Origin of the sequence: Parabacteroides hominis, assembly GCF_014287585.1 — a bacterium.
GTDB lineage: Bacteria > Bacteroidota > Bacteroidia > Bacteroidales > Tannerellaceae > Parabacteroides > Parabacteroides hominis.
Genome location: NZ_JACOOJ010000001.1, coordinates 1 through 57671, shown reverse-complemented (window position 1 = coordinate 57671; position 57671 = coordinate 1). Strand labels below are relative to the sequence as shown.

Here is a 57671-nt window from a genome sequence, read left to right as displayed (position 1 = left end):
TCCAGCCGGTTGAAAAGGAACATTCTTTATATGTGATGGATTATTTCGGCCGGAAGATGACTGTCTATGATTTTGACGGCCGCTTTCTCCGTTCTTTCAAGTTGCCGGAAGAGACTTGGATGGATAATTTCAGGTATAAGAATGGAAAGGTTTATTATCTGACGACCGGCAATTCGGTTATGCCGGATTTATATTGCTATGACGTGCAGGCGGCCCGGATGGACACGTTGTGCAAGCGTGACCGGGAAATGGGAACGGAGGGTTATATTGGGCAATCTTTTATTTATGTACTTGACGGGGATATGTACACCTATCATTATTTTAATGATACGGTGTATCGCATTGATGAAAGTAAAATCGAGCCTGCGTGGCTTTTCCAGACGGGTAAGATGAAATGGGCGTATGACGAATTGACGATAGTGGCGGACTTTACACCGAAAGTAAGGCCAGACGGACCACGCATCCAGATATTCGACCTGTTTGAAACAAGTGCTTATAATTTTGTCTTCTATGCGATTTCGGAATATAAAGGGGAAAAGATGAAACCGTTTATGGCTTTGTATGACAAGAAGCAGGATCGCTTTTATCCGCATGCGAATCTAATTTCACCGGAAGCTCCCTGGCTGTCAGTCAAAAAAGGCGGCAAATTGATCAAGACCTCCGTGCCGGGTTCCCTCTATGCAATAAAAGATGCGGTTGATTTAGTAGGGAAAAAGGGGTTTGAAATGGTAAAAGAGGATGACAATCCGGTATTGTTGCGGTATGTATGCAATTAATTGAAGAAGGAAGGTGTGCCAAAAACTCTTGTCCTCGTGCTTGACACACTTTCCTGCTTTAATTAAGGACGAATCCTTTTTTACAAAAGCAACCCTGCGGCCACCTCTTCCGCAACCGCGTCGTTCTTGATGGCGGCTACCAGGGCGAGAGCGAAGTTCATGACCAATCCGGGGCCTTTGCCCGTTATGACGTTGTCGGACACTTCAACGGCTTCGCCGGTGACGTTCGCGCCGATCAGTTTCGGTTCGAAACCGGGATAGCAAGTCGCATTGCGGCCTTTCAGCAACCCCAGTCCGCCCAGTACCAACGGAGCGGCGCAGATCGCGGCAACGATGCGGCCTTCGCGATATTGCTGGAGCAATGCTTCCTTGACCGGTTCGGAACTATCCAGGTTGGTCGCGCCGGGCAACCCTCCGGGAAGGATGAGGGCGGCGGCGCCGTCCAACGTCGCGTTTTCCAGGGTCGTGTCGGCGGTTACCAGGATGTTGTGCGCACCTGTTACGACCCGCTCGCCTGTGATGGACACCGTTTCGGCTTCTATGCCTCCGCGACGCAAGATGTCGACTACGCCCATGGCTTCCATCTCTTCGAAACCACTTGCTAAAAATACCATTGCTTTCTTCATATTAACTCCCTTCTTTTTAGTTGAAAGGTGAAAGACCTTTCACCTCAATCGTTTTACTACTTCAGTTTATACAGATAGGTGATCGTGCCACTCTGGTTGTTCGCCCCGCCGATGCTATTGAACTTGGCGCGTTTGGCCGCATCCAGGGCACTCTTGCGCATGGAACCGTTGTCGATGTTGGTCCCCTTGCCTATCTCTGCAAATATAACATTTCCTTTTGGATCTACCGTAATGTTGATCACGATTCGCCCCTCTTCCTGGATCGTGTAGGCAGGACGGGGAAGGCCTCCTGCGCCGATCGAACGTCCGTTCAGGTTGAACGAGCCGTAGCCTCCCACGCCTTCGTCGGCTCCGTGGTCGGAGTTGCCGAACGGGCTGCCCTGGTTGCCGGTCCCTGATCCGGCATCCCCCTGGCTATCCCCTTCCTGGTTGCCCATGCCGAAAGCTCCTGCGACCTTGTTGCTGATGGCCTGCTCTTTCTTGCGGCGTTCTTCGGCAAGGCGTTTCTTCTCGGCTTCTTCCTTACGGATGCGTTCTTTTTCAGCTTCTTCTTTCCGTTTCTTTTCCTCCTCTTTCTTGCGTAGCTCTTCTTTCTCTTTTTTCTTTTTCGCTTCTTCAATCGCAACGCTTTCCTCGATGTCCTGCGTTACCAGTTCTTCCTTGGGTGTTTCAACCTTCGGTTCGGGTACGGGAGGAGGGGGAGTAGTCGTTTCCTGAGGCGGTTCCTGTCCGGTATATTTAGGCTCGAATGTCCCTGATGCCGCATTGACATTCCCGAAGTTCACCAGAATGCCGCCATCCTCGTCGGGAACGATCGTCTTCAGGACCGTGAACCCCAGGATCAGCAGGATGAACAGGTGGAAAACAACCGAACCCGCTATGCCGTATATGTCATCTTTATTTAACTTCATACTCTTTTTAAGTTGAAACTATTTCTGCGCTCTCGTGGCAAGTACCATCTTGAATTTATTTTCGTTAGCGATGTTAAGAATACGTACGATTTCCCTGTAAGGAACCGTTTCGTCTGCATACAAGGCTACAAACATTTCCGGCTCTTTTGCATAACTATCTTGCAGGAACGGCGTGATTTCTTCGAAGGAGATCAGCTTTTCCCGCTGGTTGCCGAAGGCTACATAGTAATTCAGGTTCGCATCGATCGTGACACGCGTAAGCGGCTTGGCGGCCGTTTGCTTCTGCGCTTGCGGGAGTGTCACCTTGATGGCGTTCGGAATTACTACCGTAGAGGTAACCATAAAGAAAATCAACAACAGGAATATGACGTCCGTCATAGAAGCCATGCTGAAGCTCTCGTTTACTTTTGTTCTTCGTTTTAAAGCCATGATCAATTAGCGGGTTCGTTCAATAAGTCCATAAATTCCATCGTGCGGGCTTCCATCTTGTTTACTACGTTGTCTACCTGCGAAACCAGATAGTTGTAGGCAAACAGGGTGATGATGCCGACTACCAGGCCGCCTACCGTTGTCACCAACGCTTCATAGATACCGCCCGACAACAAGGTTACGTCTACATTCGTCCCGGCATTTGCCATATCGAAGAAGGCGCGGACCATACCGGTCACCGTACCCAAGAATCCCAACATCGGGGCGCCGGCGGCCGTCGTGGCGATCAGCGGGAATCCCTTTTCCAGTTTGGCAATCTCCAGGTTGCCCACATTCTCGATAGCAACCAGCACGTCGTTCATCGGGCGTCCCAGGCGGGTGATACCTTTCTCGATCATGCGGGCGGAAGGGGTGTTGGTGCTCCGGCACAGGTTCAGGGCCGAGTCGACCTTCCCTTCATGGATGTAGTCCTTGATGCGGTTCATAAATGTTTCATCTTCCTTACCGGCGCGGCGGATGACCATCAGGCGCTGGATAAATATATAACATGCCATCAGCGACAATAACAATAAGACAACCATGATCCAACCCCCTTTGAAAGCCAGGTCGATTACATTGATTTCAGCTTCCGTGGGTGCTGTTACCGCCGTGAGGTCCGGCATCTGTTCCGTTGTTTGTGCCCCTACTGCTTGCAGGGAAAGTAAAATGCTCATTTTTATTCAATTAAAGAATTAAAGAATTAATAATTAAAGGGTGGGTTGCAAACAACCTTTATAGAGTGAGATTGTTTCTTTCAAACCGTAATAGAGGGCGTCGCAGATCAAGGCATGCCCGATCGACACTTCGTCCAGCCCCGGAATGTTTTGATGGAAATAAGCCAGGTTTTCCAAACTCAGGTCATGGCCGGCATTTACGCCTAATCCCAGGCTCTTGGCAAGTCTGGCGGCGGCGATGAACGGTGCGATCGCTTCTTCACGGTTTGCCGGATAGCGGGTCGCGTAAGGTTCCGTGTATAACTCGATACGGTCGGTTCCTGTCTTGGCGGCCAGCTCGATATTCTCAAGGTCCGTCCCGACAAATATGGAAGTACGGACGCCGTGTGAAGTAAAAGTATCGACTAATTCGCTCAACTGGCCGAAGTGGGTTTTTACATCCCAACCGGCATTTGAAGTAATGGCATCGGGCGCGTCCGGCACAAGCGTCACCTGCGTCGGTTTTACTTTCAGGACCAGGTCTATAAACTTCTCGCAAGGATAGCCTTCTATGTTAAACTCTGTTTTTATTTCCGGTTTCAAGGCATATACATCGCTATACCGGATATGGCGTTCGTCCGGTCTGGGATGGACGGTAATCCCTTGTGCGCCGAAAGCTTCACAATCCAATGCTACTTTTAATACGTTTGGTACATTGCCACCGCGTGCGTTACGAATGGTTGCGACCTTGTTAATGTTTACACTTAAATTTGTCATCGTATATCGTTATATCTTTTTTCTTTCATTACATTTGCACAAAAGTATCGGCAAATTTAGCAGTATTTAGGGAATATACAGAAGAATGTTGGTGAAAGATTTCATAACGGAAGAACTTCCGGTGTTAAAAAGTTTTGACACTGGGGAATACGCATTAGCCTTGATGGATGATTTTAAGTTAAAGCATCTGCCATTGTTAAGCGAAAACATATATCGGTGCCTGGTTTCGGAAAAAGACCTGTTGGCGATGCCCGATCCGAATGCCGCTATCGGAGATCCGGTACTGTTTTCACCGAGTGTACGGGAAGATACCCATATCCATGAGGCGTTGGCATTGGTCACCCGCTATCGGTTGAGCCTTCTTCCGGTCGTGAGTGCGGAGGGGGAATATCGCGGAGCCATTACGCGCGATAAACTGGTCGATATCCTGTCCGAGCTTTGCAATGCCGATACGGCCGGAAGTGTTTTTGTGCTGGAAGTGATGCCGCAGGATTATTCGATGACGGATATCGCCCGCTTGATCGAGGCGAATAATGCGCATGTCCTGAGCCTGCTTTCCTATACGGATAAGACGACCGGGCGGTTGCATCTGGTTGTCAAGATCGATCTGGAAGACGCTTCTCCTGTGATCCGTAGTTTTGAACGTTTTAATTATACGGTTCTTTACTATTTCATGGAAAAGGGGATGGTGGACGACCTGTTGCAACAACGAATGGAAGAATTGGTCCGTTATATGAACATATAGGGATTTGAAAATTGAGAATTGAAGATGAAGAAAGTAGGAGTTTTCGGGAGTGAATATCAGGCGGATAAGCAGCTTGTGATTAAGCGTTTGTTTGAAAAGCTGGCTTCTTTGGAGGCCGAGGTTTTTGTGGACCGTGACTTTTATCTCTTCCTTACGGATGCTTTGAATTATGAACCGCCGGTATCGGGCATCCTGACAAGCGACGAGTTTGATCTGGATGTGGCGTTGAGCCTGGGAGGAGACGGGACGTTTTTGCGTACGGCCGCCCGTGTGAATAAGCAGGATATCCCCATTTTAGGCATCAACACCGGCCGTCTCGGTTTTTTGGCGGATGTGGCAAGCAATGATATTGAAGATACCTTGGACGAATTATTCAAAAACTATTATAAGACGGAAGAGCGTACTTTATTGCGCCTTCATACGGAAGACCGGATGTTTCACGGTTATAATTATGCCTTGAATGAGATTGCGATCCTGAAACGGGACACCTCTTCCATGATTACGATCCATACGGCGCTCGACGGGGAATACCTGACCTCTTATCAGGCTGACGGCCTGGTCATTTCTACACCGACAGGTTCAACGGCCTATTCGATGAGCGTGAACGGCCCGATCATCATCCCGCAAAGCAAGAATTTGGTATTGAGCCCCGTCGCCCCGCATTCGTTGAATGTCCGTCCGCTGGTAATTCCCGATTCCTTTACGATCACGCTGGGGGTGGAAAGCCGGAATAAATATTTCCTGATCGCCCTTGACGGGCGTTCCGAAATATTCCCGACCGGTATACAACTACGGGTGAGTAAAGCTGATTATACGACCAAAGTGATCAAACGATATAACCATACTTTTTATCAGACCCTCCGTGAAAAACTCATGTGGGGAGCCGATACAAGGATGAAATAGATGTCTCTATAATTATGTTTTATAGCATGTTTTTGTTAAACATGGTTAAGCAAATGAATTTTCCAAGTGAAAATGTGTGCTACATAACATAAAACCCGTATATTTGCACTGTGTTTTTCATGGTATTAGATTTAAGGTTAACAATGAAGATTGGCTGTCCGTGACGGATGGCCTTTTTTTGTATATGATGGCACGGATTTGCAGGATAACCGCAGAACTATGGCATCTTTGTGTTATGTAAGGGAAAAACCGTATCTTTGCATACAATTATATGTCAAGATCCAAAAATAAGATATGAAGAGAGTTTTCTGCCCCAAATGTGATAATCAGTTAGCGTTTGACGAAACAAAATACCCGGAGGGTAAAGTGTTGGCATTCGTATGCCCGCAATGTGGTTCCCAGTTCAAGATCAAGTTAGGGCGAAAAGTTGTCCGTACCGAATCGGGGCAGGAGAAAGAGGTAAAGGAGCCGGATTTCTCCTGCGGCTATATTACGGTAATCGAAAACACTTTCGGGTTCAAACAGGAACTTCCCCTCGTAATGGGCGATAACGTGATCGGACGCCGTAATAAAGATACCGACGGAGTCGATGTCCCCATCATCACGAGCGACCCCAGCATGGGCCGTAAACATTGTGTGATAAATGTGAAAGAAGATAAAGAAGGGAAGCTTGTTTACACGTTGCGCGATTTCCCAAGCCTTACCGGAACATTCCTGTGTAGTGTCCTTGTCGGAAAGAAAGAACAGGTACGCATCGGCGAAGGCGCCATTGTAACGATCGGTGCTACCACCTTTATTCTCCATGTACCGGGAGGGGAGGAAGAGTAGGGTTTGCGATTTAAACTTAGATACTGCCCCGGAGTGAAACTGACCTCTTGCATCAGGGCGATAAGGGAGATAGGGGGAATTTGGCGTAGGTTTCGGGAGAGATGGATGCAAAAAATCCTTTTCAACTCCGGTTCAGTAAACTAAGCTAAAGAATCATTATTCATGCTTTTTGTTTTAGACTTCGAGTATAAAACAACTCATATCGGGTTTGGCTCACGCCCTTTTGCATAAAGAACCACAAAGATTTTAAATAAAAGTTTTATTAACTATGGTTAAATAGGACTTAAAGAGCTATCAGTTAGTCTGTAATCCTTGTATTGTATTAAAATGTAAGTGTTAAATCGGATATTTCGAACAATCTTTCTGACAGATCCCTTTTTTATATGTACTTTTGCAATCGAAAGAGGCAATAAGGTTAATTAATGGAACAGAACAGGGTACAGGCCACTACGGGGATCACCTTCCGTGTACTGGTCGCTTTGAGCATATGTCATTGCTTGAATGACACATTACAGTCCGTTATCTCGGCTGTTTATCCACTATTTAAGGAAGATTTAGGGTTGAGCTTTGCCCAGATCGGATTGATAACACTCGTCTACCAGTCGGCAGCATCCGTATGCCAACCATTGACAGGACTGTTCTTTGACAAATGGCCCTCGGCATGGTCGTTGCCGACAGGAATGAGTTTTACGCTCGTGGGGTTGTTGAGTCTGGCTTTTGCCAATACGCTTCCATTAGTCCTTTGTTCGGTGGCATTGGTAGGGATCGGCTCGTCGGTCTTCCATCCGGAGGCTTCCCGGTTGACTTCGCTCGCATCAGGCGGAAAGCGGGGATTGGCGCAATCGTTGTTCCAGGTCGGGGGAAACCTGGGCGGGTCATTGGGGCCGTTGCTTGCCGCCGTGTTCGTAGCTCCCTACGGGCGGAGGCATATCGCCTTGTTCACAATTATGGCCTTTATCGCGATTATGGTGATGATACCCGTCGGCCATTGGTATAAAGGCCTGTTGCTCCGGTTGAAGAAAGCGGAAGGGGAAACGGATAAAGCGCATGTCCGCACACCGCTACCGATGGGAAAGACCGTCTTTTCGATAACGATCCTGCTGATCCTGATCTTCTCTAAATATATTTATATGGCGAGTTTGAACAGCTACTACACCTTCTACCTGATCCATAAGTTCGGGGTCAGTGTGCAGGTCTCCCAGCTTTACCTGTTCGTCTTCCTGATTGCAACGGCTATCGGGACGCTGTTAGGCGGACCGATCGGTGACCGCGTAGGGCGCAAGTACGTGATCTGGGCCTCCATCTTAGGAGCCGCCCCGTTCACACTGATCATGCCCCATGTGGAGAACCTCTACCTGACGGCGATCCTCAGCTTCTGTGTCGGCCTGACCTTGTCGTCTGCTTTCCCGGCTATCTTAGTGTATGCACAGGAATTGCTGCCTTATAAATTAGGTCTGATCTCCGGCCTTTTTTTCGGTTTTGCTTTCGGGGTGGCGGGGATCGCATCGGCCGTATTGGGGAATATGGCCGACCGGTATGGAATAGAGGCGGTCTATAACGTCTGTGGATATATGCCGCTCATCGGATTGGTTACGTGGTTCTTGCCCGACCTTAAAAAGAAACGGTAGGGGCAAGGGAACAATAAAGGTGATCGCCTTGTTATAAATCATAAATTTCGCACAAACTAAATTTAGACGCACTTATGATTTATAACTTTACTCACTTCAGCATCGCCCTGTTGTGGCTTCTTCCTGCCTTTGTCTCTGCCCAAACAGAGCCGATGGACTTGTCGCTGGAGCAATCCCTCACGCTCTTGCAAAGCGAGAACAGGAGTCTCAAGATTGCCGGAAAGGAAGTGGAACTGGCGAAGAACGAACACCAGAAACTCAATGCTTTTTGGTATCCCACTATCAGCGCCGCAGGAGCTTATGTGCATATGTCGAACCCGGTCGAGGTACGTCAGTCCTTGAACCAGTTTACCGATCCGGCGAAAGAGTATGTCCATTCCATCCTGCCCAACGACCAGTTTATCTCATCACTTCTCGATAAAATCGGACAAAACACATTGACGCTACCGCTCATCTCGCAAAACGTCACGTCGATCGATGCAAACCTGACCTGGCCCATCTTTACAGGCGGCAAACGTATCTATGCCAGCAAGATCGGCAAGAAACTCGTCTCCGTCGCCGAAGTCAACCGTGAACAGGTAAGCGCGAATCAGCAGGCATTGCTGATCGAAAGCTATTTCGGCCTGCGCCTCGGCCAGCGGGTTGTCGAGGTAAAGGCTGAAACCTACAACTCTCTGAAAACTCATTACGACCAGGCCTTGAAGCTGGAACAACAAGGAATGATCAACCGGGCCGAGCGTCTTGTCGCACAGGTAAGCATGGAAGAGGCAAAGCGCGAACTCGAATCCGCCCGGAAAGACCTCGAAGTCGCCAGCCAGGCACTCAAGAGCATGATCAATATAGGGGAAGAACAGGAGATTCGTACGACAACCTCCCTCTTTATCAACGAGAGCATTCCTTCGGCCAACTACTTCAAGGAGATGATCCCCTTTAATAACTACCTGGTCAACCAACTGAAGTTACAGGAAAACATCGCCGGCGACCAGTTGAAGATCGGTCGTACAGGCTACCTCCCCAACATCGCCCTGATCGGCAAGCAGACCCTCTATGCGGACGGACTCGACAAATACCTTATGCCGCGCACGATGATCGGGGTAGGCTTTACCTGGAACATCTTCGACGGCCTCGACCGGGAGAAACGTATCCGGCAGGCACGCCTGACCAGCCAGTCGCTCGCCATCGGGAAAGAGAAAGCAGTGACCGATTTACAGGTAGGAGTCGATAAGTTCTACTCCCAGATGCAGAATGCGATGGACAATGTCAAGGCGCTGAACACTACACTTGAGATGAGCAACGAACTGGTCCGCATCCGCGAGAAGTCCTTCAAGGAAGGAATGGCTACCTCCTCGGACGTGGTAGACGCCCAAGTGGTACTCTCAAAGGTTAAGACTGCCTTCCTGCTCGCCTACTACCAGTACGACGTGGCGCTTGCCAACCTCCTATCCATTTGTGGCATTCCCGAAGCCTTCCACCAATACCGGATGGACGGTAAAACAGAGATCTTATAAACATAAAACCGTATAATCATGGACAAATCGAAGAAATACCTGACGATCTCCTTTATAGTAGTGCTGATCGCCGTAATCATCCTGTCTTTCGCAGGCATGCTCCTGTTGAAGGACAAACCTGTAATCTTGCAGGGACAGATCGAAGCAACCGAGATACGCATCTCCGGAAAACTACCGGGCCGTATCGACACATTCTTAGTAAAGGAAGGGCAGAATGTAAAGGCTGGTGACACCCTTGTCGTCATCAATAGCCCCGAAGCACTCGCCAAATACCAACAAGTGAACGCCCTTGAAAATGTTGCTCGCTTCCAGAACCAGAAGGTAGACGAAGGAACGCGCAAGCAGATCATTGCCACCGTCCAGCAACTCTGGAACAAATCGAAGTCAGACCTCGAACTGGCAAAGACCACCTACAACCGTATCGAAGCCCTGTATAAAGATAGCGTCGTCTCTTCACAACGACGGGACGAGGTGAAAGCCCTGTATGATGCCGCCGTTGCCGGTGAACGCGCGGCCTGGAACCAATATCAGATGGCGCTCGACGGCGCCCAGATACAGGACAAAGAGAGTGCCCGTTCCTTAGTGAACGCTGCTAAAGGCACGGTCGAAGAGGTCGCCGCCCTCTTGCAGGATGCCCGACTGATAGCCCCGGAATCCGGCCAGATATCGACAATCTTCCCGAAAAGGGGAGAACTGGTCGGAGCCGGGATGCCCATTATGAACCTGATCGTGCTTGACGACGTACATGTGGTGCTGAATGTCAGGGAAGATCGCCTGCCGTTCTTCCCGATGGGAGGGACGTTTGTTGCAGATGTCCCGGCAATCGACAAGAAGAACATCGAGTTCAAGATCAATTATGTCAGCCCCTTAGGTAGCTTTGCCACCTGGAAATCGACCAAGCAGACGGGTAGCTACGACCTCCGTACGTTCGAGATACACGCCCTACCGGTCGGAAAGGTGGAAGGTCTGCGCCCCGGAATGTCGGTATTGGTCGACCTGAAAGATGTAGATAAGTAATGATGATTTATCGTTACAGGTAAATCATCATTTGTAAAACAACATTTTAACGATGAGTGAAACAAACAAACATAACGCCTTTCGAACTATCCTCCGGCGTGAACTGGACCGGATGGTCTCACGGCGTCTCTATTTTGGGGTGTGCATCGTGCTACCGCTGTTCTGCATCTTCTTCATGTCTACGATCTTCGGTAACGGGCAGATGGAGAACATACCCGTCGGTATCGTCGATGAAGACAATACCTCCATGTCGAGGGAAGTCGTGCGGACCGTCGAAGCTGTCCCCACCTTCAAGGTCACCCGCCACTATGCCGACGAAGCAGCTGCCCGGCGTGCCACCCAGTCGAAAGAGATATATGGTTACCTTGTGATCCCCACCGGCTTCACGGCCGACGCCATAGCCGGACGACAGGCGACGCTTGCCTACTACTACCATTATGCCCTCCTGAGCGTAGGGGGTGAGGTACGCGGCGCTTTCGAAACCGTCCTTCGCCAACTCTCGATGGCCCCGGTCATGATGCAAGCCACCGCCTTAGGAATCGGGGAGGAGCGTATCACCACCTTCCTGCTTCCCGTCAAGGCCAGCAACCACCCCCTGTTCAATCCCGATCTGGACTACTCGGTCTACCTGAGTAACCCCTTTTTCTTTATCCTCTTCCAGGTCATTATCCTGCTGACAACGGTCTATGCCATCGGAAGTGAGATCAAGTTCGGGACGGGGTTGGAGTGGCTCTCGGCGGCAGGCGGCAATATCGTGACGGCGGTAGCGGGAAAGCTATTGCCTTACACCGTTGTCTTCAGCCTGATGAGCATATTGGCGAACTATGTCATGTTCGGTCTTATGCACATACCGTTCTCATGCGGTTTCTGGCCGCTCAATCTTACGGCTATCCTGTTTGTCGTCTCGACACAAGCATTAGCGGTGTTTATCTTCTCCATCTTTCCCGCGCTCAGCATCATTATCAGCATCGTTTCGATGGTCGGTTCGCTTGGTGCAACGCTGTCAGGCGTGACTTTTCCCGCACCTTCGATGTATGCGCCGGTGCATTATGCTTCCTACCTGTTCCCTGTCCGCCACTTCACTGAGATCTACCAGAACTTGCTCTACGGGGATTACGGCTTTGCTTGGACATGGGTGAATTACGCTGCGCTGCTCTGCTTCCTTCTTCCCGCGTTGCTGATGTTGCCCCGTTTGAAGAAAGCGATTTTGAACGAAGAGACGTGGAGGCATCTCGTCTCTTAAAAAAAGAAATATAAATATGAAAGTAATATCTGTTATACACGATGAGTTCAAGACTATTGCCGGCAGTTATGCCATCCTGCTCGTGCTGATGGGTGGTATCTTTGTCTACGGCTTGCTATATAATTATATGTATGCTCCCGACCTGGTTCGTAAAGTCCCGGTCGCTGTCGTCGATCATTCCCATAGCGAACTGAGCCGCCACTACGTCCGCCTGCTCGACGCCACCCCGCAAGTCAATGTTGTGACTACAGCTACCGGCTACCCGGAGGCTCAGGACATGATGAAGTCGGGCCAGGCGGCTGGTATCCTTTACCTGCCGGACGACTTCGAGGATCGTGTTGCCCGTGGCGAACAGTCTGTCTTTATCATGTATGAGACGACGAGCGCTTTCCTCTACTACCTCGCCATGCAGGAAGCATCAGCCGCCTCCATGTTGGCACTGAACGATGACTATCGACCGGAGATGCTGGTGTTCCTGCCTCAGCAGGCCGCCCCGAAACTGGCTTCGGCTCAGGCCGTCGAAGTAGTCGGGACCGCCCTCTATAATCCGACCGAGGGTTATGGGACTTACCTGATCCCCTCGGTTCTGGTCGTGATCATCTTCCAGACGTTAATGATGGTGATCGCCATGATAAGCGGCGACGAACGGCACAGCGGCTCGATTGTCCGTTTTGCCGGCAACCCCGTAAACCTCTCTTTCGGGCAAATGGCGCAGGTGGTGATCGGCAAGACGTTTGTCTATGGCATGCTGTATGCGGTTTTCGCTTTGTTCCTCTTGGGGCTGATCCCCTTGATGTTCGGCCTTCCGGATATCGGCAACCCGCTGTATGTCATCATGCTGATGATTCCCTTCCTGTTGGCGACCAGCTTTTTCGGGCTTACGGCGTCCCTGTTCTTCACGGACTCCGACGCGCCGCTTCTGATGATCGCCTTCTTCTCTGTCGGCCTTATCTTCCTCTCCGGTGTCTCTTACCCGATGGAACTAATGCCCTGGTACTGGAAATTGACACATTATATCATCCCGGCAGCCCCGGCGACAATGGCTTATGTCAAGTTGAACTCGATGGGAGCCTCAATGAGCGAGATACAACCCGAATATATTACCCTATGGGTACAATGCGCATTCTATTTTGTGACGGCTTGCCTGGTTTACAGGTATAATATCCGGAAAGCGATGGTAAAAAGGTAGAGATATAGCTCCAATCCAATCCCGTCAACCCGATCACTGAAAGGAAAATGAAGATGCTATCCTGGCGGGTATAAGATGTTTGACAGCAGGCAAGATAGTGGAAATCTGTTAGCTTTCTTAACACCATGATGCGTATATTCTAAGATAAATACTTACATTTGCGTCTGTATCTGATAACATGAAAAAGAAATGAAACGAATACTACATTTGATCTTGATCAGCTGCCTGTGCCTCTCGGCGGCAGCACAGAAAAATGCCCCTAAATGGATGGATAAAGCCAAGAAGGCGGTTTTTACAATTACTACTTATGGAAAGGATGGAAATAAACTCGCAACCAGTACGGGATTCTTTATCTCTGAAACAGGCGAAGCGGTCTCTGCATACGATATCTTTAAGGGAGCAGAGAAAGCAACGGTCACGGACTTCGAGGGAAAGACTTTCCCGGTTAAGAATATCCAAGGCGCAGACGAACTGTATGACGCCGTAAAGTTTCAGGTCGAAGTGCCGAAAAAAACTGCTTTCCTGCCGATCGCTACTGATCCTGTCACAAATGGGACGAATGCCTATCTGCTGTTGTACTCTACCGGCAAGAACGCTACCTTTAAATCAGGTGCTATTACCGAAGTAAGCAAATTGAAAGATCCGTATAAATATTATAAGATGGCAATCGCATTGGAGGAAAACGAACTCAATGCCCCGTTACTGACTCCCGAAGGTGAAGTGTTCGGGCTGGCACAGGCTGATGCCGGTGGAAAGAAAGATATTTGCTACGGCCTTTCTGCCGGATATGCAGGTAGTTTAGCAATAGGCTCTGCCGATTACCTAAGCTCTACATATCGCAATATCAATATACCAAAAGGATGGCCGAAGGAACTGGACCAGGCTACTGTTGCGCTCTACCTGATCAGTGGCACGCAGGATGTAAAGGCACGCCTGGAAACGGTCAATGATTTTATCGCCACTTTCCCGGATGTTCCTGATGGTTACCTGAACCGTTCCGATCTTTATGCCTACAATCGTGCGGCATTGGCAAACTCTCCGGCTGAACAGGCAGCTTACCTGCAAAAGGCGTTGGACGACATAAAAACCGCTTCCAAATATAGCGACAAGAAGGGTGATTTCTGGTATAACCAGGCTAAGTTGATCTACGGTGTTGCTTCGGCCGACAGCACGCTGGCTGATCCCGCCTGGACAACCGAAGCCGCTATGGAGGCACTGGACAAGGCGATCGAAGAGGACAACCTGCCTGCCTACCACCAGTTAAGGGCAGATATCTTGTTTAATAAAGGAGAGTTTCAACAGGCATTCGATGAGTATATGATCGTTAATAACAGCGATATCGCCTCTGCTTCTTCCTATTACCTGGCAGCAAAGGCAAAAGAAAGGATTACCGGTTTTAATATCGGTGATGTGATCGACTTGCTGGACAAGGCGATCGAGAAATGCGGGACAACCATGAATGCCGAGGCGGCAGCTTATGTGCTGGAACGAATCGACTGGCGCCTGCGTCTTGCACAATACACGGAGGCTATCGCCGACTATGACCTATATTATACGCTGGTCGGTGGTCAGGTGCTTCCGAACTTCTTCTTCCTACGCGAACAGGCCAAGTTCCGTGCCGGTGACCTGGAAGGCGCTTTGAAGGATATCCAGGCTGCAATACAAGGAAGTCCCGATACGCCCGACTACTATGCGGAAGAAGCCTCCATCTACGTTCGCCAGCAGAAGTATGAAGATGCACTGAAAAGTATAGAGAAGGCAATCGCAATCGCTCCTGATTTCGGAGCCTGCTACCGCTTACGGGGCGTTTGTTACGTCCGTTTGGAGAAGAAAGCAGAAGCTTGCGAAGCATTCAACAAAGCTAAAGAATTGGGTGATCCGCTTGCCGAAAAGTTGATAAAGGAACATTGTAAATAAGAGAGGAATATGAAGAAACTGATGAATGTATTGCCGTTGTTGCTTGTTGCTGTCCTGCTGTTTGGTACGGCTTGTCAGAGCAATAAGAAGAAGGAAACGGAAAACGTGAATGTAACGTTGTTCGATAAGGATCTCCCTGAGATCAAGACACTGGTCAACGGCGAATGGGAACTGGTGAGTGGCAAGAATGCCCGTGAGTTCTGCGAATATGAGAATACCTTCATCAAGTTTGCAGACGACCAGTATGTCTGGACGGAGGACGGCAAAGCCGAACCGGGGGCCTTGAACTGGCGCAAAGCGGATACGGGGGCCGGCTATGAAGCCTATCTGATGGATGTTTTCTACGAGACCAACCCGGCCTATCCTGTGTCTATCAAAGGTGATACTCTTATCCTGCAAGACTGCTCGGAAACAGGATATAAATATACTTTAGTTAAGAAATAGCCTGCATCACAAGCCGGTATTTAGGGGGCTATCCTTTTATTCGTCTCAAAGGCTTAATTGGATTCCCCCTTTTTCTTTCAGCTTTTTCGCATTTCCGATTTTCCTACTGCCTGTTAATCACCTTCTTCAAATCATTCGTGCCTCCCGACAGGCACATACATTGTGCAACCTCTTTTCTTGGCTGTGGAGGTAAATAAAAAGAGAACTAACGATCCAAAACGAATGTATAATATTCGGAACAAATAGGAGGGAAGAGGTGTTCTTAATTCATAATCAACTAAATAATTATCAATATGAATTTACATGTGACAAATAAGGATCATATCCTGGGCTCCGCCGATGCCCCGATAGAAATAGTAGAATACGCGGATTTTCAATGTTCCTATTGCGGAAAGGCTTTTTATATTATGAAAGATATCCTGAAAGAGCAGGGTGATAAAATCCGCTTCATCTTTCGTAACTACCCGTTGGACGAGTTACACCAATATGCCGTACATGCGGCTGTTGCTGCCGAAACAGCCTCGGCACAGGACAAGTTCTGGGAAATGCACGATATCCTGTTCGAGAACCAGAAAGAACTCGATGATGCCCATTTGATCGAGTATGCCCGTCTTATCGATATGGATGTCAAGAAGTTCAAAGAAGACTTCGGGCAGGAACGTTTCGTCCGCAAGGTACAGGAAGACTACGATTCAGGTAATAAGGCCGGTGTAGAAGGAACTCCCACTTTCTTTATAAATGGAAAGATTTACGAGGGTAACTGGATGACTAACGAGTTTCCGGAATATCTGAAGTCACTTCTTAAGTGAACCGGACAGACTCATCGGCAAGAAGGGTTAGTGTTGAAGAAGGAGGCTTAATCTCTGAAGAGATGAGCATTAAGCCTCTTCTTTAAAGGGAAAATGGTATGTTAGTATCTAAGATCTGTTTGCCAGGTAATGCCGCTGACATCCGTGAGAAGCAATTCGTATCTCCCTTTAGGCAGATCAGCTAAAGAGTTGTCGCTGATCGTCAGGTCGGCTTTGCTTCCGAGCGGAATAACCAGGCTGTGTTTGCCTGGTGCGACTTTGGCTATATACTGATTTTGAATGTTTGATACCGGAAAGCGGGACAGTGCTTCTGCATCCTTATTCAAGACCACATTCCCGTTTTTGTCTTTCAACGTGATGCCGATCAGGAAAGAACCATATACATCCGCCCCTTCAACACGGTAAACAGTGAAGGACAACTTGCCGCTCTGTATACTCGCGTCTGATATCTCTATTTTAGGTTTAACCGATTTGTTATGCAGCTTTCCCCATACCCCGTTGTGGAAGATCTGATTTGTTGCAAGCGACACAAACAAAAGGGCAAAAGCTCCGGCTCCGGCAATCTTGCCGAGCGTGCCGGCCCTTAAAGGAAGTGCTCCGGAAGTCAGCCATACCAACCATGACTGGTTCCGTAAGGCTTGTATCTTGGGGAGTAATAGATAGTCGAGTGAATATTTTCCCCCTCCTGACAGAAAGATCGTGAAGCCCGCAGTTGCTCCCAATATCCCGATCTGCCATTCATCGAGGCAGGTAGTCCCCAGCCATCCCGATCCCAGCAGGATACCGGTAGCCAGGCTGAAAACCCCGATACTCATTAAGCGGGTAAAAAAGCCAAGCATAATCAATAGCCCGACGATTCCTTCAATGATGGTAAATATAACCATCGCCCACCAGAGGACATCCGGTGTCGTAACCAGATATTCGATCATCGGTTTGATACCGAAAGCGTTGGGGAGGAAATGGTTGAATTTCTCTCCGATATAACCGGGTACATCCGGTATCAGTTTATTCTCTAAGACGAGACGTCTCCAAAAAGCTGAAAAATAGGTTCATCCGACAACCAATCGTAATGAAAAGGTAAATAAACCGACTATGGAGTATGCATCGAGCATCTCCTGCTTATTCTGATTTATCATGTTTCTTAATGTTTTTGTAAGTGTACTAATTTGTTTGAGTCTTTTTCGTAAAAGTAATTTGTCTTGGAATAACTCTTAAATAATTAGTTTACGATAGCAGATGAACAGCGATTGCTGTATGAATACATCTGTGTTTCGCCTTACTTGTTCGGATAGGACTGTCGTAGAGGGCAAGCAGAACTGTGTGCCGTCCGGAGAAAGGCCGGCCAAATGTGTGTATTGAGGATTGTTTTGCTCCTTACCAGGTGCAGATACTTCGAAGGAACAGGTATTGCGCACTTTGTTGCAATTCTCGACTTTGACTGTTCGCAAATGAATATTCATCATCTGCTTAAGCTCCCTTTTGGTAGGGCAGGAGAGCAATAGGAAGAACATCATCGGAAATAGGATGAAGCCTGCTAAATGTTTACCTGTTTTAGATGCCGTCATTTATTGAAGTTACATTTTTCGTGGAATATCAGAATTCCGGTTATCATTGCTTTATTGAATGAACTTTTTTTACTATGTTTGTTTATAATGTAACAACCGGCGTTCCATTTTGTTTTGATTTTCTACATATTTTTCTGATTATATTTCCATTTAATAAAAAAGTCCTTGCAATCCGCGGATTGCAAGGACTCTGCTTATACTATAAATGATAGTCTTTTACTTCTTCATAGCTTCCTCGATAGCAACAGCTACAGCAACAGTAGCACCTACCATCGGGTTGTTACCCATACCTAAGAAGCCCATCATTTCCACGTGAGCGGGAACGGATGAAGAACCGGCGAACTGAGCGTCACCGTGCATACGGCCCATCGTGTCGGTCATACCATAAGAAGCAGGACCGGCTGCCATGTTATCCGGATGCAGGGTACGGCCTGTACCACCACCTGAAGCTACAGAGAAATACGGGTGACCGTTTTCCATACATTCTTTCTTGTAAGTGCCTGCAACCGGGTGCTGGAAACGAGTCGGGTTAGTAGAGTTACCTGTGATAGACACGTCAACACCTTCTTTACGCATGATAGCAACACCTTCGCGAACGTCGTCAGCACCGTAGCACTTAACTTTAGCACGCAGACCGGTAGAGTATGCTTTTTCTTCGATTACGTTTACTTCGCCAGTCATATAGTCGAACTGAGTCTGAACGTAAGTGAAGCCGTTGATACGGGAAATGATTTTAGCAGCATCCTTACCCAGACCGTTCAAGATAACGCGCAACGGTTCTTTACGAACTTTGTTTGCCATTTCTGCGATCTTGATAGCACCTTCGGCAGCAGCGAAAGATTCGTGGCCTGCCAGGAATGCGAAACATTTTGTTTCTTCACGAAGCAGACGGGCAGCCAGATTACCGTGGCCGATACCTACCTTACGATCGTCGGCAACAGAACCGGCGATACAGAATGCCTGCAGACCGATACCGATAGCTTCGGCAGCTTCGGCAGCATTTGTGCAGCCCTTCTTGATTGCAATAGCAGCACCTACAACGTAAGCCCAGCAAGCATTTTCGAAACAGATAGGTTGTGTTTCCTTACACATTGTATAAGGGTCGATACCTTTAGCGTCGCAGATAGCCTTTGCTTCTTCGATACCGTTGATACCATATTCTTTTAAAACCGCGTTGATATGATCGATACGGCGGTCATAACTTTCAAATAAAGCCATATTATTTTTTACTTTTTTAAGTTCTTATTTACCAGAAATAAAGATATCAGAAAATTGAAAACAAGCACACCGCCGCAGCAGGCCACATAAAAAGCCATCCAGGGACGGTCCGGCTTAATCACGAAGTAAGCGATAACCGTTGCCACTATGGTGATTGCGATCAGCCCGAAGAGGACGCGTGTCAGTGTTTTCTTATTCATTACGAGGATCGATATATTTTACAGCTTCTTTGAAACGACCGTAAGAGCCCTTAGCTTTTTCCAGTGCTTCGTTAGCATCCATACCCTTCTTTACCATATCCATGAACTTGCCCAGGTGAACAAATTCGTAACCGATTACTTCGTCGTCAGCATCGAGAGCCATACGAGTACAGTAGCCTTCAGCCATTTCCAGGTAACGAGTACCCTTAGCCAGTGTTCCGTACATTGTACCGACCTGGCTACGCAGACCTTTACCCAAGTCTTCCAGACCGGCACCGATAGGCAGACCGTCTTCAGAGAAAGCAGACTGTGTACGACCGTAAACGATCTGCAGGAACAATTCGCGCATTGCAGTGTTGATAGCGTCACAAACAAGGTCAGTGTTCAATGCTTCCAACAGTGTTTTGCCCGGCAGGATTTCTGAAGCCATAGCAGCAGAGTGAGTCATACCTGAGCAACCGATAGTTTCTACAAGTGCTTCCTGGATAATTCCTTCTTTAACGTTCAGAGTCAGCTTACATCCACCCTGTTTCGGTGCACACCAACCGATACCGTGAGTCAAACCAGAAATGTCAGAAATCTGAGTTGCTCTAACCCACTTTCCTTCTTCAGGAATCGGAGCACACTGGTGGTTAGCTCCCTTTTTTACAACACACATGTGTTGAACTTCATGTGAATAAATCATAATCGCTAATTTATTATATTAAAGTGATAATAAAACTTTATGCTAATTTTAATGTAAGATCGCTTTATAAAAGACCGCACAAAGATAAAATTTTTAATTCAGCCGTGCAACAGGCCCGGTTATTTCAAAACTTCTTTAATTTTATCTTCCAGTTCCTGGCCGTGCAGGTTCTTGGCGATGATCGTGCCGTCTTTGTCAACCAGTACGGTATGAGGGATGCTGTTGACGCCATAAAGGGCGGCTCCGCCGTTCTGCCAGCCTTTCAGGTCGGACAACTGTGTCCAGGTGATGTTCAGGTCTTTTACGCCTTTGGCCCATGCGTCGGCTTTACTGTCCAGCGAGATGCCGACGATATCGAATCCTTTGCCCTTGTAGTCTTTATAGGCTTTGACCAGGTTCGGCATTTCTGCGCGGCAGGGAGGACACCAGGATGCCCAGAAATCGATCAGGACGATTTTGCCGTTACCGACGTATTCGGAGAGTTTGTGCATTTCACCTTTGGCATCCGGCATTTCGAAATCCGTGAACTTCTGTCCTACGGCAACCTTTTTCAGTACATTCAGATGATCGATCATGTAGTTGATTCCCGGAACGGATTTGAAAGAAGAATCAGCTTTGGAGATGATTTCATTTTGCCGGTCTTCGTCGATGTTGTAACGGAAATCGTACAGGTTCTTGGCGGCAGATTGTTTGTCCGTATGGGTTAGGATGTAGTTGACAACGGCTTCTGTAATCTTCCGGTCGATTTCCTCATACTTAGCTTCTGCTTGTTTGATCAGGTTTTCATCACCCGATTTCATATCGGCAACCAATTTGTCTATACCGGAGCGTAAGTCTTTAATCTTAGCCTGCAACTCTTTTTGTGCATCATTTTCAGGTGTACCGCTAACAGTGGAAGTCGAATCCAGTACGACTGCCAATTTCCCGTTTTCCAGTACGAATGTTGCCATGAACGGAGCGTTTTCTCCAGGGGCGACCCGTACCGGTTCAACCACTTCTTCCGAAAAACGGAGAGTACGGAGGGCGGGGGCGTTTTGTGTGCCTTTCAGGGCAAAAGCTCCGTTTTGTACTAAGGCGCTATCCAGTGGTGCAGCGTCTTTTACCCCATATTCATAGAGGTATACATACTTACCGTTCAAATCACTGTTTGAAACGGTACCGGTAATTTCGTAACCCGGTTTTTCGCTACAGGCTGCAAGAAGCAGGACGGAAGCGGCGATAGGAAGATACTTTTTCATATATTTACGTTGTATTAAAACGATTAATACTTTATTAGTTACAGACGTTTGGTGCAAAAGTAAGAAAAAATTGACACATTATTTACTATATTTGTGGCCTAATAACCGTTATTATGAATTTATCCTATATAGATACCAGATATGCGGCGTTTTTTCGTTTTGTCAGGTCTGTTATTGTCTGCTTGTTCCTGTTTTCTTGTCCAGTGTCCGCTGGGATTTCCCTGCATATGGCGGATAATATAGATTTGTCGAATAATGCCATTCTTGACATGTACCAGGATGAGAACGGTTATATGTGGATCGGCACCTACGATGGCTTGAATTTGTATAATGGAAAGAATACCTATGTATTTCGCTTTGAGCCGAACAACAAGAATACTTTATGCAGCAATATCATTAATAAAATCGTGTATGGCGGAGACGGATATCTGTGGGTATCGACTTCTATGGGATTGAGCCGGTTCTCACTGAAAGACCGGAAAGTGACGGAGTCTTATACGGAATATCCCGAATGCCTGAACGTGGCGTCTGATTCGGTAGGTAATACGCTGGTCATAAAGCAAAAAGATTTTATCTCCTGCTATTCTCCCGAAGCCGGTTCTTTCCAGGATGTACATGTACAGGGAATGAATGAAGAAGTAGCCAAAGTCTTGTTTGCAGGCGGGGAAAGGCAGTTCTTTATTCTTGACGCCGATGGCAGCCTGCTTGAGATTTGTCCGGACTTCGAATCTTTTCCTTTGTCATTGGACATAAAGAAAACTCCGGTCCATGAGAAGAAAATAGACCGTGCTTATTACCTCGATGGCATTCTGTACTATGTGGATATGGAAAACCGCTTTTACTCTTACCGGATGAAAGATCGCAAGAAAGAGTATCTGGCCGACCTTACCGGCTGGATGGATAAATACGGAAAGCTGTCCCGCATCGCTTTGTTTCATTCCGACCCGTACCTGGTTTTCAGGAATGGGCTTTTGCTGAACATCGGCAATCCGGAAGAAGAGGCACTGGGGTTTGATGTCGGGTTATTCTGTGTCTTGCCTGACCGGAAGCAGGATATTCTTTGGGTCGGGACAGACGGGCAGGGAGTCCGGATGTATTATGACAAGTATAACCGGTTCTCAGGAATTCAACTCAAAAATTTGCCGATTGTCATGCGTAATCCGGTCCGTTCGATCTATACCGAAGATGAAAAAACAATCTGGTTCGGAACCAAAGGGAATGGTTTTGTGCGTGTGGAAGATTATGATTCTTACGAAAAAGGAGAAATACCGGTTGGAAAGGTCAAGCATTTCACTACGTCGGACGGTTTGTCCAGCGACCGTGTCTATTGTTTCCGTAAAAGCAACTATTATCCCTGGGTGTGGATCGGGACGGAAGGACCGGGATTATCCTATTATTCTTTGGTGGATAAGAAAGTTTATACGCTGGCAAGCCTTGTCGATACAAAGATCCGGTACGTCCATGCCATTCGTGAGGTGAATGATTCGACGTTGTGGATGGCAACGACCGGAGATGGTTTGCTGGAGGTTGTCATTGGTAAAAAAGATGGCGAACCTGTCATTAAATATGTGGAGTCTTTTATCCTTGAAAAGAATGGAAAAGTTTGCAATGAGTTCCATTCTATGAATTATGATGACGAGGCCTCCCTCCTTTATTTAGGAAGCCGTGGGGGATATGGGTTGGTCCGCTTTAATCTGCTGACTAAGAAATACGAATTTATTCCGATGAATAATGCAGGCAACCGGGCGGTAGGGGATGTGCTTTGCATGTGTTATAGCCAGGATTCTACTTTTTATCTGGGAGCCAGTTCAGGTATGACGCAGATGAAATTACATTCGGGGACCCCGGCGGAGGTACGCCAATATAGCAGAATCGACGGTATCAAGAATGATATGGTTCATGGTATTCTCGAAGATCCTGACGGCTGTATCTGGCTGAGTACGAATAAAGGGCTGGCCAAATACAATCCTCACAATCATTTTTTCCATAATTATGGAAGTCCTGATTTGGATGTGACGGAATTCTCGGACGATGCTTATTGGAAATGTCCTTACACGGGAAAACTGTTCTTTGGCGGAATTAACGGACTGATCTGGGTAGATCCGCAAAACGACCGGCAGGAAAATTATAAGCCGGCCTTGCATTTCTTTGAATTGAAGATGGGGAATGAAACGCATAGTTTGTACGACTATACGGATCAAAAAACCGGATATGTGACCATTCCTCCCAACATATCCACATTTTCGATTTCTTTTGTGGCGACCGACTATATACATGGGGAAAACTATGAGTATTCGTACTTATTGGAGAACTATAATACATCGTGGGCCGAGCTGCAAAAGGATAACGAAGTCGCTTTTACGAAGTTGCCTTATGGCAATTATGTTTTGAAAGTCCGTTACAAGAATGATGTGTTCGATTCGGATGCCAAAGAGTATTTTTTGCATATACGGGTATTGCCACCCTGGTACCGCAGTTCGTGGGCTATGATTGTCTATGGTCTGTTGCTGGCGGCCATATGTTCGGGTATCGTGTATTGGTTGCGTCTCCGGATTGTGGAAAAACAGGCCGAAGTTGCCCGGAAAATCAGGGAAGAACAAAAAGAAAAGCTGTATGAGGCGAAGCTGAATTTCTTTGCCAATATTACGCATGAACTTTGCACGCCTTTGACTTTGATTAATGGTGTGAACGATTATATCAAAACATCCGCCGACCGGTTGGCTGACGGAAAACTGGAGAAATATGCCCGTATCCTGGGCGAAAATGTCACAAGCCTGAATGAATTGATCCAGGAAATTCTGGACCTCAGAAAGATAGAGGAGGCCGGATTCAGCCAAATACATATCAAACGGGTATCTGTAAGCGGTTTGATCCGGAAGCAATGTGAATCGTTTATGCCTGTCGCAGAGCAGAACGGGATCAATTTCACCTTCAATGAAGCTGGTAAACCGGTCTATTGGAATACGGATGTCCCCAGTCTGAAGAAGATTATACGCAACTTAGTGTCGAATGCATTCAAGTACACGGAACAGAAAGGCACGATCGATGTCTCTGTCCGGATAGAAAATGATTCTTTAATAATAAAGATCTATAATACGGGTAAGGGGATAGCGGAAGCTGACTTGAAAACGATATTCGACCGTTTCCATATCTTAGGTGATTTGGATGGAAATAATTATACCCGGATGACTTCCAGAAACGGATTGGGACTTTTCATCTGCCACAGCATGGCCCAATTGCTTCGTGGAGAGATAAAAGTGGAAAGCAAGGAGGGAGAATCTGCCGAGTTTATTGTTACGTTGCCTTATCTGGAAGCTGAGGAGGCGGATTCGGATGGACAAGCCGAAGAAGAGGGGCCGGTTGTACAACCGGTGGTTTCGGCAATGACTGCCGAAACCGAGGTGAATACCGGTAGTCCGGTTATATTGGTAGTCGATGATAACCGGGATATCGTTTGGTTGATTAAGGAAACACTATCGTCCGAATATATTGTCCGCGAAGCATTTAATGCAGAAGAGGCTTTGGCTCTGATGGAACAGCAAACGCCTGATTTGATTATTACGGATATCATGATGCCGAATATGGATGGATTTGAACTGATCAGCCGTGTCAAGTCTGATAAATTTACCCGGCATATACCTTTAATTGTAGTGTCGGCCAAAGTCTCGGAAAATGAACAGGCAGAAGGTTTGAATCTGGGCGCCGATGCTTATCTGACCAAGCCATTCTCGTCCGTGGTGCTCCATTCTGTCGTGAACCGGTTGATGGCGAATAAGAAAGAACTGAAAGACTACTATTATTCCCCGGAAAGCGCTTACGAACAGTCCGGCGGGCAGTTGATCCACCAGGAGGATAAGGAGTTTATGGATTCCGTGACAGCCATAATTAAGGAAAATCTTGCGCAGGACACGTTGCGTCCTGAACTAATAGCCGACAAATTAGGCATGAATGCCCGTGCCTTGTATCGCCGTTTCAAAAAGATTTCGCCGTTGACACCGAGTGATTTCATCAAGGACTATCGCATGATGCATGCAGCTCAACTTTTAGTCACGACAAACCTGAGCGTGCAGGAAATCATCTACCAGGTCGGAATCTCCAACAAATCCTATTTCTATCGTGAGTTCTCATCTAAATACGGAATGACGCCCCGACAGTACAGGATGCGTGGCATAGAATGAGATAAATATAGTCTGATTGTTAGAAGTCTTGCACTTCTTCCCGCATGAATTCATAATACTGCTTACGCACATTATTATTGGGGATACTTAGTACGATACGTGATCCGCGTGTGGCACTAATCGTCAACATGCCGTAATAGAACAGCAGGCTGGGAAAAATCTCAGGATTGGCAATCTCCGATGCAGGAAAGGTCGTGACCAAAGTCGTAACGATCTGCCCCTCATTGGTGATCTTGCGCAGTACACCTTTCCGGTCACCGTCCAAGCGATCCAGTTGGATGAGTATCTTCATCTTGTTGTAATCGGTGCGGGTGTTCGGATCGATCATCAGTTTAGGGGACTTGCCTAAATCCATATAGTTACGCAAATAATAGAGCACCATGTCGCAGTTGAACATTTTCGGGTCACGATCCAAGCATTCTTCGGCAAAACAATAGTTGTCATACCAAGGTTTCATCTCTGTGATCATGGCTTCGATATCCGTATTGTCCGGTAGTTGTCCGGCATCCTTATAATATTGCAACATGGTACGCACATCTTCCTCGCTGAACCCCAGCATCATATTGAATTGATAGCTGGTACTGATGTTCCAGCCGATGTTGAAACCGCTGGCATGTGTCAAGGCATGGTAGACCTCGTTGCCTTGCTCATTGAGGACCACGTTCGTAAAGTTGTCATATTCGTCGATGATGAGGTAAAGAGGTATGTTTTTTTCCCTTGTCTGGAAATTCAAATAGTTCAATTTACTGACAAAGTCGGGCAATTCTTCAATTTGTTTTTATTCCTTCTGTTTACGAGGTATCACAAATGTAGTCTATTCTTTTGGAAAGAACAAAGAATGTGTAGACTTTAAAATGTTTAATGGAGATATCTTTATCCGTAATCCTAAACTCGGTTTATCCGAAGTGACAGAATAAAGTAGACAATAACCCCTTTTCAGTCATTTTTCTATTTCAGCTGAAATTCCGGTTCGTTTTGAACTGTCACTTTTCTCGTCTTTCCGGTTTTGGAGTGACGCTGTATGTCAAGTGTTCGGCGTGTCGTTTGGATGCCGGGGCCGGTCTGTCGCAATAAATGGAAAAACGTGACAATATGACAAACCTCAACTTCGGGAGAATCGAATATTTGCGAACGAAGTCGGGGCGCCTCCAATTTACGTCAAAAGCCTTTTCCTGCCTTTCCTCCATGAGGTGCGCAGAACTTTTCCATGACGACCGTCTTCGTTGCCGTGAGTTGCCGTGTTCATAGGTAGTGACGACCGTCTTCGTGGCGATGAAGCCAATCTTCAAGGCGATAAAGACGGTCGTCGCCGCAGAAGGTTGGCAGATTGATGAAAAAAGGATCGTTTTGCCCTGCAAAAAACGAAATTCCGGTTGCTCTGCCGACTGGGTGTCCAAATGTGAAATAATCTATTATTTACAATAAGGGGGGCTGGAATAATGATTTACTCGCACGAGTCGCAGTTCGGTACTTGTTTATGTCCCGTAGCAATAGCTTTAGGCATCGTAAACCTATGAGTTAGGAAACGTAATACATAGTTTTGCCACCCTTATTGTCACATTTATAAAAAAGCCATTGGTTCGAATCGAAACTACTACCGCATATAATCCGGTTTTCTCCCCCATCTAATTCGATTTACCCGCAAGGGTAATATTTTTTAACAAATAGCCGTTTTCCCCATGTTGTTAATTATTAAAAGATTATGCAAGATTTCGTGTTTCAAGGGGGATATTGTCGTTTTTTTTGTCACTCGGTGTGTTCGGTCGCCGGGAGAATGACCGGTTTTTTGCATAAGTGCCTGTCTATGTATAGTGTCTTGGTTGTACAAAAGAGTGTCATAATCGACCACGGGTTGAATATGACACTCTTTTTGTTATCCTGTGTTACTGCCGTCGTGTTAAGATCGGCTAATATTGCCATCAAATTACAAAAAATTAAAGGAACAGATTGGACGGTGATTCTTCCGGTCTTTTTAGAATTTAAATTATTACATGTGTTAAATTAAAAAGCAAAAAATGATGAATGAATCTAAGCTATTATCTCCATGTGGGATAGCGAAGGCCTCAGCCTTATGCTTGCTAATGTCTGCTTTTTCTGTTAATGCCGTGTTTGCTGCTCCGGAATCGGATAGCAATATAATGGTGGTACAACAGGGTAAGACATTGACAGGTGTTGTGAATGACGAGTTTGGTCCGGTTGCAGGAGCCAATATCGTTGTGAAAGGTACGACAAACGGTACTATGACCGATACGGATGGACGGTTTTCCATTTCGAATGTCCCGGCAGGCGCTGTTTTGCAAATTTCTTTTATCGGTTATCTGACTCAGGAGATCCAGGTAGGAAATCAATCTACTATTAACGTAATGTTGAAAGAAGATTCCCAGGCCTTGGACGAGGTTGTAGTGGTTGGTTACGGTACAATGCGTAAATCCGACTTGACGGGATCTATCTCCACAGCCAAAGGGGTAGATATCATCAAAAACCAATCGTTTAATGCCCTTGACGGATTGAAAGGTAAAGTGGCAGGTGTGAACATTTTTTCCAATACCGGACAGCCGGGTGGTGAAATGCGTGTTGTGATCCGTGGTGTATCTACGATTAATGCATCGACTTCTCCTCTGTATGTTGTGGATGGAGTGGTTATGTCAGACTTCCAGTTACTGAACCCGAACGATATTGAATCTATCGAAGTGTTGAAAGATGCTTCTTCAGCAGCGATCTACGGTGCACGTGGTGCGAACGGTGTCGTTTTGGTGACGACTAAACGTGGTGACGGAGGTAACGGCGTTCGTGTCTCTTATGACGGTTCTGTTTCAATCGGCACGATGGCCAAACAGATGGATGTGATGGATGCCAATGAATGGATGGCCGCTTTCAAGCAAGGTCTGGAAAATGCCAACGCATGGCAGGGCAAGAATTTTACGACCGATTTGTCTCAGATATTTACGGATGACCGTTTGTTCAATGCAGACGGTACTCCTAAATATAATACGAACTGGCAGGATGAAGCTTCCCGTACGGCTATTTCACACAACCACCAGATTAGCATCCAACGTGCAGGCGACAGTTCTTCGGTAGGTGCGTTCATCAACTATACCGACCAGCAGGGTATTTTGCTTAATTCTTATTTCAAGCGTATCAATGCCAAGTTGGCGTATGATGACAAACCGACTAAATGGTTGTCGACATCCGTGAATTTATTGGTCAACCATACTTGGGGTAACCGTACAGCCGATAACCCTTATTCACAGGGCGCTTTGCGTACGATGATCGAACAGTTACCGTTCTTGCCGGTTAAGTTGGATGGTGTATATACGCAAAATAATATTGTCAGGACGGCTTCTATTTTGAATGACAAGGATAATCCGAACAGTGGAACTCAAGGATTCAGCCCGGAAGGTGTAGGTAACCCGGTTGAATTGTTGAATAATCTATATTCTATGCAGTACCGTACGAAAATCTTCGGTAATGCCGGCCTTACTTTCCATTTGATGAAAGGCTTGGATTTGAAGACACAGTTCGGTGTGGATTACCAGAACGGCCGTAATGCAAGTTACACTCCGTTCTCTCCGCGTCCAATGATTAATCAAAATTCTGAAGGTTATGCTTCTGCAAGCAATTCGAACTCTTTTTACTGGCAGGAAGAAACCTATATGAATTATTCGACTTTGCTGGGTAAGCATTCTATCAATGCCATGCTCGGTTTGTCTTGGCAAGGACGTGATTATACATCTTTCAACGCTTCCGACAGTAAATTTACGGACGACTTCTATGGCTATTACAACCTGGGTAAAGGAACAGACCGTCCGAGTGTCGGCAGTGACTATGACAAATGGACGATGAACTCCTATTTCCTCCGTCTGGCTTATTCTTATGACAGCAAGTATATGGCTACGGTGACCGGACGTTATGATGGTTCTTCCAAGTTCGGTTCCGGAAATAAATATGCATTCTTCCCGTCTGTCGGTTTAGGTTGGTTGATGTCCCGCGAAAGTTTTCTGGAAGACAACCCGACTATCAGTAAGTTGAAACTGCATACTTCTTATGGTTTGACGGGTAACTCTGAAATCGGTACTTATCGTTCTTTGGCTACAGTAAGCCAGTCGAATACGATTATCGGTAATGCATTGCATACGGTGTCTTACCTGGATAACATGCCGAACTCCAATTTGAAATGGGAAAAAACAGCTCAGTTCGATTTCGGCGCTGAACTTGGCTTGTTTAATGATCGTTTGAGTTTCGATGTTTCCGGTTATTACAAATATACATCGGATTTGTTGCTTGACCGGCCGGTTCCGGAATCGACAGGCTATTCTTCGATCCTGGACAATGTCGGAGCTGTTTCCAACCGAGGGGTCGATATCCTGGTTACGGCACGTCCTATCCAGAATCGCGATTTCCAATGGACTTCGACGATCAACTTGGGCTACAACAAGAGCCGTGTTGAAAAATTGGATGAAAGTGCATCTGTCGATCCGATTACAGGAAAACGCCAGATTACGGTTGACGGTTTCGTCGGTTATGACATGCTTATACGTGAAGGCGAACCGCTTTCTTCATTCTACGGTTACAAACGTATCGGTATTTATGATGGCAACCCTGATAACTGGGATCCGGAAACTATGAATATTCCGTCTGTTATCGGTGAAAAAGTGACTTCTAAAGACCGTGTAATTATCGGTAATGGTTTACCAGACTGGATGGGATCTTTCGTCAATACATTCAACTACAAGAATTTCGATTTGACAGTTGACTTCCAGTACACATGGGGGGTTGATCTAATGCAGGAATATTACCACTCTACGGTGGCTCGTTTCCTGACTAACGGCCTTGACCGTATTTATCAGGAAGCATGGCATCCGACTTTGAACCCGAATGGAAAAGAACAGGCCATCCGTCTGAACAATTTCGGCCAGGGTGCGAATAATGCAGCAGATGATGATTGGGTGGTTAACGGTTCTTATTTGCGTTGTAACATGATTCAGTTAGGTTACACATTTGATCCTAACGTGATCAAACCGATTGGCTTGTCTTCATTGCGTTTGTATGCTAACGTGAATAATGCGTTCCTGATCACTTCTTCGGATTATTCAGGATTTGACCCGGATAACTCATCTCGCTTAGATGGCAATAACTGGGGGGCTAACCGTCAGTTCTTTACTTATCCGCGTCCGAGAACATTCATGTTCGGTATCAATGTTGGATTTTAATCAGTCATAAATAATATAAGATCATTATGAAACTAAAGAAAAAATATATTTCATTATTGTGCATGTGCTCATTGGCCATGAGTTCATGTGACAGCTTCCTGGAAGAGAAGCCGTTGGATCAAAAAGATTCGAATCAGTTCTGGCAGACTGCGTCTGATGCGGAAACAGGTGTGAACGCATTGTATTTCGGGGGTGTCCCTTATCTGTATAATACGGGTGGCGGTTGGACTCCCAAGGCTACCGCTTGGGGAGGCATTATCTCCGGTTTGTATGTCGACAAACGTAAAGACCGTCAGTTTACCAATGCTTCGGAAGGTTGCAACTTCAACGTTGCATCATTCGACGATCAGGCTTGGAGCTACTGGCATGAGTTCTATAAAGGAATCTCTCGTGCAAACTTCGTACTTGCCAATGTGCCGAATATGACGGACGTATTGAGTGCGGAAACCATCAAGAACTATGTGGCTCAGGGTAAATTCTTCCGCGCTTATGCTTATTTCTGGTTGGTAAAGGAGTTTGGTGATGTGCCTTACATTTCCGAACCTTACACCTCTCCGGACGGTATCTTTAAAGAACGTATTCCGGCTGCTGAAATTTACAGCCTGGTTGAACAGGATTTGCTTGATATCGTGAACAATAATGCTTTGCCTAATAAGGCGTTCTATGATAATGGTTGCTATGCTACTCTTCCGATGGCACAGACATTGTTGGCACAGGTTTATTTGCAAAGAGCAGGCGCTCCGCTTAACGGTGGAAACGAAGATTATGCAAAAGCAGCCCAGATGGCTTTGAAGGTGATCGAAGGCGGCCAGCATGCGCTGATCCAGGCAAATGGAAGTAGCGACGACCTCAATTCGGCATTTAATGTGATCAAGACGACCAATACGTCTAACGAGATCATTTTTGCAAAAGAGTATAACTATTCCAATCATAAAGTGGGTAACTCTTTCCCCGGCCATTCGATGGGATCGGATGCAACCCAATGGAAAGATGCTAACGGCAATACGATTTTCCATCCGAGCGGTAATGTTCTGGAAAACATCTATTTGCCTTGCGATATGATTATAAACAGTTATGAACCGGCTGACATTCGTGGACATGAAAAGCAATTTTTCTTCAAGGAATATACAGACGCTACGGGTGTAACTCACACGTTGAATAATTATGGCAACTGGGCTTGGTTTGATGAAAAATCCTTGATGGAAGGTCATGATGGCGACTATGATATGCCGACATTCCGTTATTCGGAAGTCCTACTGATCGCTGCTGAAGGTTTGGCTCGTACAGGTAAGGAGAGTGAAGCGCTTGGTTATTTGAACCAGGTTCGTAAACGTGCAGGTCTGGCAGATGAAACAGCGACAGGCGACGCGTTGATCCAGTCTATCCTGACTGAACGTTTACATGAGTTCCCGTTGGAATTTAAGGTATGGGATGATATCCGCCGTACTCGTTTGTATCCGGAAGAAGTTGGTGCGCAATCAGGCAAGTTGAATTGGGTTCCTCTTACTTCTGCGAAGATTCAGAACAAACCGGACGGACAGATTCGCGTAGGAGCTATTCCTGAATATGCTTTGTTATGGCCGATTCCGCTGGATGAAATACAGGCTAATCCGGCTTTGCAGGGACATCAGAATCCGGGATGGAATTAATAAAGCTCGTTAAGCGTTTAGTTAGGTATAAAAATTCAACATAGGGAGTTGTGTTTTTGATTGAGCCTTCTTCCCGTAAGCAGTTTGTTTGCGGGAGGGAGTGCTTTCTCAAAAATTGTGGAGAATGGACGGTATATTGTTTAATTTTTGAGAGTTGTGTTATGAAAATAAATATATTAATATCGATAAGTTTATTATTGTGTTCTTGTCAGGCAAAATTGCCGGTGAATGTTCCCGAACTGTCGGACGGGGACCCGACGACTTGTTTTGTGGGGACGGATGGTGTGAATAAAATCGTTTTTGATCAGCAATATACTGTTCCTTTCCAAAGTTATAAAATCTATTCCTCCGGCGAGACGCCTGCACATGATCCGTCTGCCTGGACATTGAAAGGTTCCTATGACGGGAAGAACTGGGTGGTTGTGGATGAACGGAAAGATCAGGCGTTCTGTTCCCGCTATCAGGAAATCCTTTGTCCGATAACCAAACCTTCCAATTACAAACAATATATGCTGGAAGCCGCTACGGAGACCGGCGATACGCTGGTGATAGGCGACGTGTCATTTTACGACACGAATTTGAATGCGGGCTGGGAAGCGTTCAAATATCCGGGAGTCGACTTTGAAATTCTCGATCCCGAAACAAAGGGGGCTTCCGTTTATGCAGGCCTTGTACAGAACCCTGATGAATATATCCGCTTTCATGCCCGTAAAGTTGCGGAGATTCTGTTCTATACGGCCAAAGACACCATGAACGACGTGCAGAAAATCGAATATACCCTGAAAGATTATGACGGAGTGTCTGCCAAAGGTGGCAACCCGCCTGTCATCTCGATTGTCTACAGCACGCAACATATCGAGAAATCGGCAAACGAATCCCTTTATAAGCTCGACTTCGAAACACGTGGCGTTCTGTACCATGAATTGGTACACGCTTACCAGTTCGAGCCGAAAGGAATCGGTTCCTACTCGACCAATAAGACATTCTGGGCTTGTATCGAAGGTTTGGCGGATGCAGTCCGCGCTCAGGCCGGATATTTCGATATGAGTACCCGCAAACCGGGCGGTAACTGGATGGACGGTTATCGTACGACCGGCTTTTTTATCCAATGGCTGACTACCAAAGACCCGGATGCCATCCGTAAATTCCATGAGACGGTTCGCGACCTCGACGAATGGAGTTTCGACAAAGCGATGAAGCGTATGTTCGGCGAAGATGCCAGCATTGAAGGGCTGTGGAACGAGTATCAAGCCTTTTTATCAAAATGAAATAGAAACACGATATCATGAAAAAGACAATTCTTTTATTTTCTGCATTGCTGACCTTTGGGAGCTTGTCCGCCCAGGATAAGACCGCATGGGTGAACCCGATTATCGGGACGAACGGGATGGGGCATACGTTTCCGGGGGCTTGCGTGCCTTTCGGACTGGTTCAGTTGAGTCCGGACACAGACACGATCCCTCATAACGTGGATGGCAAGTATCAGCCGCGTGCTTATGAATATTGTGCCGGCTATCAACATAAGGACAGTAGTATCGTCGGGTTCAGCCATACGCATTTTAGCGGAACCGGACATTCCGACCTCGGCGATATCCTGATTATGCCGGCTACCGGCGAATTGAAACTGAATCCCGGAACGGCAACCGACCCGGACGGCGGCTACCGTTCGCGTTTCTCGCACGATACGGAGGTATCCCGTCCCGGCTACTATGAAGTGATGCTGGCCGACTACGGCGTGAAAGCACAACTGACGACAACCAAGCGGGTTGGCGTGCATAAATATACGTTCCCGAAAGATGCCGGGAACCAGCGGATCATCTTGGATATGGTCCACGGTATCTACAATTACGACGGAAAAGTCCTTTGGACGAATATCCGGGTTGAAAACGATACGCTGGTCACGGGCTATCGTATCACGAACGGATGGGCGCGTACCAACTATACCTACTTTGCCATGTCTTTCTCCAAACCGGTCGCTCATTACGGATGCGAGGAAAAAGCAAAAGTCAATTACCGGGGCGGATACGGCAAATTCAATATGAAAGAAAACTTCCCGGATATAGGCGGACGCAAGATCGTCGCTTATTTTGATTTCGATCCGGCGGCTTCCGAGGAATTGGAAGTGAAAGTCGCCCTTTCGGGAGTCAGCACCGACGGCGCTTTGAAAAATCTGCGGGCTGAAGCCTCCGGCTATCGTTTCGACCAGTTGGCGGCTCGTGCCGGTGAAACCTGGAATAAGGAATTGTCCGTTATCGAAGCTACCGGCACGGGCGACCAGTTGGCGATGCTGTACACCTCTTTGTATCACACCATGATCAATCCTTGCGTATATACGGATGTGGACGGACAGTATCGCGGGTTGGATCATAATATCCACAAGGCGGACGATTTCACGAACTACACGGTCTTTTCCGTTTGGGACACCTATCGAGCCCTGCATCCGCTGTTCAACATCATCAACCGCCGGGTAAATACGGATATCGCCCGCTCCATGCTGAAGCATTGCGAGCAAAGCGTGCATAAGGCTTTGCCTATTTGGAGCCATATGGCAAATGAAAACTGGTGCATGATCGGATATCATTCCGTTTCCGTTTTGGCCGACGCCGTGGCGAAAGGCCTTCCGTTGGACAAGGAAGAGGTTTTGAAAGCGATGGTGAGCAGTTCCACGATCCCTTACTTAGACGGGACCGGCGAATATATGGAAAAAGGCTATGTCGCACTCGACCATAACGGCAGCGCCGCTTCACTGACGCTGGAATATGCGTATGACGACTGGACCATCTACCACACGGCCCTTTTGGCCGGCAACCGTTCTGTTGCCGAAACGTATAAAAAACGGGCGGCCAATTATACGAATGTATTCGATACGAATATCGGTTATGCCCGTCCCCGTTATGCCGACGGACGCTGGAAAGAGAATTTCAACCTGCTGAGTACGCATGGAGAAGGTTTTATCGAAGGAAATGCCTTGAACTATTCTTTTTATGTGCCGCAGGATGTAAACAACATGATCCGCCTGATGGGAGGCGACAAGTCCTTTGTCTCCAAGCTCGATTCCCTGTTTACGATGCACCTGCCTGCCGAGTTTTTCGCCCAGACCGAGGATGTGACGGAGGAAGGCTTGCTGGGCGGCTATGTGCATGGCAACGAACCGAGCCATCATATCCCGTTCCTGTATGCCTGGACCTCGCAACCCTGGAAAACACAATACTGGCAGCGTGAAATCATGAATAAGATGTACCGCAATAATATCGACGGCCTTTGCGGTAACGACGATTGCGGACAAATGTCCGCCTGGTATATCCTGTCTTCGATGGGATTCTATCCGGTTTGTCCGGGAACGGACCAGTATGTGCTGGGCGCTCCCTATTTGCCTTATATAAAGGTAACGCTGGAGAACGGCAAGACATTCGAAGTGAAGGCCGACAAGGTGAGCGACAAAAACCGCTATGTCAAGTCGGTCAAGCTGAATGGCAAACCCTATACGAAAGGGTTCATTACCCAGCAGGACATCATGGACGGCGGTACGCTGACGTTCGAAATGACCTCTTCCCCTAATAAAAAACGTGTTTTTAACGGGACAGACAGACCGTATTCCCTGTCTTCAAATTAATTAAACATATTCTATCCATGAAGAAATTATTTATTTTAGCGATTACGCTTTGCAGCAGCCTCTTTACGGTGGATGCGACCGACAAAAAGGACCTGGTGGATTACGTGAATCCGCTGGTCGGAAGCCAGTCGAAAATCTCTCTCTCGACGGGTAATACCTATCCGGCGATAGCCATGCCCTGGGGTATGAATTTCTGGATGCCACAGACCGGAAAGATGGGAGACGGATGGGCGTACACATACGACGCCGACAAAATCCGTGGTTTCAAGCAGACCCACCAGCCCAGCCCGTGGATCAACGATTACGGACAGTTTGCCATCATGCCTATTACCGGCAAGGTGGTGTTCGACCAGGACAAACGTGCCAGTTGGTTCTCCCATAAGGCGGAAGTGGCAAAACCTAACTATTACCGGGTCTATCTGGCAGACCATGACGTGGTGACGGAAATCACGCCGACCGAACGGGCCGCCATGTTCCGTTTCACTTTCCCCGAATCGGATAAATCGTATGTGATCGTGGATGCATTCGATCGGGGTTCTTACATCAAGATCGTTCCGGAAGAGAACAAGATTATCGGATATACCACCCGGAATAGCGGGGGTGTTCCGAAGAATTTCAAAAACTATTTCGTTGTTGTGTTCGACAAACCGTTTACCTATAAAGCGACCGTCGGTGACAGCGAAATCCGTAAAGGCGAAACGGAGGCGCAAGAGAATCATACGGGAGCCATCATCGGCTTCTCCACCCGTAAAGGCGAGGTTGTTCATGCTCGCGTAGCTTCCTCTTTTATCAGCCCTGAACAGGCGGAACTGAACCTGAAAGAATTAGGCGGCCGTTCGTTTGACGAAATAGCCGAGGCAGGCCGTCAGGTATGGAACGAGACTTTAGGACGTATCGTTGTGGAAGATAACGATGTGGACAAACTGCGCACGTTCTATTCCTGTCTGTACCGTTCGCTGCTTTTCCCGCGTAGCTTCTACGAACTGGATGCCAATGGCAAAGTGGTGCACTACAGCCCGTATAACGGAGAAGTGCTGCCGGGTTATATGTTCACCGATACCGGTTTCTGGGATACGTTCCGTTGCCTGTTCCCGTTCCTGAACCTGATGTATCCGGATATGAATACGAAGATGCAAGAGGGCCTTGCCAATACATATAAAGAAAGCGGCTTCCTGCCGGAATGGGCAAGTCCGGGACATCGTGGCTGCATGGTCGGCAACAACTCGGCTTCCGTTGTGGCGGATGCTTACCTGAAAGGACTTCGCGGATATGATATCGAGACGCTTTGGGAGGCTGTCGTGCATGGGGCTAACAGCGTACATCCGAAGGTGAAATCGACCGGACGTTTAGGATATGAATATTACAATGAATTGGGCTATGTGCCTTATAACGTGAAAATCAACGAAAGTGCCGCCCGTACGTTGGAATATGCTTATGACGACTGGGCTATCTATAAATTAGGGAAGGCTTTAGGCAAACCGGAATCCGAAATTGCCATTTTCGCGAAACATGCCATGAACTATAAGAACCTGTTCGATCCGGAAACCAAGTTGATGCGTGGCCGTAACGAGGACGGTTCGTTCCAGTCTCCGTTCAACCCGCTGAAATGGGGAGACGCCTTTACGGAAGGCAACAGCTGGCATTATACCTGGTCGGTTTTCCATGATCCGCAGGGGCTGATCGACTTGATGGGAGGAAAGGCCGGTTTCAACGCCATGATGGATTCCGTATTCAATGTCCCGCCTTTGTTCGATGACAGCTATTACGGCGGCGTGATCCATGAAATCCGCGAAATGCAGATTATGAACATGGGTAATTATGCGCATGGCAACCAGCCGATCCAGCACATGATCTACTTGTACAACTATTCCGGCGAACCCTGGAAAGCGCAGTACTGGGTGCGTGAAGTGATGGACAAGCTCTATTTCGCGACTCCCGACGGCTATTGCGGGGATGAGGACAACGGGCAGACTTCGGCATGGTATGTATTCTCGGCCCTCGGCTTCTATCCGGTTTGTCCGGGTACGGACCAGTATATCTTGGGTTCTCCGCTGTTCAAAAGCGTGACGCTGAATCTGGAAAACGGCAAGAAGGTCGTAATCAAGGCCAACAATAATGGCGAGGCGAACCGTTACATCTCGTCCATGAAGGTGAATGGTAAGAACTATACGAAGAATTATCTGACACATGGCGACCTGATGCGTGGCATGACCATCAATTACAATATGTCGGTTACTCCGAATAAAAACCGGGGTACGCAGGACAGCGATGTCCCTTACTCATTCTCTAATGAATTAGGAAAATAATCGGAATGTATATAGATTAGCCGGAAGCATTAATATTAACATAAGCACTTAATTATGATAGCACTTCCGGCAAAACTATAATCAAAAGGGCTATTTGGACCTTGTTTCAGATAGTCCTTTTTATTTATAATTTAAATAGGTGATTTATGGGGGTGTTAACAAACGAGCAAGTCTCGTGCTACAGTCTCTCTTTTGCCGTCTGCTTCAGCAGGCGGTTTAAAAGATTTAGAGGCAAAGCCTCTTCCTCTGTGGACTTCAGTCCCTTTCATTTATTGTATTTAAAGGGGTTAAAACCCACAGAGGAGCCGGCAAAGCCGGAACAATCATCTATCCGTCTGCTGAAGCAGACGGCAAAAGAGAACTTGCGGCACAAGGCGAGCCTTGTCTGTTAGCTCACTGGTAAATCATCATTTATCGGAATATATAATGACAATAGTTTGAACATGAAATTACGAATTTGTACTTTGATCGCTGCGTCGTGCGTCGCCTTATCCGGCACGGCACAGAATGAAAAGTTGACGGAATACGTCAATCCGATGGTCGGAACGGATGGTTACGGCAATGTATATCCGGGGGCGCAGATCCCGTTCGGAGGGATTCAGATCAGCCCGGATACGGATGCCAGGTACTATGACGCGGCTGCCGGCTATAAATATAACCACACTTCGATCTTAGGGTTCAGCCTGACGCATCTTAGCGGGACCGGTATTCCCGACCTGGGAGATTTCCTGTTTATCCCCGGAACCGGAGAGATGAAGCTGGAACCCGGAAGCCGTGAGAACCCCGATGAGGGCTATCGCTCCCGGTACACGCACGACGAGGAACGGGCCACCCCGAACTATTATGCCGTCCGCCTGCAGGACTATGGCGTGAAGGCGGAGATGACGGCAGGCCTGCGGAGCGGAATGTTCCGTTTCACCTATCCCCAATCGGAAAAATCCTTTATCATGATCGATATGAACCATACGCTTTGGCAGTCGTGCGAATGGGCCAATCTGCGCATGGAAAACGATTCGACCATCACGGGTTATAAGTTGGTGAAGGGATGGGACCCTGAACGCCACGTCTATTTTACGGCTGTCTTTTCCCGAAAATTGACGGGACTGCGCTTCATGCAGGATAAAAAGCCGGTGATCTATAATACATCCCGGTTCAGGAGCGACCGCGAGGCCTGGGGAAAGAACCTGATGGCCTGCCTCTCTTTCGCAACCAGGGAAGGGGAGGAGGTGATCGTGAAAACGGCCATCTCTTCCGTCAGTACCGCCGGAGCGAAGATGAACATGCAGGAACTGGACGGGTTGACTTTCGACAGCCTCAAAGAGAAAGGGGTGGACCTGTGGGAGAAAGAATTGCAAAAATACCGGATAACCGCCGACCGGAAGACAAAGGAAACGTTTTATACTTCCGCCTATCATGCCGCCCTCCATCCTTTTGTTTTCCAGGATGCGGATGGCAGTTTCAGAGGCCTGGACAAGAATATCGAGCAGGCAAAAGGCTTTACCAACTATACGACTCTTTCCTTGTGGGACACCTACCGGGCTTTGCATCCCTGGTTCAACTTAGTGCATCAGGACGTCAATGCCGACATCGCCAATTCGATGCTGGCCCACTTTGACAAAAGCGTGGAGAAGATGCTCCCAATCTGGTCTTTTTACGGAAACGAAACTTGGTGCATGATCGGGTATCACGCGGTTTCCGTCCTGGCGGATATGATAGTCAAAGGGGTAAAGGGTTTCGATTACGAACGGGCGTATGAGGCGATGAAAAAGACTGCCTTGAACGAACATTACGACTGTCTGCCGGACTATATTCGGAATGGCTACATCCCGTTTGACAAAGAGGCGGAGTCGGTTTCCAAAACATTGGAATATGCCTATGACGATTATTGTATTGCGCAAGCCGCCAGAGTATTGGGAAAGGAAGACGATTACCGCTACTTCCTGAACCGTTCTTTATCATACCAGACATTGGTCGATCCGGAAACAAAATATATGCGGGGCCGTGACAGCCAGGGCAACTGGCGTACTCCGTTTTCACCGATCGCTTATCAGGGGCCGGGATCCGTGAACGGTTGGGGAGATATTACGGAAGGGTTTACCATGCAGTACACCTGGACTGTCCCGCACGATGTACAGGGGTATATCAACCTGACCGGAAAAAAACTCTTCGAGAAGCGGCTGGACGAACTCTTTACGGTCGAACTGCCGGAAGATATTCCGGGTGCACACGACATCCAGGGGCGTATCGGCGGGTATTGGCATGGAAACGAGCCTTGCCATCATGTTGCTTATTTATATAATTATTTGGGTAAGCCCTGGAAATGCCAGAAATGGATTCGTGAAATCGTGGATCGTTTCTATGGCAACGAGCCGGGATCGCTGAGCGGGAATGACGACTGCGGGCAGATGTCGGCCTGGTATATGTTCAACTGCGCAGGCTTTTATCCGGTAGCCCCTTCCAGCAATATCTATAACATCGGCTCCCCTTGTGTCGAGGCGCTTTCGATCCGGATGAGCAACGGAAAGGAAGTAAAGATGACCACGGAAAACTGGACGAAAGAGAACGTCTATGTCAAAGAGCTATATGTCAACGGAAAGAAATATGATAAATCCTATCTGCCCTACGAAGACGTACAGGCCGGTATTACCCTTCACTTTGTGATGAGCGGCAAACCGAACTACAAGCGTGCCGTTTCGGTCGAAGCGCGTCCCGCCTCGTTGGCGTCGCCGGACAAGACGATACTTTACCAGATATCTGATAGCAAGTAAATGAACGATTTCTATTCGATTTTCCGATAAATCTCAATATCTTTGCATGAAACATTTATCTCTTTATTAATTTAAAGACTATTGCTCAATCGTAAATCAGGATAAATATATGGGAAATATGGATATAAAAGATGAAGCATCAATAATAAACAGTGATGAAAATGTGGTTAGCGATGTGGAACAAGCCGATCTGTCAATAAACGGAGATGATTCATATACCATATATCCGAATGCCGAAGTGAGGGTGGAAAAGGCTCAATATAGTATTATGCATTTGCATACACTTTGTCTGAAGCGGAAAGAATTAATAATTGATCCGGATTTCCAGAGGCATGATGTCTGGAAACAGAGGCAAAAATCCGAGCTGATCGAATCGATCCTAATGGGAATTCCTATACCATTAATGTATTTATTTGAGGATAAGAATGGGAAGAAGCAAGTTGTTGACGGACGACAAAGGATAAGTGCTATTCTGGATTTTCTGGAAGGAAAGTTCAAATTGAATAATCTGAGAATATTGAAGCAGTTTAATGGATGTTGTTTTGCGGATTTGGATTTGAAGCAACAGGGAGTTATTGAAGACTTTCAATTACTTTTTTACATTATACAGCCTCCGACTCCTGAGCGGGTAAAGTATGATATCTTTGACCGGGTAAATCGCGGAGGAACTCCGTTGAATAAGCAGGAAATGAGGAATGCCTTATACCGTGGACGTTGTACACAGATGTTGGATAAACTTTGCTGTTCTCCCGAATTTTTGATTGCGACAGGGCGTTCTATTAATAAAGAAAGGATGAAAGACCAATATGTCGTTTTACGGGCAATGGCCTTTCTGATGTTGCATCGTGGAGAGTTTAAAGATATTCCGGCTCTCCAATACCGGGGGGATATAGATGATTTTCTGGCTCGTTTTATGGTTTATGTGAATGATAATGCACCTGAAAAATTGATTGTAGGTTATGAGAATCTGTTTATTCAGTGTATGCAGATCAGTTATGATCTTTTAGGAGAAAATGGTTTTCGTTTTTCGGGAAATGGGATTAGAAGACCTATAAACATGCCTCTCTTTGAAGCATTAAGTTATTTGTTTTCTTTTGTCCCTGAGAAAATCGATTACACATGGGCATCAAGACTCATACTGGATATAGAATCAGTAAAGGAAGAGTTTGATGATTCCCGTTATTTTTCCGGTAATATAGACTCGACTACAAGTGTCTCTTTCAGGTTTGATCGAATGGATAAAATAATAAACAGGATTCAGTTATGATAAAACATATACAAATAAAAGACTATAAATGTCTTCATGATGAGAACCTGGAGATAAAGCCTTTTACAATTGTAACGGGTGTTAACTCGGCGGGTAAGTCAAGTTTGATACAGTCGGTATTACTTCCTGTTCGCAGGATAGGGAAAAATGGACAAATTTTACTGGATACTATTGTGAATCTGACATTCGATGCAATTAGAAATAAGTATTATAATGCAAAAAGTGTCAGGGTCGATATCGATATCGATAATGTGCATATTTCCTATCACGGAACAAATGAACTCTCTTTGGTTTTTCTTCCTTCGGAAGAGGATGCCGGCATGCCGATCGACATAGAGCAAAATTTATACTATTTGTCTGCCAATAGAATCGGGGCGGAGTTGCATTCCAAAATTTCGCCACAGTTTAAAGTGGGCGTAGTCGGTGAGTATATAGTAGGTTCATTTGAAAAAGAAAAATCTAATCCTTTAATGCCGGAATTGATTAAAGATGATTCCTCTTATACTTTATCTGCTCAGGTGAATTATTGGTTGTCTTATATTTTAGATATACCGACGGAGTTGCAGACGGAACGCCGTTTAGATGATGTGGTCGAGGTCCAGTATAAAAGTGACGGGTTGGGGAATATTTCGCCTTTCCAGTTGGGAGCTGGCGTAAGTTATCTTACCAAAATGTTGATCATGTGCTTGCGGGCAAAAAAGAATGATGTTATTCTTATCGAAAATCCGGAAATCCATCTTCATCCGGCCAGTCAGGCAAAGGTTGGTGAATTCTTGGCCTTTATTGTTAGAGCCGGTATACAGGTAATCATAGAAACACATTGCGAACACCTTATATATAAGGTCGGTTATGAGATTTATAAAAAGCGTTTTTTGAAAGATGATGTGACCATTTTGTATAAAGAGGGCATCCAGAATCCGTTCATTGTACTTGGCTTTAAAGAGGATGGCAAGTTTACTCGTGACTTCCCGGAAGGTTTTTTCGATGCGACTTTAGCTGAACTGCTTGAAATGGAATAATATGGGGAAATATAGTTTTGTGTTGTCTGATACTTTGTATAAGCAATATTATTTGTTTAAGGAGCATCAGGACTATGATAAAGATATAATCTTGCACTTGCTTAAGTTTCGTTGTGGCGAGTTTCTGACCAATACCAGACAATTAGATGATATCGGGATTGGCGATCGTGTGTCGAAAAGTCTTTATGACTCTTTAAAGTATGCCCGGTTAACAAAGCAGACTTTGGAAGAACTGGCAAGAAAGACTGACTATAAATTGATATTGTGTGATGACAGAACAGATTATCCGTATGTCAATATCATGTCCGATCAGATCAGTAGCCATATCACCGGTTGTTTTTATAGAAATGTCCATAGAGATAAGGCGATCAGGCACATAAGAGCACTATGCCAGGATGCGAAAAAGATATGCCTGTACGATCAATACCTGAATGCCTGCAAGGATGTCTTGAAATTGATTTTGCCAAACAAAAAAGTAGAACTCGTCTATCATTCGAAGCATTTGAATGATAGTGCTGTTGCTGATTTGCAAAAGTATAATCATCAATGGTCTTTTTCCTTGGATGATTCACTGTTGACCCATCATGATCGATATATCGTGATTGATAATAAAATGGAAATCATCTTATCCAGCGGTTTTATGTATTTGGAATTGACGGGTAAGGAACTGACTTATGTGGTTAGGCCTGTTCAGGGAAACAGGCTGTTAGTGAATGGCTGAAGAAAAATGCGGAATAAAGGGCTATATCGTATTATCTTCTTTCGCGAATACAGAAAAATTTCTATATTTGCACCGCCTTTAATTAGGAATCAGATACTTTCTAAATAAATCAGATTAAGAAATGACAAAGAGTGCATTACAAATTGCAAGAGCAGCTTACCAGCCAAAGGTTCCCGCTGCATTGAAAGGCGCTGTAAAAGCCGTAGATGGTGAGTACACACAATCAGTTGCCGATCAGGACGAAATCAAAAAGTTATTCCCGAACACGTACGGAATGCCGATTGTTACTTTTGAAAAGAACAATGAAAGCAAAACACTGCCGGCAATGAACGTAGGTGTGATCCTTTCCGGCGGTCAGGCTCCTGGCGGCCATAACGTGATTGCAGGTCTGTTCGACGGTATCAAGGCTAACAACGCAGCTTCTTGTCTGTATGGCTTTATCCTCGGACCCGGTGGTCTGATCGATCATAAATATATGGAACTGACGGCTGACATTATCGACGAATACCGCAACACGGGTGGTTTCGATATGATCGGTTCAGGTCGTACCAAGCTGGAAACAAAAGAACAGTTCGACAAGGGTCTGGAAATCCTGAAAGAACTGGACATCAAGGCACTGGTCATCATCGGTGGCGACGACTCCAACACGAATGCCTGCGTCTTGGCCGAATACTACAAGGCTATAAATGCCGGTGTCCAGGTTATCGGCTGTCCGAAGACGATCGACGGTGACCTGAAGAACGAGCAGATCGAAACTTCTTTCGGTTTCGACACCGCTTGCAAGGTTTATTCGGAAGTTATCGGCAACATCCAGCGCGACTGCAACTCTGCACAAAAATACTGGCACTTCATCAAGCTGATGGGACGCTCGGCTTCCCACATCGCTTTGGAATGCGCTTTGCAGACTCAGCCGAACATCTGTATCATCTCCGAAGAAGTAGAGGAAAAGAACATGTCTTTGGACGATATCGTGACTTATATCGCCGGCATCGTTGCAAAACGTGCTGCCGAAGGCCACAACTTCGGTACGGTGCTGATCCCCGAAGGCCTGATCGAATTTGTCCCGGCTATGAAACGCCTGATCGCCGAGCTGAACGACTTCCTTGCTAAACACGATGCCGAATTCAAGATGATCAAGAAGAGCGAACAGCGTGCCTACATCATCAGCAAGCTGACAAAAGAAAACTCCGACCTGTATGCTTCCCTGCCGGAAGGCGTGGCACGTCAGTTGTCTTTGGATCGCGACCCGCACGGAAACGTACAGGTTTCTCTGATCGAAACAGAAAAATTGCTGTCTGAAATGGTTGGCAAGAAGTTGGCTGAATGGAAGGCTGAAGGCAAATACGCCGGCAAGTTCGCTGCACAGCACCACTTCTTCGGTTACGAAGGCCGTTGCGCCGCTCCGTCCAACTACGATGCAGACTACTGCTATTCCTTGGGCTATACGGCTTCCTGCCTGATCGCTGCCGGCAAGACCGGTTATATGTCTTCCGTACGCAACACGACTGCTCCGGCTGACAAGTGGATCGCCGGCGGTATCCCCGTAACCATGATGATGAACATGGAAAAACGCCACGGCGAAATGAAACCGGTTATCCAGAAAGCCTTGGTGAAACTCGACGGCGCTCCTTTCAAGAAATTCGCTGCCAACCGCGACGAATGGGCTATGACGACAAGCTATGTTTATCCCGGCCCTATCCAGTATTTCGGCCCGACTGAAGTATGCGACGAACCGACCAAGACGTTGCAGTTGGAACAGGCTAAATAATATATCCAACGATATATAATCAATAAATGATAGAGGTAAGGCATTTCGCTTTACCTCTATTTTTTTATCTTTACGGAAAAATAAAAGGATATGGATAATTTGCAGCAGTTATTGGACGAATGGCAGACCCTTCAGCCTCTGAAGCCGGAAGATGAGAAGCGGTTAGACCGTAAGTTCAGGTTAGAGTTTAATTATAATTCGAATCATCTGGAGGGTAATACACTGACTTATGGCCAAACAAAACTTTTGTTTATGTTTGGTGAGACATCTGGCTCTGCTTCCTTGAAAGATTATGAAGAAATGAAAGCCCATAATGTCGGCCTGGAGATGATGAAACAGGAAGCAATGGATAAAGAACGTCCCTTGACCGAGCAATTTATCCGTGAACTGAATAAGACAATTCTTGTCCAGGATTATTGGAAGGATGCCAAAACCCCTACAGGTACAAAGACTCGTATGGAGATAAAGGTCGGAGTATATAAATCCCGTCCTAATTCGGTTATAACAGCGACAGGGGAGGAGTTCCATTATGCATTGCCGGAAGAAACACCCGCTTTTATGACGGATTTGGTAGATTGGTATAATGCAGAGGCGGCAAAAGGCGTCCTCTCTCCGGTGGAGTTGGCCGCCTTGTTGCATTACCGCTATATCCGCATTCATCCTTTTGAAGATGGCAATGGGCGTATTGCACGCTTATTGGTGAATTATATATTGTTTCGGAACGGTTATCCAATGATTGTGATCCATACGGAAGATAAGCAAAATTATTTGCGGGTTCTGCATCAATGTGATGTGGCGGTCGGCCTGACTCCTTCGGATGGTGCAAATGCTTCGTTGGATAAAATCAGGCCGTTTGTCGGTTATCTGAATGATTGTGCGGAACGTGCTTTGCGAATCGGCATAAAGGCTGCTAAGGGTGGGAATATAGAAGAGGAGGATGATTTTGAAAAAGAACTGGCTGTTTTGCAGCGGCAGATAAGGAAAGAAGAGGTGAAAACCGATTCGCCCAGGTTTAGCGTCGAGATGGTTTTGGATGTATTGGAAAAGGTGTATAAACCATTTGTGAAGAAGTTAGAGGAAGCGGTTGCCCCTTCGGAGGTGTTTTTTATGTCTGTCCGGAAATATGACTGGATCAGCAAAGGGCTTGATCTGATTACGGGTGAAATGATGAAAACATCTTCCGTTTCAAAAGAAACGTTGGATGACCCTGAAACACAAGAGATACTTGAAAATGCCCGTGCATTCGTTTTTCGGATCGATTTATCCGAGCCTAAGCGGGAATATAATATGAAATCGATAGCCGTTAGGATAGATGGCCGTATATTCCTGGAAGAAACCTATTATACATTTGCCTCTGATCCGGATAAATTTTACCCATATGCGACCTATCCTTCTTCGGAAGATATTGCCCGAATGATTCAGTCCATAAAAGCCAATATCCTTTTAAGCATAAGAAAGGCGGCAAAAACGGAATAGCTGCTGCGTGCGTTTCATGGATTGCCGATTAAAAAAAGAGGCTATAACCGGATATGATTCGGAGAATCATCCTGGTTATAGCCTCTTTATGAATTTTACGAAGTAAGCAATATAATTCGGGGGAGGCAAATTTTTCAGGTGAAATAATCGTCCCGGCTTGGGAAAAAGACTTTGACCGCTGTTTTAGAAAGTCAAAAAACACGAATCCAGGGTATTTTCGGTCTTTATTTATTTGCTTATCCGTGAAAAGAGCTATATTTGCAGCGACTAACATTTTTTCCCAGTAGCAGTGAACCTGCTTCTGCATGGATGCAGGCATTTTTATGCCTGTCTCTATCCCCATAGGCGGTTCCGTACCCCCGTGGGGAGCATTAATGTGCCTCCAGCTTCTGGGAAGTGTTAGTCAACGGGAAAGGCGGAACCGTTCTTTTTTCGCCCTACTTTTAATACCTTTTATATTATGGAAGCAGCAAACACCTCTACACTCCCGACAGAAGCTATCCAAGAAATTTTTTTCAGGGAAGAAGCCAGCCGTATCCGGAAAGCGTTCGCCAACAAAAGCGATGAAGAAGACCTGGATTATCTCCTTCACCAGTTACGATGCATGAAAAGCCTGATAGTACATCTGGAATTGCCTTGGGACCGCCTGATCCCTGTCTTTTTCAGATGTTTTGCTTATTACATGCGGCAACCGAATGTGGAGAACACTCGTAAAACCTACCAACTGGCCACCCGGCTGATGGATTGCATCGTCTTCATGTCCCAGAACGGAAGGATGATCAATACTTTGGTGGAATTTTTGAATCATCAAATCGACGACCTTGATAAATTGCTGGCAGAAAAAAGCGAAACTCTGTCTTAACGAATAAATATACTTTGGATTGTAAAACAGGGCACCAAAATTTGGCAGAAACATAAATCATCATTTAATGGTTCAAATATTGGCAGTTGTGAACCGTTAATGATGATTTATATGTGAGCTAACAGACAAAGTTGTGCCTTATGTCGCAGGCTTTCTTTTGCCGTCTGCTTCAGCAGACGGATAGATGATTGTTCCGGCTTTGCCGGTTCCTCTGTGGGTTTTAACCCCTTTAAATATAATGGATGAAAGGGACTAAAGTCCACAGAGGAAGAGGCTTTGCCTCCAGATCTTTTAAACCGTCTGCTGAAGCAGACGGCAAAAGAGAGCTCACGACATAAGGCACAACTTTGTCTGTTAGCTCACCGGTAAATCGGCATTTACGGTTCAAATATTATCAATTTAGAACTATCGATATTCTTTCTCAAAATCGGATTGCGGATTGCCTGTTCTTCCAATAAATCTATCTCCCGGTGGAGGATGGATGATAGTGAATCTTTCAGGTCAAAGTAGTTATCGGCATATTCTTCCAATAGAACATTTTCAAAATCGACAACTAAATCGATATCACTTTTATCATTGAAACGATTGGTCAGGACAGAACCGAAAGCAAACAACTTTTTGACCTTATGCTTTTTGCACAAAGCTATTATACCTGGCAGATAGTTATTGAAGAAATCCATATTTGTTGTATTTGCTTGGAACAAAGGTATGTTTTAAATCCGAAAGATCAAATATCCTTTTTCACGATCTCTTCCAACATCTCCATATTCTTCCTCTTTGTCGTCCCCATAATCAGGAATAAGTCGATTAAGTACCAAACGCTCAAGCCGCCGAATGTGAGCAGTTTGAAGATTCCTTTGATCTTGTCTCCGATCATGAAACGGTCCAGCCCGAAGTATCCAAAGAAAAAAGAAACAAGCAGCATGTCGCCTGGGCTTTTGAAACGGGTTTTTACTAAAACTGCCTCTTTTTCAGGAGGAAGGTCGAGCAACCGGTGGATCGGTATTTCATAATCGGGGAATTTGCTTTCATTCGCGAGAAGGAACTTGTCTACTTTGTCTGCTTCCATATTATATTAAGTATTTCTTTGATAAAAAATAATTCTTTTCCGTCCGATATGTTCTATCAAGTCCGGATTGGTCAGTCTGTTTTAGTTTGAGCAATGCTTTTGGGTAATTGGAAAAGCGTTGTTGCCAGCGTATATCTTGTTCTTTCATCTTGAATTATTTTTATATGTGGCAAATATAAGGTTTTTCCGTATCTTTGGACTTCGATAATCATTAAAACAACAATCTTATGTTTTCAGGAATTGTAGAAGAAACTGCTCAGGTCGTGGCGATCGAGCATGATAAGGACAACATTCATATCACGATGAAGTGCTCTTTTGTCGATGAATTGAAAATTGACCAGAGTGTGGCCCACAATGGCGTCTGCCTGACCGTGGTCCGCAAAGATGGAGATACATTCACCACTACAGCCATGCGCGAAACCCTGGAACGTTCCAACTTGGGACTTCTGAAACCCGGCTCGCTCGTGAATCTGGAACGCAGCATGATGATGAACGGACGCCTGGACGGACATATCGTGCAGGGACACGTCGACCAGACTGCCGTTTGCACAAGCGTGGAAGATGCCAACGGAAGCTGGTATTATACGTTCGAATATCCGTTCGACAAGGAGATGGCCGGGCAGGGATATATAACCGTCGAGAAAGGTTCCGTCTGTGTCAACGGTGTGAGCCTGACCGTCTGCAATTCGAAGCAGAACAGTTTTCAGGTTGCGATCATTCCGTATACGCACGACAACACCAATTTCTGCCAGATCGAAAAAGGGACGGTTGTCAATCTTGAGTTCGACATCGTAGGAAAGTATATCAGTAAAATAATGCAGTTCAAATGAAAGATTTCCTCTCTTTGGCAAGCCGGCGGCAGAGTGACCGGGCTTTCGATCCGCAGCGTCCGGTGGAAAAGGAAAAATTGCAGCGTATTTTAGAGGCGGCGTGTATCGCGCCGTCTGCCTGCAATTCGCAGCCCTGGCATTTTATTGTGGTGGACGATCCCGAACTGAAGAACCGGGTGGCGGATGCTACCTCGAACCGCGTCTTAGGGATGAACCATTTCACCAAACAGGCTCCCGTGCATATCCTGGTTGTGGAGGAGAAGCCGAACCTGGCAGCCGGTATCGGATCGTGGATCAAGGATAAGAATTTCTCCCATCTGGATATCGGCATAACAGCCGCCCATCTTGTGTTGGCTGCCGAAGACGAGGGGTTGGGAAGTTGCATTGTCGGCTGGTTCGATGAAACGAAAGTCCGCAAACTATTGAATATCCCCTCCGGCAAACGCGTCCTGCTGGACATCGTCGTCGGCTATTCCACCCAGCCGGACAGACCCAAGAAGCGCAAAGATCCGAAAGAGGTGGTCAGTTATAATCGGTATTAGATATAATACACCTGCGTTTCCATATCCCTGTCTTGTAATAAACAAAGGTAGCAACCAACCCGATTGCAATGCTGATCCCGATCGCCCACCAGATCCCGCTGCGTCCCAACCAAGAACTGAGATAATAGGCGAGTGGGATACGGATCAGCCAGAGGCAGATCAGGCTGGTCAGCATCGGGAACAACGTGTCTCCGGCTCCCCTTAACGCCCCGTTGTAGACATTCAGTGCCCCGTGTACAATGAAGAAACCGCCGATAATCAGCAGATATTCCTTCCCGATCGCCACGACATCCGCATCTTTCGTGAAAACCTTCATCATCTCGTCGCCGAACAGATAGACGGCGGCAAAAGTCAATAGCCCCAAGACTATATTCGTGTACATCGTAAACCGTACCCCCTTTTTCACCCGGTCCAGTTTCCCCGCCCCGATGTTTTGTCCGCAGAAAGCCGCCAACGCCCCCGACAGGGTAAGGACAGCCTGTGTGATGATCGTGTCTATTTTCCCCGCAGCCCCGTAAGCCGTCAGCGTATTGGTCCCGAAACTGTTCACGATCCCCAACAGTGCGATCAGTCCGAGGGCGATCGCGCATTGCTGTACGCTTGTCGGAAGTCCGATTTTCAGGCTCTCTTTGAACAGTTTCCAGTCGAACAGCATATCCTGCTTTTTGATGGACAACAAGGGGTGCGTATTGTTTACATACGCTAAGGCGATACACATGCCGATCCCCTGCGAAATGACAGTCGCCCGCGCCGCCCCCTCGATACCCCATTTGAACACGAGTATGAAAAGCAGGTCGAACGCGATGTTCAGGATAGTCGTAATCAGAATGAACAGCATTGGACGGACAGACTCGCCCACGCCCCGCAGAATCGAAATGATACTGTTGAAGGTCACGAACAGAAACGTCCCCCCGATATAAATGCGGAAATAAGCCACCGCCTGCGGAATAACCTCTTCCGGCGTATTGGTCAGGCGAAAAACCGGCTCGGCAAAAATTATCCCTGCAATGGACAATATCACGCCCCCGACCAGCATGAAGATGAAGAAGGAGGAGAACGCAAGCTGTACCTTTTGATACTGTTTAGCCCCGAAAAGTTGTGAAATAACTACCGTAGTCCCGCTTCCGACACCGATCACGAATGAAATGATGAAGTAATAGATGAAGAAGGAAGCCGATACCGCCGCTAATGCCTCTTTTCCCAGAAACTGTCCGACAATAATACTGTCCGTTATGTTATAGAACTGTTGCAGCAGATTCCCGATCAGCAACGGCAACGCAAAGCGAACGATCACCTTCCATACCTTCCCCTCCGTCAGATTCGTATGTGTATTTTTAACTTTCAACTTTCAATTATCAACTTTCAACTCTTCAGAGGTCTTTCAACAAAATGTTATCATTCGCCTTAATCATGTCCTCGCGGGTTTTCAGCAAGGCTTTCCATTCTTTGCTGAACAGCCGGGACGTGTCGATCTTGAAGTTCTCCGAACCATATTCGTCCATGCGGGTCAGCAGGTAGCTGACCGTGATCTTGTTTACGTCGATCGCCGGCTGGTAGTGGACGACCCGTTCGTCATCCCCGTAATTGACTTCGATAATGATATGTAGTTCGGTCAACTGGTAGAGTATCTGAGTCGTGATACGGATCGGTATGCGGTAAGCGTCCGACAGTTCATCCGCCGTATAAGGCTTTTCCCCCTTCACGAACCGCTTTACGATCAGGGAAGCGATCAGCAGCGTGAGGAAATCTTTATATCGCCGGCTGATGTTCTTGCTGTCCCGTTCGAAACTGAATTTCTTCACGTTCTGGGAAGCATACGAGATTTCCGCCCCGAACAGGCAGATCAGCCAGGACAATTGCAACCATAGCAACAACAGGGGCAAAGCGGCAAAACTACCGTAAATCGCATTGTATTTGCTCACCCAGATCTGTCCGCTGATGTAGATGAACTGGAAGAACTGGAACGCGATGCCTGACAGGATTCCGGCCACGAGGCCGTTTACAAACCGGACCTTCGTGTTGGGCAACGAAATATAAAGCCCCGTGAACGCCAGGATCGTAATGATATAAGGTGTTATGTTCAGTATAAGTTCGACTAACGGTGTAAAAAAGAAATATTGGCTGATAAACGAGTTTTGCAAGGTTGACAGGAAAATAGACAAACCGCTGGAGGCTGTCATCAGCACCGGAAGGACCAGGAACAATGCTAAATAGTCGGATATTTTCCGATACCACGGCCGCGATTTCTGTATCTGCCAGATATCGTTGAACGTGTCTTCTATCGAAGAAATCAGATTGACAACCGTATAAAACAACAGGATCAAGCCGACCCCGATGATTACGCCGCCCTGTGCCTGTTCCAGGTAGCTTTCCACGAATTCGAATGCCTTGGTCAACTCCGCCTCATGTCCGGGGAAATAGTCGAATAATTCCTGGCGTACGGTGTTCTGGAAGCCGAACCCTTTGGCTATCCCTAACAGGACTGCCAGAAGAGGTACGATCGACAGCAGGGTACTATAGGTGAGGGCAGAGGCTTTCGTTTGAAGGTTCTCGTTTTGAAAACCCCTGACAGCAAGAATGATTGTCTTGATGATATTGATATAAAACTCTTTCAGTCCGCTTACTTCATTTTCGGTGATCCGCCAAATGTCGTAAGTGACGAAACGGATCGTTCTTGTCAGTAAGGCGTTGATCCGTTCTCCGAGCGTCTTTTTACCGGTTGTTTTCATATATAATAATGTGCCAATAAGTTAAATGTGCCAATATACCAATAGAAAACCATTTAATTGGCATATTGTTGAATTGGTATACTGGCACATTATAATAAAAAAAGCAGTCTGCCTGTAAGCCGGGTTCTGTACTCCCGCTTGTACGGGAGCGTCTGCCATTTATCTCGTCTTACTGTCACCAGTAAGCTTTAGCGGTCTACCCCCCGGCATCGGACGAGCAATCCTACATGCGCCGGTATACATGACCTTACAACCCATAAGACGTACGGCATCCTATATTACTATAAGACCCGGTGAGCTCTTACCTCACCTTTTCACCCTTACCGGACAGGTCCGGCGGTCGTTTTCTGTTACGCTACTCTACCCTCGCGGACAGCTTCCCGTTAAGAAGTATGGTGCTCTTTGTTGCCCGGACGTTCCTCCCGTCCCGGAGGACGAGCGGCAGACCGGCAGACTGCAATGGGACAAAGGTAATTCTTTTAATTGATAATTGACAATTGGCAATTGACAATTTTGAGGGAAAAGGACACGGCTCTTTCATTTAACCCCTCTTGTTTTCCGGAAACATATCCGACACGCTAAAGGAATACGAATTTAAGATTGTCAAAATGTCACTACTACCCCATCCAAATCGGATTACTATCCCATTTTTGGGGAATTACTATTGCGGGTAATATTTTTTAACATTTCTAAATGCGCTGCTTTACCCCGATAAGGATAATAAAACGATACTTGCCCAAAACTGTACTTGCGGATTGCTTTAGCACGAATCCGCTTTTTAAGCAACTTGCTGTCTGCTTATCGTGCAGTTTGGAAGGCTTTTCTAATTGTCAAATATCCATTATCAATGGTTCTGAAACTTTCTGCCGTTCTTGCTGTTATATTATTGAATATATGACCATTTGTCAGGTGTTGGATTGTTAAAAAGGTACTTTGCATTACACAGTACTGTTAATCGCAGTTAAGCCCTTGTGGAGCGCCGTTAAAAGTGATAAAAAAACAGTCGCAAATGGAATAATCGCACGTTTTTTGAGTTTTCTTTGTCGGAAGAAAAGTGTTAAATTTAAATGTTTGATAAAATAAAAAGAGTATGAAAAAAATGTGGAAGAATGTGCTTGGTATCGTTCTCGTCGCTGCAATCAGTGCGGGAGCGGCTGTTGGGACGAGTGCTTACCTGATTAATAAGAATCAACCGGTATATAGTGCTTCCGGCTCAGCAAATACCTTCAATCAGCCGATCCGGTTAGCTGGTTATAACACGGTTGCTGCAGAGAATACGGATTTTACCAAGGCTGCAGAAAGTACGGTTCATGGCGTTGTGCATATTAAGGCCACGACAAACGCCAAACAATATGCCGACGGTGGCAATCAGCCGCAGTATGTCGATCCGTTCGAATATTTCTTCGGATTCGGAGGACGTGGAGGTGGAGGTTTCCAGCGTCCGCAACCGCAACCACGGGTAGGAGCCGGTTCCGGGGTGATCATTTCGACCGACGGATATATTATAACGAACAACCATGTGATCGATGGGGCGGACGAACTGGAAGTGACATTGAATGACAACCGCAAGTTTGCTGCCAAACTGGTCGGAACCGATCCGACGACGGATATCGCTTTGCTTAAGATCGATGCGAAAGATCTTCCTACCATTCCGTTCGGCGATTCTGAAAAACTGAAAGTCGGGGAGTGGGTGTTGGCAGTCGGTAACCCGTTTAATCTGACTTCTACGGTTACAGCCGGTATTGTGAGTGCTAAAGGACGTGGCATCTCGATGGGAGGTGGCGATAAGAGCAAGATCGAGTCGTTTATCCAGACCGATGCAGCCGTGAACCCCGGTAACAGTGGAGGTGCGCTGGTGAATACGAAAGGTGAGTTGGTCGGTATCAATACCGCTATTTATTCCGAAACAGGAAACTTTGCCGGTTACTCGTTTGCAGTGCCTATCAGCATTGCAGGGAAAGTGGCAAACGACTTGAAGCAGTATGGTACGGTACAGCGCGCAATCCTGGGTGTCCAGATTATGAGTGTGGGTGACATCGCCGACATGCTGAGCTATCCGAACCTGCCGGCTAAACAGAAAGAGGAACTGAGTGCACTGAAATCCAAGATAAAAGTTTCCGAAGGTGCATGTGTGGCTGATTTTGCAGACCGCAGTACTGCTAAGGAAGCCGGTATTGAAAAGGGTGACGTGATTGTAGCCGTAAATGGTGCAAAAGTAAAATCTGCGAATGCTTTGCAGGAACAGATCAGTAAATATCGTCCGGGTGACAAAGTACAGGTAACCGTAGACCGTAATGGTAGCACCAAGACGTTTAATGTGGAACTTCGTAACGCACAAGGCAGTACGGCAGTAGTGAAAGGAGCCGCCGACAGTGCCGAAGTTCTGGGAGCCGCTTTTAGCGCGTTGACAAACGAACAGAAACGTGAATTAGGTGTAAGCTATGGTATTGAAGTAACCGGTTTGCTGAATGGTAAACTGAAAGATGCCGGTATTAAAAAAGGTTTCATTATCATGGTTGTAAACGACCAGAAGATTTCATCTCCTGAACAGCTTGAGAAAATAGTTGACAAGGTTTTGAAAGGCAACGATGACGATCGTTACATCGTAGTAAAAGGTTTCTATCCGAATGGACGTACGAAAGTATATGCTATAGATCTGGCTGAATAATAAAATAACGTTATATTCGTCTTATTTGGCGGGAAGATTGTTAAAGGTTTATAATTGGCTGGGTGTAGGGTGCATCCAGCCAATTCTGTCAATAAAAATAATATTATCTTTGCACCCTGATATTCTCAATATAAAATTATTGGATGAGACAGTTAAAGATCACAAAGTCCATTACCAATCGCGAAAGCGCTTCTCTTGACAAGTATCTTCAGGAAATAGGCCGTGAAGATCTGATCACAGTAGAAGAAGAAGTAGAATTGGCACAGGCTATCAAAAGAGGCGACCGGAGAGCATTGGAAAAATTAACCAGAGCAAATCTGCGTTTTGTTGTATCTGTAGCTAAACAATATCAAAATCAGGGGTTAAGTTTACCGGACCTTATTAACGAAGGTAACCTGGGGTTGATTAAGGCAGCTGAAAAATTCGACGAAACCAGAGGTTTTAAGTTTATTTCCTATGCTGTATGGTGGATTCGTCAATCTATTTTGCAGGCTTTGGCAGAACAGTCAAGAATCGTACGTCTTCCGTTGAATCAGGTGGGTTCGTTGAATAAAATCAGCAAAGCCTTCTCTAAATTCGAACAGGAAAACGAACGCAGACCTTCTCCTGAAGAACTTGCAGACGAACTGGATATTCCGGTAGATAAGATTTCGGATACCTTAAAAGTATCGGGAAGACATATCTCGGTGGATGCTCCGTTCGTGGAAGGCGAAGACAACAGTCTTTTGGATGTGCTTGTTAACGATGACGCTCCTATCGCTGACCGGTCGTTGATGAACGAGTCATTGGCAAAAGAAATTGATCGAGCACTTGCTACATTAACCGAAAGAGAATGTGAGATAATCAAAATGTTTTTCGGTATTGGCTGTCAGGAAATGACATTGGAAGAGATTGGCGACAAATTTGGCCTCACAAGAGAGCGCGTCCGCCAGATCAAGGAAAAAGCAATTAGAAGATTAAGGCAAGGAACACGTAGCAAGCTCCTCAAATCGTATTTAGGTTAACCTCTCAGGAGGAAGACAAAAGAATTTAAAAGCCTCTTATCCGTCAGGGTAGGGGGCTTCTTTGTTATTTCTTGTTTATGATTTTGGTTAAGCTTTTCCTTGTACATTATTATACGTATATAAGAGCCGTCAGTATAGCCTGAAAATAGGGGTATATGAAAAAAGAAAAAAGTTTCGTTTGTAACAGTCAGTGGTTCAGAAGTTAGCGTAAAAACGTCACAAACGGGTGAAAAAATAGTTGCAAAAATGTTTGGTGCGTATGTTGTAAAGCACTACTTTTGCATCCGCATTCGAGAGAGAACGCAGGTAGTTAAATGATGAAACAAAAAACTTTTGAAAAAAGTTCCGAGAAAATTTGGAAGTTAAAAATAAAAGTTATTATCTTTGCACCCACGTTCGCTAAACGAAAGCGAAAAAGTTCTTTGAAAGATTTACATATCAACAAGTAGTACAAGAGACGTAGTAGGAATACTAAAACATACCGTCAATAACTACAATAAACAACGAGATTCTGGGCAAAAGGCAAAAAAACAATTTAACAACGAAGAGTTTGATCCTGGCTCAGGATGAACGCTAGCGACAGGCTTAACACATGCAAGTCGAGGGGCAGCGGGGGCAGCAATGCCTGCCGGCGACCGGCGCAC

43 protein-coding genes, 1 rRNA gene, 1 other RNA gene and 2 pseudogenes (1 of these 47 running past the window's edge) are annotated in these 57671 nt (G+C 46.4%); 30 read left to right on the top strand and 17 right to left on the bottom strand.

Annotation, left to right across the window (positions count from 1 at the left end; genetic code table 11):
- A protein-coding gene (locus H8S65_RS00235; RefSeq protein ID WP_186927957.1) for a DUF4934 domain-containing protein crosses the window boundary here: on the top strand, nucleotides 1-776 show its 3' portion. 343 nt of this gene lie to the left of the window's left edge; 776 of the gene's 1119 nt are visible here — the last part of the coding sequence; its start codon lies beyond the left edge, outside the window; it ends in the stop codon at nucleotides 774-776.
- 80 nt (nucleotides 777-856) lie between these two features.
- On the opposite strand, the gene H8S65_RS00230 is transcribed toward H8S65_RS00235, so the two are convergent.
- Genes H8S65_RS00230 through H8S65_RS00210 form a run of 5 tightly spaced genes read right to left on the bottom strand, consistent with a single transcriptional unit; the run spans nucleotide 857 to nucleotide 4211 of the window.
- Nucleotides 857-1402: a DJ-1 family glyoxalase III gene (locus H8S65_RS00230; RefSeq protein ID WP_186927956.1), complete on the bottom strand. Its 546-nt coding sequence runs from the start codon at nucleotides 1400-1402 to the stop codon at nucleotides 857-859.
- A gap of 56 nt (nucleotides 1403-1458) precedes the next feature.
- Nucleotides 1459-2313 (bottom strand): energy transducer TonB family protein, encoded by an 855-nt coding sequence (locus H8S65_RS00225; protein WP_186927955.1) that lies wholly within the window; start codon nucleotides 2311-2313, stop codon nucleotides 1459-1461.
- An 18-nt stretch (nucleotides 2314-2331) separates the two neighbouring features.
- The gene (locus H8S65_RS00220) at nucleotides 2332-2742 is read right to left on the bottom strand and encodes an ExbD/TolR family protein (protein ID WP_186927954.1); all 411 of its coding nucleotides are present in this window, start codon (nucleotides 2740-2742) and stop codon (nucleotides 2332-2334) included.
- Between the two features lie 2 nt (nucleotides 2743-2744).
- Complete coding sequence (locus tag H8S65_RS00215) at nucleotides 2745-3455, bottom strand: MotA/TolQ/ExbB proton channel family protein (protein ID WP_186927953.1); 711 nt, start codon at nucleotides 3453-3455, stop codon at nucleotides 2745-2747.
- Between the two features lie 33 nt (nucleotides 3456-3488).
- Nucleotides 3489-4211, bottom strand: a complete 723-nt coding sequence (locus H8S65_RS00210; protein ID WP_186927952.1) for a pyridoxine 5'-phosphate synthase — start codon at nucleotides 4209-4211, stop codon at nucleotides 3489-3491.
- Between the two features lie 85 nt (nucleotides 4212-4296).
- Between H8S65_RS00210 and H8S65_RS00205 the strand changes: the two genes are divergently transcribed.
- From H8S65_RS00205 to H8S65_RS00155, 11 genes are all read left to right on the top strand, one after another.
- Nucleotides 4297-4956: a CBS domain-containing protein gene (locus H8S65_RS00205; protein ID WP_186927951.1), complete on the top strand. Its 660-nt coding sequence runs from the start codon at nucleotides 4297-4299 to the stop codon at nucleotides 4954-4956.
- A 24-nt stretch (nucleotides 4957-4980) separates the two neighbouring features.
- Nucleotides 4981-5859 (top strand): NAD kinase, encoded by an 879-nt coding sequence (locus H8S65_RS00200; RefSeq protein WP_186927950.1) that lies wholly within the window; start codon nucleotides 4981-4983, stop codon nucleotides 5857-5859.
- A gap of 294 nt (nucleotides 5860-6153) precedes the next feature.
- Nucleotides 6154-6687, top strand: coding sequence for an FHA domain-containing protein (locus tag H8S65_RS00195; RefSeq protein ID WP_186927949.1), 534 nt, complete (start codon nucleotides 6154-6156; stop codon nucleotides 6685-6687).
- Between the two features lie 422 nt (nucleotides 6688-7109).
- Nucleotides 7110-8315, top strand: a complete 1206-nt coding sequence (locus H8S65_RS00190; protein WP_186927948.1) for an MFS transporter — start codon at nucleotides 7110-7112, stop codon at nucleotides 8313-8315.
- 74 nt (nucleotides 8316-8389) lie between these two features.
- Entirely contained in the window at nucleotides 8390-9823 is a 1434-nt protein-coding gene (locus H8S65_RS00185) for a TolC family protein (protein WP_186927947.1), read from the top strand.
- An 18-nt stretch (nucleotides 9824-9841) separates the two neighbouring features.
- Nucleotides 9842-10840: an HlyD family secretion protein gene (locus H8S65_RS00180; protein WP_186927946.1), complete on the top strand. Its 999-nt coding sequence runs from the start codon at nucleotides 9842-9844 to the stop codon at nucleotides 10838-10840.
- Nucleotides 10841-10892: 52 nt separating this feature from the next.
- The gene (locus H8S65_RS00175) at nucleotides 10893-12083 is read left to right on the top strand and encodes an ABC transporter permease (protein ID WP_186927945.1); all 1191 of its coding nucleotides are present in this window, start codon (nucleotides 10893-10895) and stop codon (nucleotides 12081-12083) included.
- Nucleotides 12084-12099: 16 nt separating this feature from the next.
- Nucleotides 12100-13272, top strand: a complete 1173-nt coding sequence (locus H8S65_RS00170) for an ABC transporter permease (RefSeq protein WP_186927944.1) — start codon at nucleotides 12100-12102, stop codon at nucleotides 13270-13272.
- 189 nt (nucleotides 13273-13461) lie between these two features.
- Nucleotides 13462-15189 carry a serine protease gene (locus H8S65_RS00165; protein WP_186927943.1) on the top strand — a complete coding sequence of 576 codons (1728 nt, stop codon included), beginning with the start codon at nucleotides 13462-13464 and terminating at the stop codon, nucleotides 15187-15189.
- 9 nt (nucleotides 15190-15198) lie between these two features.
- On the top strand, nucleotides 15199-15633 hold the full coding sequence (locus H8S65_RS00160) for a hypothetical protein (protein WP_186927942.1): 435 nt from the start codon (nucleotides 15199-15201) through the stop codon (nucleotides 15631-15633).
- A 293-nt stretch (nucleotides 15634-15926) separates the two neighbouring features.
- A complete protein-coding gene (locus H8S65_RS00155; protein ID WP_186927941.1) occupies nucleotides 15927-16442 on the top strand; it encodes a DsbA family protein in 516 nt (171 codons plus the stop codon).
- Nucleotides 16443-16543: 101 nt separating this feature from the next.
- On the opposite strand, the pseudogene H8S65_RS00150 reads toward H8S65_RS00155, so the two are convergent.
- The 5 genes and pseudogenes from H8S65_RS00150 to H8S65_RS00130 all read right to left on the bottom strand — a co-directional run bounded on the left by H8S65_RS00150 (nucleotide 16544) and on the right by H8S65_RS00130 (nucleotide 21348).
- Nucleotides 16544-17578 (bottom strand): annotated as a pseudogene (locus H8S65_RS00150) (TQO small subunit DoxD).
- A 645-nt stretch (nucleotides 17579-18223) separates the two neighbouring features.
- Entirely contained in the window at nucleotides 18224-19225 is a 1002-nt protein-coding gene (locus tag H8S65_RS00145) for a GGGtGRT protein (RefSeq protein ID WP_186927940.1), read from the bottom strand.
- Between the two features lie 8 nt (nucleotides 19226-19233).
- Nucleotides 19234-19425, bottom strand: coding sequence for a hypothetical protein (locus H8S65_RS00140; protein WP_008145831.1), 192 nt, complete (start codon nucleotides 19423-19425; stop codon nucleotides 19234-19236).
- Entirely contained in the window at nucleotides 19418-20110 is a 693-nt protein-coding gene (locus H8S65_RS00135) for an iron-sulfur cluster assembly scaffold protein (RefSeq protein ID WP_186927939.1), read from the bottom strand. The genes H8S65_RS00140 and H8S65_RS00135 overlap by 8 nt, the downstream gene beginning before the upstream one ends.
- Nucleotides 20111-20229: 119 nt before the next feature.
- Nucleotides 20230-21348, bottom strand: coding sequence for a redoxin domain-containing protein (locus tag H8S65_RS00130; RefSeq protein WP_186927938.1), 1119 nt, complete (start codon nucleotides 21346-21348; stop codon nucleotides 20230-20232).
- 113 nt (nucleotides 21349-21461) lie between these two features.
- On the opposite strand from H8S65_RS00130, the gene H8S65_RS00125 reads away from it, so the two are divergent.
- The gene (locus H8S65_RS00125) at nucleotides 21462-25526 is read left to right on the top strand and encodes a hybrid sensor histidine kinase/response regulator transcription factor (RefSeq protein ID WP_186927937.1); all 4065 of its coding nucleotides are present in this window, start codon (nucleotides 21462-21464) and stop codon (nucleotides 25524-25526) included.
- Nucleotides 25527-25551: 25 nt separating this feature from the next.
- Here H8S65_RS00125 and H8S65_RS00120 read toward each other — a convergent pair.
- Nucleotides 25552-26301: pseudogene (locus H8S65_RS00120) on the bottom strand (P-loop NTPase family protein); the annotation flags it as partial.
- 1306 nt (nucleotides 26302-27607) lie between these two features.
- Here H8S65_RS00120 and H8S65_RS00115 point away from each other — a divergent pair.
- The 12 genes from H8S65_RS00115 to H8S65_RS00060 all read left to right on the top strand — a co-directional run bounded on the left by H8S65_RS00115 (nucleotide 27608) and on the right by H8S65_RS00060 (nucleotide 48185).
- Complete coding sequence (locus tag H8S65_RS00115) at nucleotides 27608-30736, top strand: SusC/RagA family TonB-linked outer membrane protein (RefSeq protein ID WP_186928174.1); 3129 nt, start codon at nucleotides 27608-27610, stop codon at nucleotides 30734-30736.
- Between the two features lie 26 nt (nucleotides 30737-30762).
- Nucleotides 30763-32385, top strand: a complete 1623-nt coding sequence (locus H8S65_RS00110; RefSeq protein WP_186927936.1) for a RagB/SusD family nutrient uptake outer membrane protein — start codon at nucleotides 30763-30765, stop codon at nucleotides 32383-32385.
- Between the two features lie 161 nt (nucleotides 32386-32546).
- The gene (locus H8S65_RS00105) at nucleotides 32547-33653 is read left to right on the top strand and encodes a basic secretory protein-like protein (protein ID WP_186927935.1); all 1107 of its coding nucleotides are present in this window, start codon (nucleotides 32547-32549) and stop codon (nucleotides 33651-33653) included.
- A 17-nt stretch (nucleotides 33654-33670) separates the two neighbouring features.
- A complete protein-coding gene (locus H8S65_RS00100) occupies nucleotides 33671-35998 on the top strand; it encodes a GH92 family glycosyl hydrolase (RefSeq protein WP_186927934.1) in 2328 nt (775 codons plus the stop codon).
- 17 nt (nucleotides 35999-36015) lie between these two features.
- Nucleotides 36016-38304 carry a GH92 family glycosyl hydrolase gene (locus tag H8S65_RS00095; protein WP_186927933.1) on the top strand — a complete coding sequence of 763 codons (2289 nt, stop codon included), beginning with the start codon at nucleotides 36016-36018 and terminating at the stop codon, nucleotides 38302-38304.
- Nucleotides 38305-38747: 443 nt separating this feature from the next.
- A complete protein-coding gene (locus H8S65_RS00090) occupies nucleotides 38748-41072 on the top strand; it encodes a GH92 family glycosyl hydrolase (RefSeq protein ID WP_186927932.1) in 2325 nt (774 codons plus the stop codon).
- Between the two features lie 118 nt (nucleotides 41073-41190).
- Complete coding sequence (locus H8S65_RS00085; protein ID WP_186927931.1) at nucleotides 41191-42339, top strand: DUF262 domain-containing protein; 1149 nt, start codon at nucleotides 41191-41193, stop codon at nucleotides 42337-42339.
- Entirely contained in the window at nucleotides 42336-43358 is a 1023-nt protein-coding gene (locus H8S65_RS00080) for an AAA family ATPase (RefSeq protein ID WP_186927930.1), read from the top strand. The genes H8S65_RS00085 and H8S65_RS00080 overlap by 4 nt, the downstream gene beginning before the upstream one ends.
- Before the next feature lies 1 nt (nucleotide 43359).
- The gene (locus H8S65_RS00075; RefSeq protein ID WP_186927929.1) at nucleotides 43360-44079 is read left to right on the top strand and encodes a hypothetical protein; all 720 of its coding nucleotides are present in this window, start codon (nucleotides 43360-43362) and stop codon (nucleotides 44077-44079) included.
- A gap of 121 nt (nucleotides 44080-44200) precedes the next feature.
- Nucleotides 44201-45847 (top strand): diphosphate--fructose-6-phosphate 1-phosphotransferase, encoded by a 1647-nt coding sequence (locus tag H8S65_RS00070; RefSeq protein ID WP_186927928.1) that lies wholly within the window; start codon nucleotides 44201-44203, stop codon nucleotides 45845-45847.
- Nucleotides 45848-45937: 90 nt separating this feature from the next.
- Complete coding sequence (locus tag H8S65_RS00065; RefSeq protein ID WP_186927927.1) at nucleotides 45938-47323, top strand: Fic family protein; 1386 nt, start codon at nucleotides 45938-45940, stop codon at nucleotides 47321-47323.
- Nucleotides 47324-47783: 460 nt separating this feature from the next.
- Nucleotides 47784-48185: a hypothetical protein gene (locus tag H8S65_RS00060; RefSeq protein ID WP_186927926.1), complete on the top strand. Its 402-nt coding sequence runs from the start codon at nucleotides 47784-47786 to the stop codon at nucleotides 48183-48185.
- Between the two features lie 377 nt (nucleotides 48186-48562).
- Here the strand turns inward: H8S65_RS00060 and H8S65_RS00055 are convergent, their stop codons facing one another.
- Genes H8S65_RS00055 through H8S65_RS00045 form a run of 3 tightly spaced genes read right to left on the bottom strand, consistent with a single transcriptional unit; the run spans nucleotide 48563 to nucleotide 49402 of the window.
- Nucleotides 48563-48865: a nucleotidyltransferase family protein gene (locus H8S65_RS00055; protein ID WP_186927925.1), complete on the bottom strand. Its 303-nt coding sequence runs from the start codon at nucleotides 48863-48865 to the stop codon at nucleotides 48563-48565.
- 47 nt (nucleotides 48866-48912) lie between these two features.
- Entirely contained in the window at nucleotides 48913-49254 is a 342-nt protein-coding gene (locus H8S65_RS00050) for a TM2 domain-containing protein (protein ID WP_186927924.1), read from the bottom strand.
- Nucleotide 49255: 1 nt separating this feature from the next.
- Nucleotides 49256-49402 carry a hypothetical protein gene (locus H8S65_RS00045; RefSeq protein WP_186927923.1) on the bottom strand — a complete coding sequence of 49 codons (147 nt, stop codon included), beginning with the start codon at nucleotides 49400-49402 and terminating at the stop codon, nucleotides 49256-49258.
- Nucleotides 49403-49481: 79 nt separating this feature from the next.
- Between H8S65_RS00045 and H8S65_RS00040 the strand changes: the two genes are divergently transcribed.
- Together H8S65_RS00040 and H8S65_RS00035 are read left to right on the top strand one after the other, a co-directional pair.
- Entirely contained in the window at nucleotides 49482-50084 is a 603-nt protein-coding gene (locus H8S65_RS00040; protein WP_186927922.1) for a riboflavin synthase, read from the top strand.
- The gene (locus tag H8S65_RS00035) at nucleotides 50081-50626 is read left to right on the top strand and encodes a nitroreductase family protein (RefSeq protein ID WP_186927921.1); all 546 of its coding nucleotides are present in this window, start codon (nucleotides 50081-50083) and stop codon (nucleotides 50624-50626) included. The genes H8S65_RS00040 and H8S65_RS00035 overlap by 4 nt, the downstream gene beginning before the upstream one ends.
- Here the strand turns inward: H8S65_RS00035 and H8S65_RS00030 are convergent.
- From H8S65_RS00030 to rnpB, 3 genes are all read right to left on the bottom strand, one after another.
- Nucleotides 50607-51971 (bottom strand): MATE family efflux transporter, encoded by a 1365-nt coding sequence (locus H8S65_RS00030; RefSeq protein ID WP_186927920.1) that lies wholly within the window; start codon nucleotides 51969-51971, stop codon nucleotides 50607-50609. The genes H8S65_RS00035 and H8S65_RS00030 overlap by 20 nt on opposite strands.
- A 25-nt stretch (nucleotides 51972-51996) precedes the next feature.
- The gene (locus H8S65_RS00025; protein ID WP_186927919.1) at nucleotides 51997-53355 is read right to left on the bottom strand and encodes a YihY/virulence factor BrkB family protein; all 1359 of its coding nucleotides are present in this window, start codon (nucleotides 53353-53355) and stop codon (nucleotides 51997-51999) included.
- A 99-nt stretch (nucleotides 53356-53454) separates the two neighbouring features.
- Nucleotides 53455-53813, bottom strand: an RNA gene (rnpB, locus tag H8S65_RS00020) — RNase P RNA component class A.
- A 632-nt stretch (nucleotides 53814-54445) separates the two neighbouring features.
- Between rnpB and H8S65_RS00015 the strand changes: the two genes are divergently transcribed.
- From H8S65_RS00015 to H8S65_RS00005, 3 genes are all read left to right on the top strand, one after another.
- Complete coding sequence (locus H8S65_RS00015) at nucleotides 54446-56023, top strand: Do family serine endopeptidase (RefSeq protein ID WP_186927918.1); 1578 nt, start codon at nucleotides 54446-54448, stop codon at nucleotides 56021-56023.
- A gap of 143 nt (nucleotides 56024-56166) precedes the next feature.
- The gene (locus H8S65_RS00010) at nucleotides 56167-57027 is read left to right on the top strand and encodes a sigma-70 family RNA polymerase sigma factor (protein ID WP_005641668.1); all 861 of its coding nucleotides are present in this window, start codon (nucleotides 56167-56169) and stop codon (nucleotides 57025-57027) included.
- 538 nt (nucleotides 57028-57565) lie between these two features.
- Nucleotides 57566-57671: ribosomal RNA gene (locus H8S65_RS00005) — 16S ribosomal RNA — on the top strand; the annotation flags it as partial.

Coding starts and splice junctions, on each gene's coding strand:
- H8S65_RS00195 (WP_186927949.1), top strand. CDS start 6,154: ATGAAGAGAGTTTTCTGCCCCAAATGTGATAATCAGTTAGCGTTTGAC.
- H8S65_RS00015 (WP_186927918.1), top strand. CDS start 54,446: ATGAAAAAAATGTGGAAGAATGTGCTTGGTATCGTTCTCGTCGCTGCA.
- H8S65_RS00060 (WP_186927926.1), top strand. CDS start 47,784: ATGGAAGCAGCAAACACCTCTACACTCCCGACAGAAGCTATCCAAGAA.
- H8S65_RS00055 (WP_186927925.1), bottom strand. CDS start 48,865: ATGGATTTCTTCAATAACTATCTGCCAGGTATAATAGCTTTGTGCAAA.
- H8S65_RS00050 (WP_186927924.1), bottom strand. CDS start 49,254: ATGGAAGCAGACAAAGTAGACAAGTTCCTTCTCGCGAATGAAAGCAAA.
- H8S65_RS00085 (WP_186927931.1), top strand. CDS start 41,191: ATGGATATAAAAGATGAAGCATCAATAATAAACAGTGATGAAAATGTG.
- H8S65_RS00175 (WP_186927945.1), top strand. CDS start 10,893: ATGAGTGAAACAAACAAACATAACGCCTTTCGAACTATCCTCCGGCGT.
- H8S65_RS00095 (WP_186927933.1), top strand. CDS start 36,016: ATGAAGAAATTATTTATTTTAGCGATTACGCTTTGCAGCAGCCTCTTT.
- H8S65_RS00145 (WP_186927940.1), bottom strand. CDS start 19,225: ATGGCTTTATTTGAAAGTTATGACCGCCGTATCGATCATATCAACGCG.
- H8S65_RS00205 (WP_186927951.1), top strand. CDS start 4,297: ATGTTGGTGAAAGATTTCATAACGGAAGAACTTCCGGTGTTAAAAAGT.
- H8S65_RS00135 (WP_186927939.1), bottom strand. CDS start 20,110: ATGATTTATTCACATGAAGTTCAACACATGTGTGTTGTAAAAAAGGGA.
- H8S65_RS00170 (WP_186927944.1), top strand. CDS start 12,100: ATGAAAGTAATATCTGTTATACACGATGAGTTCAAGACTATTGCCGGC.
- H8S65_RS00200 (WP_186927950.1), top strand. CDS start 4,981: ATGAAGAAAGTAGGAGTTTTCGGGAGTGAATATCAGGCGGATAAGCAG.
- H8S65_RS00165 (WP_186927943.1), top strand. CDS start 13,462: ATGAAACGAATACTACATTTGATCTTGATCAGCTGCCTGTGCCTCTCG.
- H8S65_RS00025 (WP_186927919.1), bottom strand. CDS start 53,355: ATGAAAACAACCGGTAAAAAGACGCTCGGAGAACGGATCAACGCCTTA.
- H8S65_RS00180 (WP_186927946.1), top strand. CDS start 9,842: ATGGACAAATCGAAGAAATACCTGACGATCTCCTTTATAGTAGTGCTG.
- H8S65_RS00125 (WP_186927937.1), top strand. CDS start 21,462: ATGAATTTATCCTATATAGATACCAGATATGCGGCGTTTTTTCGTTTT.
- H8S65_RS00075 (WP_186927929.1), top strand. CDS start 43,360: ATGGGGAAATATAGTTTTGTGTTGTCTGATACTTTGTATAAGCAATAT.
- H8S65_RS00090 (WP_186927932.1), top strand. CDS start 38,748: ATGAAATTACGAATTTGTACTTTGATCGCTGCGTCGTGCGTCGCCTTA.
- H8S65_RS00210 (WP_186927952.1), bottom strand. CDS start 4,211: ATGACAAATTTAAGTGTAAACATTAACAAGGTCGCAACCATTCGTAAC.
- H8S65_RS00070 (WP_186927928.1), top strand. CDS start 44,201: ATGACAAAGAGTGCATTACAAATTGCAAGAGCAGCTTACCAGCCAAAG.
- H8S65_RS00185 (WP_186927947.1), top strand. CDS start 8,390: ATGATTTATAACTTTACTCACTTCAGCATCGCCCTGTTGTGGCTTCTT.
- H8S65_RS00045 (WP_186927923.1), bottom strand. CDS start 49,402: ATGAAAGAACAAGATATACGCTGGCAACAACGCTTTTCCAATTACCCA.
- H8S65_RS00130 (WP_186927938.1), bottom strand. CDS start 21,348: ATGAAAAAGTATCTTCCTATCGCCGCTTCCGTCCTGCTTCTTGCAGCC.
- H8S65_RS00215 (WP_186927953.1), bottom strand. CDS start 3,455: ATGAGCATTTTACTTTCCCTGCAAGCAGTAGGGGCACAAACAACGGAA.
- H8S65_RS00035 (WP_186927921.1), top strand. CDS start 50,081: ATGAAAGATTTCCTCTCTTTGGCAAGCCGGCGGCAGAGTGACCGGGCT.
- H8S65_RS00065 (WP_186927927.1), top strand. CDS start 45,938: ATGGATAATTTGCAGCAGTTATTGGACGAATGGCAGACCCTTCAGCCT.
- H8S65_RS00220 (WP_186927954.1), bottom strand. CDS start 2,742: ATGGCTTTAAAACGAAGAACAAAAGTAAACGAGAGCTTCAGCATGGCT.
- H8S65_RS00105 (WP_186927935.1), top strand. CDS start 32,547: ATGAAAATAAATATATTAATATCGATAAGTTTATTATTGTGTTCTTGT.
- H8S65_RS00040 (WP_186927922.1), top strand. CDS start 49,482: ATGTTTTCAGGAATTGTAGAAGAAACTGCTCAGGTCGTGGCGATCGAG.
- H8S65_RS00115 (WP_186928174.1), top strand. CDS start 27,608: ATGTCTGCTTTTTCTGTTAATGCCGTGTTTGCTGCTCCGGAATCGGAT.
- H8S65_RS00010 (WP_005641668.1), top strand. CDS start 56,167: ATGAGACAGTTAAAGATCACAAAGTCCATTACCAATCGCGAAAGCGCT.
- H8S65_RS00110 (WP_186927936.1), top strand. CDS start 30,763: ATGAAACTAAAGAAAAAATATATTTCATTATTGTGCATGTGCTCATTG.
- H8S65_RS00225 (WP_186927955.1), bottom strand. CDS start 2,313: ATGAAGTTAAATAAAGATGACATATACGGCATAGCGGGTTCGGTTGTT.
- H8S65_RS00190 (WP_186927948.1), top strand. CDS start 7,110: ATGGAACAGAACAGGGTACAGGCCACTACGGGGATCACCTTCCGTGTA.
- H8S65_RS00100 (WP_186927934.1), top strand. CDS start 33,671: ATGAAAAAGACAATTCTTTTATTTTCTGCATTGCTGACCTTTGGGAGC.
- H8S65_RS00140 (WP_008145831.1), bottom strand. CDS start 19,425: ATGAATAAGAAAACACTGACACGCGTCCTCTTCGGGCTGATCGCAATC.
- H8S65_RS00230 (WP_186927956.1), bottom strand. CDS start 1,402: ATGAAGAAAGCAATGGTATTTTTAGCAAGTGGTTTCGAAGAGATGGAA.
- H8S65_RS00155 (WP_186927941.1), top strand. CDS start 15,927: ATGAATTTACATGTGACAAATAAGGATCATATCCTGGGCTCCGCCGAT.
- H8S65_RS00080 (WP_186927930.1), top strand. CDS start 42,336: ATGATAAAACATATACAAATAAAAGACTATAAATGTCTTCATGATGAG.
- H8S65_RS00160 (WP_186927942.1), top strand. CDS start 15,199: ATGAAGAAACTGATGAATGTATTGCCGTTGTTGCTTGTTGCTGTCCTG.